Annotated in this window: 59 protein-coding genes, 6 tRNA genes and 3 pseudogenes; 15 read left to right on the top strand and 53 right to left on the bottom strand. The window is 36.8% G+C overall.

From position 1 onward, the window contains the following. Positions 1-141: 141 nt before the first annotated feature. The 12 genes from RST01_RS15005 to RST01_RS14950 form a co-directional block, all read right to left on the bottom strand. Entirely contained in the window at positions 142-288 is a 147-nt protein-coding gene (locus RST01_RS15005; protein WP_147198046.1) for a lmo0937 family membrane protein, read from the bottom strand. 160 nt (positions 289-448) lie between these two features. After that, positions 449-1,297 carry a DUF6612 family protein gene (locus RST01_RS15000; RefSeq protein ID WP_147198044.1) on the bottom strand — a complete coding sequence of 283 codons (849 nt, stop codon included), beginning with the start codon at positions 1,295-1,297 and terminating at the stop codon, positions 449-451. 289 nt (positions 1,298-1,586) lie between these two features. Further along, complete coding sequence (gene copZ, locus RST01_RS14995) at positions 1,587-1,796, bottom strand: copper chaperone CopZ (protein WP_147198042.1); 210 nt, start codon at positions 1,794-1,796, stop codon at positions 1,587-1,589. Positions 1,797-1,826: 30 nt separating this feature from the next. After that, a complete protein-coding gene (locus RST01_RS14990; protein ID WP_147198040.1) occupies positions 1,827-4,211 on the bottom strand; it encodes a heavy metal translocating P-type ATPase in 2,385 nt (794 codons plus the stop codon). A 12-nt stretch (positions 4,212-4,223) separates the two neighbouring features. Continuing rightward, the gene (locus RST01_RS14985; protein ID WP_066790524.1) at positions 4,224-4,526 is read right to left on the bottom strand and encodes a metal-sensing transcriptional repressor; all 303 of its coding nucleotides are present in this window, start codon (positions 4,524-4,526) and stop codon (positions 4,224-4,226) included. Positions 4,527-4,722: 196 nt separating this feature from the next. Next, the gene (locus tag RST01_RS14980) at positions 4,723-5,337 is read right to left on the bottom strand and encodes an FMN-binding negative transcriptional regulator (RefSeq protein ID WP_147198038.1); all 615 of its coding nucleotides are present in this window, start codon (positions 5,335-5,337) and stop codon (positions 4,723-4,725) included. Between the two features lie 7 nt (positions 5,338-5,344). Beyond that, positions 5,345-5,878, bottom strand: a complete 534-nt coding sequence (gene paiA / locus RST01_RS14975) for a spermidine/spermine N(1)-acetyltransferase (RefSeq protein WP_147198036.1) — start codon at positions 5,876-5,878, stop codon at positions 5,345-5,347. Between the two features lie 19 nt (positions 5,879-5,897). Further along, on the bottom strand, positions 5,898-6,350 hold the full coding sequence (locus RST01_RS14970) for a MarR family winged helix-turn-helix transcriptional regulator (RefSeq protein ID WP_147198034.1): 453 nt from the start codon (positions 6,348-6,350) through the stop codon (positions 5,898-5,900). A gap of 204 nt (positions 6,351-6,554) precedes the next feature. Next, complete coding sequence (locus RST01_RS14965) at positions 6,555-7,613, bottom strand: LLM class flavin-dependent oxidoreductase (RefSeq protein ID WP_147198052.1); 1,059 nt, start codon at positions 7,611-7,613, stop codon at positions 6,555-6,557. A gap of 76 nt (positions 7,614-7,689) precedes the next feature. Continuing rightward, entirely contained in the window at positions 7,690-8,247 is a 558-nt protein-coding gene (locus tag RST01_RS14960; RefSeq protein WP_147198032.1) for a ribonuclease FAU-1 family protein, read from the bottom strand. Positions 8,248-8,332: 85 nt separating this feature from the next. Then, positions 8,333-9,856 (bottom strand): ABC transporter permease/substrate-binding protein, encoded by a 1,524-nt coding sequence (locus RST01_RS14955; protein ID WP_147198030.1) that lies wholly within the window; start codon positions 9,854-9,856, stop codon positions 8,333-8,335. Next, positions 9,849-10,817 carry an ABC transporter ATP-binding protein gene (locus RST01_RS14950; RefSeq protein ID WP_147198028.1) on the bottom strand — a complete coding sequence of 323 codons (969 nt, stop codon included), beginning with the start codon at positions 10,815-10,817 and terminating at the stop codon, positions 9,849-9,851. Before RST01_RS14950 ends, RST01_RS14955 begins: the two co-directional genes overlap by 8 nt. 375 nt (positions 10,818-11,192) lie before the next feature. Between RST01_RS14950 and RST01_RS14945 the strand changes: the two genes are divergently transcribed. Together RST01_RS14945 and RST01_RS14940 are read left to right on the top strand one after the other, a co-directional pair. Further along, the gene (locus tag RST01_RS14945) at positions 11,193-11,564 is read left to right on the top strand and encodes a PadR family transcriptional regulator (RefSeq protein WP_147198026.1); all 372 of its coding nucleotides are present in this window, start codon (positions 11,193-11,195) and stop codon (positions 11,562-11,564) included. Continuing rightward, on the top strand, positions 11,516-12,280 hold the full coding sequence (locus RST01_RS14940; protein WP_147198025.1) for a VanZ family protein: 765 nt from the start codon (positions 11,516-11,518) through the stop codon (positions 12,278-12,280). The genes RST01_RS14945 and RST01_RS14940 overlap by 49 nt, the downstream gene beginning before the upstream one ends. A gap of 122 nt (positions 12,281-12,402) precedes the next feature. Here the strand turns inward: RST01_RS14940 and RST01_RS14935 are convergent, their stop codons facing one another. From RST01_RS14935 to RST01_RS14920, 4 genes are all read right to left on the bottom strand, one after another. Further along, positions 12,403-13,380 carry a ring-cleaving dioxygenase gene (locus RST01_RS14935; protein ID WP_147198022.1) on the bottom strand — a complete coding sequence of 326 codons (978 nt, stop codon included), beginning with the start codon at positions 13,378-13,380 and terminating at the stop codon, positions 12,403-12,405. A 55-nt stretch (positions 13,381-13,435) separates the two neighbouring features. Then, on the bottom strand, positions 13,436-14,383 hold the full coding sequence (locus RST01_RS14930; protein WP_147198020.1) for a ring-cleaving dioxygenase: 948 nt from the start codon (positions 14,381-14,383) through the stop codon (positions 13,436-13,438). Positions 14,384-14,451: 68 nt separating this feature from the next. Next, a complete protein-coding gene (locus RST01_RS14925) occupies positions 14,452-14,889 on the bottom strand; it encodes a MarR family winged helix-turn-helix transcriptional regulator (protein ID WP_147198018.1) in 438 nt (145 codons plus the stop codon). Positions 14,890-15,097: 208 nt separating this feature from the next. After that, on the bottom strand, positions 15,098-15,949 hold the full coding sequence (locus tag RST01_RS14920) for a VOC family protein (RefSeq protein WP_147198016.1): 852 nt from the start codon (positions 15,947-15,949) through the stop codon (positions 15,098-15,100). A gap of 165 nt (positions 15,950-16,114) precedes the next feature. On the opposite strand from RST01_RS14920, the gene RST01_RS14915 reads away from it, so the two are divergent. Continuing rightward, positions 16,115-16,447, top strand: coding sequence for a winged helix-turn-helix transcriptional regulator (locus RST01_RS14915; RefSeq protein WP_147198014.1), 333 nt, complete (start codon positions 16,115-16,117; stop codon positions 16,445-16,447). 183 nt (positions 16,448-16,630) lie between these two features. Here the strand turns inward: RST01_RS14915 and RST01_RS14910 are convergent, their stop codons facing one another. The 3 genes from RST01_RS14910 to RST01_RS14900 all read right to left on the bottom strand — a co-directional run bounded on the left by RST01_RS14910 (position 16,631) and on the right by RST01_RS14900 (position 19,380). Then, positions 16,631-17,587 (bottom strand): LLM class oxidoreductase, encoded by a 957-nt coding sequence (locus RST01_RS14910; RefSeq protein WP_147198012.1) that lies wholly within the window; start codon positions 17,585-17,587, stop codon positions 16,631-16,633. Between the two features lie 345 nt (positions 17,588-17,932). Then, positions 17,933-18,349: an SRPBCC family protein gene (locus tag RST01_RS14905; RefSeq protein ID WP_147198010.1), complete on the bottom strand. Its 417-nt coding sequence runs from the start codon at positions 18,347-18,349 to the stop codon at positions 17,933-17,935. 20 nt (positions 18,350-18,369) lie between these two features. Then, positions 18,370-19,380, bottom strand: coding sequence for an aldo/keto reductase (locus tag RST01_RS14900; protein ID WP_147198008.1), 1,011 nt, complete (start codon positions 19,378-19,380; stop codon positions 18,370-18,372). Between the two features lie 487 nt (positions 19,381-19,867). On the opposite strand from RST01_RS14900, the gene RST01_RS14895 reads away from it, so the two are divergent. Further along, a complete protein-coding gene (locus tag RST01_RS14895) occupies positions 19,868-20,212 on the top strand; it encodes a winged helix-turn-helix transcriptional regulator (protein ID WP_147198006.1) in 345 nt (114 codons plus the stop codon). A 71-nt stretch (positions 20,213-20,283) separates the two neighbouring features. Here the strand turns inward: RST01_RS14895 and RST01_RS14890 are convergent, their stop codons facing one another. Beyond that, the gene (locus RST01_RS14890; protein ID WP_147198004.1) at positions 20,284-21,162 is read right to left on the bottom strand and encodes a LysR family transcriptional regulator; all 879 of its coding nucleotides are present in this window, start codon (positions 21,160-21,162) and stop codon (positions 20,284-20,286) included. A 115-nt stretch (positions 21,163-21,277) separates the two neighbouring features. Between RST01_RS14890 and RST01_RS14885 the strand changes: the two genes are divergently transcribed. Then, a complete protein-coding gene (locus RST01_RS14885; protein ID WP_147198002.1) occupies positions 21,278-22,177 on the top strand; it encodes a PhzF family phenazine biosynthesis protein in 900 nt (299 codons plus the stop codon). 252 nt (positions 22,178-22,429) lie between these two features. Here the strand turns inward: RST01_RS14885 and RST01_RS14880 are convergent. Continuing rightward, positions 22,430-22,758, bottom strand: a pseudogene (locus RST01_RS14880) (antibiotic biosynthesis monooxygenase family protein). A gap of 165 nt (positions 22,759-22,923) precedes the next feature. Beyond that, positions 22,924-23,817 carry a DMT family transporter gene (locus RST01_RS14875; protein ID WP_147198001.1) on the bottom strand — a complete coding sequence of 298 codons (894 nt, stop codon included), beginning with the start codon at positions 23,815-23,817 and terminating at the stop codon, positions 22,924-22,926. A gap of 135 nt (positions 23,818-23,952) precedes the next feature. Between RST01_RS14875 and RST01_RS14870 the strand changes: the two genes are divergently transcribed. Further along, entirely contained in the window at positions 23,953-24,645 is a 693-nt protein-coding gene (locus RST01_RS14870) for an ArsR/SmtB family transcription factor (RefSeq protein ID WP_147198050.1), read from the top strand. A gap of 107 nt (positions 24,646-24,752) precedes the next feature. On the opposite strand, the gene RST01_RS14865 is transcribed toward RST01_RS14870, so the two are convergent. The 10 genes from RST01_RS14865 to RST01_RS14820 all read right to left on the bottom strand — a co-directional run bounded on the left by RST01_RS14865 (position 24,753) and on the right by RST01_RS14820 (position 30,582). Continuing rightward, positions 24,753-25,142, bottom strand: coding sequence for a DUF302 domain-containing protein (locus RST01_RS14865; RefSeq protein ID WP_066790545.1), 390 nt, complete (start codon positions 25,140-25,142; stop codon positions 24,753-24,755). 21 nt (positions 25,143-25,163) lie between these two features. After that, on the bottom strand, positions 25,164-25,940 hold the full coding sequence (locus tag RST01_RS14860) for a sulfite exporter TauE/SafE family protein (protein WP_147197999.1): 777 nt from the start codon (positions 25,938-25,940) through the stop codon (positions 25,164-25,166). 91 nt (positions 25,941-26,031) lie between these two features. Beyond that, a complete protein-coding gene (locus RST01_RS14855; protein ID WP_147197997.1) occupies positions 26,032-26,259 on the bottom strand; it encodes a sulfurtransferase TusA family protein in 228 nt (75 codons plus the stop codon). A gap of 85 nt (positions 26,260-26,344) precedes the next feature. Further along, a complete protein-coding gene (locus tag RST01_RS14850) occupies positions 26,345-27,472 on the bottom strand; it encodes an MBL fold metallo-hydrolase (protein ID WP_147197995.1) in 1,128 nt (375 codons plus the stop codon). Positions 27,473-27,562: 90 nt separating this feature from the next. Next, the gene (locus tag RST01_RS14845) at positions 27,563-27,958 is read right to left on the bottom strand and encodes a DsrE/DsrF/DrsH-like family protein (RefSeq protein WP_066790556.1); all 396 of its coding nucleotides are present in this window, start codon (positions 27,956-27,958) and stop codon (positions 27,563-27,565) included. Between the two features lie 64 nt (positions 27,959-28,022). After that, positions 28,023-28,589, bottom strand: coding sequence for a sulfurtransferase TusA family protein (locus tag RST01_RS14840; RefSeq protein WP_147197993.1), 567 nt, complete (start codon positions 28,587-28,589; stop codon positions 28,023-28,025). A gap of 47 nt (positions 28,590-28,636) precedes the next feature. Continuing rightward, positions 28,637-28,933 carry a rhodanese-like domain-containing protein gene (locus RST01_RS14835; protein ID WP_147197991.1) on the bottom strand — a complete coding sequence of 99 codons (297 nt, stop codon included), beginning with the start codon at positions 28,931-28,933 and terminating at the stop codon, positions 28,637-28,639. Between the two features lie 23 nt (positions 28,934-28,956). Next, positions 28,957-29,304: a rhodanese-like domain-containing protein gene (locus RST01_RS14830; RefSeq protein ID WP_147197989.1), complete on the bottom strand. Its 348-nt coding sequence runs from the start codon at positions 29,302-29,304 to the stop codon at positions 28,957-28,959. 58 nt (positions 29,305-29,362) lie between these two features. Further along, a complete protein-coding gene (locus RST01_RS14825) occupies positions 29,363-29,623 on the bottom strand; it encodes a metal-sensitive transcriptional regulator (protein ID WP_066790563.1) in 261 nt (86 codons plus the stop codon). Positions 29,624-29,823: 200 nt separating this feature from the next. Further along, positions 29,824-30,582, bottom strand: coding sequence for an SDR family NAD(P)-dependent oxidoreductase (locus tag RST01_RS14820; RefSeq protein ID WP_147197987.1), 759 nt, complete (start codon positions 30,580-30,582; stop codon positions 29,824-29,826). A 130-nt stretch (positions 30,583-30,712) separates the two neighbouring features. Here RST01_RS14820 and RST01_RS14815 point away from each other — a divergent pair, with 130 nt between their 5' ends. Beyond that, complete coding sequence (locus RST01_RS14815; RefSeq protein WP_147197985.1) at positions 30,713-31,969, top strand: helix-turn-helix domain-containing protein; 1,257 nt, start codon at positions 30,713-30,715, stop codon at positions 31,967-31,969. A gap of 45 nt (positions 31,970-32,014) precedes the next feature. Here the strand turns inward: RST01_RS14815 and RST01_RS14810 are convergent, their stop codons facing one another. Then, positions 32,015-32,596, bottom strand: coding sequence for a GDYXXLXY domain-containing protein (locus RST01_RS14810; protein ID WP_147197983.1), 582 nt, complete (start codon positions 32,594-32,596; stop codon positions 32,015-32,017). Beyond that, positions 32,583-33,674 (bottom strand): DUF2157 domain-containing protein, encoded by a 1,092-nt coding sequence (locus RST01_RS14805; protein ID WP_147197982.1) that lies wholly within the window; start codon positions 33,672-33,674, stop codon positions 32,583-32,585. The genes RST01_RS14810 and RST01_RS14805 overlap by 14 nt, the downstream gene beginning before the upstream one ends. 284 nt (positions 33,675-33,958) lie before the next feature. Here RST01_RS14805 and RST01_RS14800 point away from each other — a divergent pair, with 284 nt between their 5' ends. Beyond that, positions 33,959-34,354: a VOC family protein gene (locus tag RST01_RS14800; protein WP_147197980.1), complete on the top strand. Its 396-nt coding sequence runs from the start codon at positions 33,959-33,961 to the stop codon at positions 34,352-34,354. Positions 34,355-34,474: 120 nt separating this feature from the next. Here the strand turns inward: RST01_RS14800 and RST01_RS14795 are convergent, their stop codons facing one another. The 3 genes from RST01_RS14795 to RST01_RS14785 form a co-directional block, all read right to left on the bottom strand. Further along, the gene (locus RST01_RS14795) at positions 34,475-34,675 is read right to left on the bottom strand and encodes a hypothetical protein (protein WP_147197978.1); all 201 of its coding nucleotides are present in this window, start codon (positions 34,673-34,675) and stop codon (positions 34,475-34,477) included. 138 nt (positions 34,676-34,813) lie between these two features. Next, complete coding sequence (arsB, locus tag RST01_RS14790; protein WP_147197976.1) at positions 34,814-35,860, bottom strand: ACR3 family arsenite efflux transporter; 1,047 nt, start codon at positions 35,858-35,860, stop codon at positions 34,814-34,816. 2 nt (positions 35,861-35,862) lie between these two features. Continuing rightward, positions 35,863-36,177 carry an ArsR/SmtB family transcription factor gene (locus RST01_RS14785; RefSeq protein WP_147197974.1) on the bottom strand — a complete coding sequence of 105 codons (315 nt, stop codon included), beginning with the start codon at positions 36,175-36,177 and terminating at the stop codon, positions 35,863-35,865. A gap of 206 nt (positions 36,178-36,383) precedes the next feature. On the opposite strand from RST01_RS14785, the gene RST01_RS14780 reads away from it, so the two are divergent. The 3 genes and pseudogenes from RST01_RS14780 to RST01_RS16225 all read left to right on the top strand — a co-directional run. Next, positions 36,384-37,157: a Cof-type HAD-IIB family hydrolase gene (locus RST01_RS14780; RefSeq protein WP_147197972.1), complete on the top strand. Its 774-nt coding sequence runs from the start codon at positions 36,384-36,386 to the stop codon at positions 37,155-37,157. A 31-nt stretch (positions 37,158-37,188) separates the two neighbouring features. Then, entirely contained in the window at positions 37,189-37,644 is a 456-nt protein-coding gene (locus tag RST01_RS14775; protein ID WP_147197970.1) for a GNAT family N-acetyltransferase, read from the top strand. A gap of 70 nt (positions 37,645-37,714) precedes the next feature. Beyond that, positions 37,715-37,828, top strand: a pseudogene (locus tag RST01_RS16225) (GNAT family N-acetyltransferase); the annotation flags it as partial. A 94-nt stretch (positions 37,829-37,922) separates the two neighbouring features. On the opposite strand, the gene RST01_RS14765 reads toward RST01_RS16225, so the two are convergent. Next, entirely contained in the window at positions 37,923-38,378 is a 456-nt protein-coding gene (locus RST01_RS14765) for a GNAT family N-acetyltransferase (protein ID WP_147197968.1), read from the bottom strand. A 125-nt stretch (positions 38,379-38,503) separates the two neighbouring features. Beyond that, a pseudogene (locus tag RST01_RS14760) lies at positions 38,504-38,995 on the bottom strand (DUF2716 domain-containing protein). 366 nt (positions 38,996-39,361) lie between these two features. Here RST01_RS14760 and RST01_RS14755 point away from each other — a divergent pair. From RST01_RS14755 to RST01_RS14740, 4 genes are all read left to right on the top strand, one after another. Next, on the top strand, positions 39,362-39,976 hold the full coding sequence (locus RST01_RS14755; RefSeq protein WP_147197966.1) for a helix-turn-helix domain-containing protein: 615 nt from the start codon (positions 39,362-39,364) through the stop codon (positions 39,974-39,976). Positions 39,977-40,134: 158 nt separating this feature from the next. Beyond that, positions 40,135-41,052 (top strand): ABC transporter ATP-binding protein, encoded by a 918-nt coding sequence (locus RST01_RS14750; RefSeq protein WP_147197964.1) that lies wholly within the window; start codon positions 40,135-40,137, stop codon positions 41,050-41,052. Next, positions 41,045-41,794, top strand: a complete 750-nt coding sequence (locus RST01_RS14745) for an ABC transporter permease (protein ID WP_147197962.1) — start codon at positions 41,045-41,047, stop codon at positions 41,792-41,794. Before RST01_RS14750 ends, RST01_RS14745 begins: the two co-directional genes overlap by 8 nt. Continuing rightward, a complete protein-coding gene (locus RST01_RS14740; protein WP_147197960.1) occupies positions 41,794-42,627 on the top strand; it encodes an undecaprenyl-diphosphate phosphatase in 834 nt (277 codons plus the stop codon). The genes RST01_RS14745 and RST01_RS14740 overlap by 1 nt, the downstream gene beginning before the upstream one ends. Positions 42,628-42,794: 167 nt before the next feature. Here RST01_RS14740 and glmS read toward each other — a convergent pair whose 3' ends face one another. From glmS to RST01_RS14670, 14 genes are all read right to left on the bottom strand, one after another. After that, the gene (gene glmS, locus RST01_RS14735; RefSeq protein WP_147198048.1) at positions 42,795-44,597 is read right to left on the bottom strand and encodes a glutamine--fructose-6-phosphate transaminase (isomerizing); all 1,803 of its coding nucleotides are present in this window, start codon (positions 44,595-44,597) and stop codon (positions 42,795-42,797) included. 484 nt (positions 44,598-45,081) lie between these two features. After that, positions 45,082-45,600, bottom strand: a complete 519-nt coding sequence (locus tag RST01_RS14730) for a type 1 glutamine amidotransferase domain-containing protein (RefSeq protein WP_184117595.1) — start codon at positions 45,598-45,600, stop codon at positions 45,082-45,084. 107 nt (positions 45,601-45,707) lie between these two features. Further along, positions 45,708-47,060 (bottom strand): phosphoglucosamine mutase, encoded by a 1,353-nt coding sequence (gene glmM / locus RST01_RS14725; protein WP_147197957.1) that lies wholly within the window; start codon positions 47,058-47,060, stop codon positions 45,708-45,710. A gap of 76 nt (positions 47,061-47,136) precedes the next feature. Beyond that, positions 47,137-48,456, bottom strand: a complete 1,320-nt coding sequence (locus RST01_RS14720) for a CdaR family protein (protein ID WP_147197955.1) — start codon at positions 48,454-48,456, stop codon at positions 47,137-47,139. Beyond that, a complete protein-coding gene (gene cdaA / locus RST01_RS14715) occupies positions 48,456-49,298 on the bottom strand; it encodes a diadenylate cyclase CdaA (RefSeq protein ID WP_147197953.1) in 843 nt (280 codons plus the stop codon). Before cdaA ends, RST01_RS14720 begins: the two co-directional genes overlap by 1 nt. A gap of 231 nt (positions 49,299-49,529) precedes the next feature. Beyond that, on the bottom strand, positions 49,530-50,150 hold the full coding sequence (locus RST01_RS14710) for a zf-HC2 domain-containing protein (RefSeq protein ID WP_147197951.1): 621 nt from the start codon (positions 50,148-50,150) through the stop codon (positions 49,530-49,532). A gap of 13 nt (positions 50,151-50,163) precedes the next feature. Next, entirely contained in the window at positions 50,164-50,727 is a 564-nt protein-coding gene (sigW, locus tag RST01_RS14705; protein ID WP_147197949.1) for an RNA polymerase sigma factor SigW, read from the bottom strand. 347 nt (positions 50,728-51,074) lie between these two features. Further along, positions 51,075-51,977, bottom strand: coding sequence for an arginase (gene rocF, locus RST01_RS14700; protein WP_066790722.1), 903 nt, complete (start codon positions 51,975-51,977; stop codon positions 51,075-51,077). Between the two features lie 176 nt (positions 51,978-52,153). Continuing rightward, positions 52,154-52,226, bottom strand: a tRNA-Lys gene (locus RST01_RS14695). 4 nt (positions 52,227-52,230) lie between these two features. Continuing rightward, a tRNA-Gln gene (locus tag RST01_RS14690) sits at positions 52,231-52,305 on the bottom strand. A gap of 5 nt (positions 52,306-52,310) precedes the next feature. Next, a tRNA-Tyr gene (locus tag RST01_RS14685) sits at positions 52,311-52,394 on the bottom strand. A gap of 6 nt (positions 52,395-52,400) precedes the next feature. Then, positions 52,401-52,476: transfer RNA gene (locus RST01_RS14680), tRNA-Val, on the bottom strand. 20 nt (positions 52,477-52,496) lie between these two features. After that, a tRNA-Glu gene (locus RST01_RS14675) sits at positions 52,497-52,571 on the bottom strand. Between the two features lie 102 nt (positions 52,572-52,673). After that, positions 52,674-52,746: transfer RNA gene (locus tag RST01_RS14670), tRNA-Thr, on the bottom strand. Positions 52,747-53,030: the final 284 nt, after the last annotated feature.

The raw sequence follows: 53,030 nt of genomic DNA, 5'->3' as shown, positions 1-53,030 counted from the left end.
AATATTCTTTTATTCGAAATCATTATAAACTTAGTAAAACAAAAAAGAAAGCTATTAATCTTAATCACTTCAAAAAAGAGTACCTTAGAAGCATTCTCTTCTAAGGCACTCTTTATTATTTTCTATTATACGCTACGTCGTTCAACTTCGTGCTGTTCCAGTGAAAAGGCGAACAATAAAGACAATCAGCGCAATGACAAGAAGAATATGAATTAATCCTCCGCCAATATGGAATATAAGGCCTAGTACCCAGAAAAGAACTAGAAGTCCTATTAACGTCCAAAGCATCATAAACATCCTTTCTGCAGATAATTTAAATTTATTTACATTTATTTATTACCCCGCAGAACAATTTACTAAACAAATGCTTGCCAAATTATCTTCACTCGCAATAATTCTGCTGCTAATCTGCAAAATTGGTCTAGTCACTATATAGAAGTTCAATTCATTAAGAATTAATTTCAACTGCTTTTTTCTTTACTTTTTCCGGCACTACTATTTCTTTAATTTGATTATATTTCTCATACTTGCTCATGATCTCTTGTTTTATCTTTACTGGTTGACCTTGAGCATTTAATGACATGTCCATGTTGAGATTTAACATAGTCGGATAAAATGTCTTTTTATCGATATGAATCTCATAATCTACTTTGTTGATTTTCATATCTTTCAACAATTCAGCAGAATTAGCCATTCCAGCTGGCAATGTTTTTTGAACCTTTTCTTGAATGAAATGAGTGAACTTTTCACCTGAAGCATTTAATAATAGGATATAGTTTTTATCATTTTGTTTAAATTTAAAGTCCTTGACGAATTTCTTCAGTTGCTTAATCTCTGCCATAGGATCTGTTTGTTGATTGGAAGCTTGCGCTAATTGATCCGCCATTTCCGCTGGGAACTTCATCCATTTTTTTGAATTTGGATCATACGTAAACATACCGTCCTTTGTAAAATAGCTCTTTGTTTGAATCATTTTGTCAGACTCTGGAGCCTTCATCATTAACTTTTGATAGAAAGACATAGGGTTTTGAACTACATCCATGATGATACCTGTATCTGTCTCTACATTATTTTGACCAGAATTGATATTTTGTATAACTTCCATTTTTGTTCTGTAACTTTTTAAGTTTTTAGAGGCTTCAGTAGATTTTTTAAATACTTGCTCTAATGTCAAACCTGAATCAGCTTTGGCAGTAGACCCATTTTGTTTGTTTACTGGTTCTGCCTTTGAGTTACATGCTCCTAGCATAAATACCAAAAGTAATCCCATTGTAAGGGAAAGAATTTTTTTCAACACTTCCACTTCCTTCTTTTATATTTCGTCCTACAATTTAGTATAAAGGAAGCACTAAAAAATGCAGTCAACCATATTTACTATTTTTAATTTTTTTGTATTTCAATGGAATAAAAGGAAGGTGACATATGAATTAATACAAGTTTCTCACACTGAGTATTATGTCTTCTTATGTTTGTTTCCATAGAACTAGTATGATATTGCCTTTTCCCAATTTTTATTAGTAGTTAACACCTCTTCATAAAATAAAAAAGCTGGTTTCCATATAGGAAATCAGCTTCTTCTTTTTGCATTATGCTTCCACATCATAGCCTTGTTCTTCAATCGCTTCTTTCATAGCAGCAAGCGTTACTTTTGAATCATCATAAGCAACAGCTACATTACCAGCCTCTAAATTTACTTCAGCTGATGATACGCCATCCAATTGATTCAAAGCACCTTCTACTGAAGATTTGCAGTGACCGCAAGACATACCTTGTACGGCTAATGTTTTCGTTTCCATTCTGTATTCACCTCCTTCAAAGTGTACCGCTTATAATTTTATCCGTTTCAATCGAAGCGAGTTTGTCACAACACTAACTGAGCTTAATGCCATAGCAGCACCTGCTATCCATGGAGCTAGTAAACCGATGGCTGCTACAGGGATGCCAGCTGTATTATAGCCGAATGCCCAAAATAGGTTTTGGCGGATATTGCGAATGGTTGCATGACTGATTTTGATCGCCTTTGGTATAAGCAGCAGCTCGCCGCCTAAGATAGTCACATCGGCTGCTTCAATAGCCACTTCTGTACCTGTGCCAATCGCAATCCCGATATCTGCTGTCACAAGGGCAGGGGCATCGTTAACACCATCGCCAACCATTGCTACTTTTTTGCCCTGTGCTTGGATTTCTTTTACTTTATCTGCTTTTTCTTCAGGCAATACTTGCGCGATGACATGATCAATGCCCACTTGTTTCGCAATAGCCTCTGCTGTTCTTTCATTATCGCCTGTCAGCATAATTACTTCCAGACCTTGTTCTTTTAACTCTTTGATAGCTTGTGGAGCTGTTTCCTTAATTGTATCCGCTACTGCTACAATACCGCGATACGTACCGTCAATTGCCAACAGCATCGCCGTCTTGCCTTCAGTTTCAAATTCGGTTAATTTTTCATCCTTGCCTTCAATATCAACTTTATGATCAATCATTAATTTTCGATTACCGACTAGTACTTGTTTTCCAGCTATCTCTGCTTGTATCCCATGACCAGGAATTGCGTTAAATGACTCAACATCTACGAAGTCAATATCATTCTCTGTCGCATAGGCTACAATAGCACCTGCAAGCGGGTGTTCTGAACCCTTTTCTGCACTTGCTAACAGCTGCAATGCTTCTGTGTCACCATAGAAATCAGTTACTTCAGGTTTCCCTTTTGTAATGGTTCCTGTTTTATCTAGGACGATTGCTTGCAATTGATGGGTTCTTTCTAAATGCTCTCCACCTTTAAAAAGAATTCCACTTTCGGCAGCTCTTCCTGTACCTACCATAATAGAAGTTGGTGTTGCGAGCCCTAATGCACATGGACAGGCAATAACTAGTACAGCAATCGCTGCGACTAGTGCAGGCTCAAATTGGCCAGGCTCTACAAATAGAATCCAGATGGCAAAGGTTACCACAGCAATCCCAATAACAATGGGTACGAAGTAGCCTGATATGACATCCGCTAAACGTTGAATTGGCGCTTTCGAGCCTTGCGCTTCTTCGACTACTTTTACGATGGATGCAAGTGCTGTATCTTTTCCTACTTTGGTTGCTTCCATTTCAATTGATCCGTTTTTATTGATCGTTGAACCAATGAGTTTGGCACCCGGATATTTTTCAATCGGGATAGATTCACCTGTTAGCATCGATTCATCAACAGATGTTTTACCTTTCACGACTATACCGTCTACCGGTATTTTTTCTCCTGGTTTGACAATTAGATGATCTCCCACTTTTACTTCCTCTACTGGAATCATCACTTCTTTTCCATCTTTGACCACGCGAGCCTCTTTTGCTTGTAAATTGAGCAATTCTGAAATTGCGTTAGTAGTTTGAGTTTTAGCCTTTGCTTCTAAATATTTACCAAACAAAATTAAAGTGATAAGAACTGCGCTTGTTTCAAAATACAAATGCGGCATATAGGCTGAATGGCCAATAGTTTTGACTGCTTCATACAAACTATAGAAATAAGCTGCGCTTGTTCCTAAAGCGACGAGTACATCCATATTGGCTCCGCCATTGCGAAGGTTTTTATAGGCTCCTACATAGAATTGCCATCCGATTATGAATTGAACTGGCGTTGCTAGCGCAAACTGAAACCATGGATTCATAAATATACTTGGGATGCTTATATGGAATAAATGAACTAACATCGTAACTAAAAGCGGAGCGGAAAGAATGGCTGAAACAATTAATTTCAATTTCTTGCCTTGGAGTTCTTTTTCCTTATGGGTTTGCTTTTCCTCTGCTTCTGCTTTTGGTTTTGCATCATAGCCAGTATTTTTTATCTTTTCAATCAAAGAATCTACATCAACCATTCCTGGATTGTATTCAATCATTGCGCTCTCTGTCGTTAAATTGACAGTAGCATTGGACACGCCTGCTTGTTTATTCAAGACCTTTTCTATACGGTTAGAGCATGCTGCACACGTCATGCCAAATACATCAAGGTCCACTTTCTCTGTTAAAACACCATATCCGATGTTCTCAATTTTTTTGGAGATATCATCTAGAGATGTTTTGTCAGGATCAAAATCAATAGATGCCTTTTCTGTTGTTAGATTTACTTGAGCATCTACACCATCCATTTTATTCAATGTTTTTTCAATTCTATTTGAACATGCTGCACAGGTCATACCTGTTATGCCTAATGTGGCATGGTTTGTTTCGCTCATCATACATCCTCCTTACTTAGAAAATTGTTTTAATACATTCATCAACTCTGTAATCATATCCTTACCTTCACCTTGCTCAATTGCATGTGTGACACAATGGTTCATATGCCGTTCGGTTACTGTAAAACCTACATTTTTTAATGCCGCTTGGATGGCACTAATCTGTACGAGTATATCAACACAGTAGCGGTCCTCTTCTACCATCTTCTGAATGCCTCGCACCTGTCCCTCAATTCTCTTTAATCGGTTAATCACCGCTTGTTTCTCATCTTTTGATCTTGGATGGCTTGGTTTATCGTGCAAGAATTTATCCAAAAGAACCACTTCCTTATATCTTGTTTTTCTATACTATACCCCCCTATAGTATTTAATGTCAACGAAATTGTTTGGGCATTTTTTAAAAATCTGCGTTTTTCTTTATTACACCTCCGTAGAAATTTCGACATAAAAAAATTGCCAGTAACCGCCAACGGCTACTGGCAAGATATTTAAACTGACATAAAATCACTTACTACTTTCTTCTCTTCTCCATCAAATCTGCCATTTGCATGGAGTTTTCCTGTTGTTCATCCCGTAGATTTTCAACAATTCGATTATAATCTTCCTCATTGCGGTTTTGGCTTAATTTATAAGCAGCTTGCACTTCTTTTACTTCAATTTTAAATCCAACAATTCCTTTAATCTGCTTTTTCGCTTGAGGAGAAAGATTCTCCCATAACACAGGATTTTGGCGATGGTTTTCGTATTTTTGTAATAAGAGAATAAGATCTTCTTCTAATTCTTGTTGGGTCATCAGGCTAGCAGAGCCATAAACATGGACCGCTTGATAATTCCAAGTTGGAACATTTTCATGCTTATACCAAGAAGAAGAAATGTAAGCATCTGGGCCTTGATACATAACAAGTATTGAATCATCTTCATTCTCAAACGTTTTCCATTGAGGATTGCCATGTGCCATATGCCCGGTTATGTAATATTGATTACCCTTTTTATGTAGCTCCAATGGCAAATGGGTTGCAATGGGTTTTCCCTGTTCTGTTGATACGACCGTCCCAAAAGAATTCCCTTGAATAAATTCTTTTATTTCTTCCATATTCGTTTCCTTATAATGCTTTGGGATATACATATTCAGCTCACCCTTCGAATGAATTGGTTAAACTTTTCACCATGATCAAGTCAATTTGTTCTTCATCGCCCATATAGAAAGAGTGGGAACCTGATTGTTCAAAACCCATCTTTTTATAAAATGCGATAGCATTTTCATTCTTTTCCCATACGCCAAGCCATATTTTCTTTTTGCCCCATTCATTCGCACATGCAATGGCCTTTTGGTATAAGGATTTGCCAAGACCATGCTTTTGAAATGATGATCTAATATAAATCCGTTCAATTTCGAGTGAATCATCACCCATTTTTTCAGATTGCGCATCCAGAATGTTGATCTTTAAATAACCTGCAATTTCATCATTCAAATAAATAAAATAAAATTGTGATCCTGCTGTAGCTAATTCTTCTTTAAGTTGTTCTAGATTAAATGCTTTTTCTAAATAGGCTGCCATATTTTCAGGTGAGTTTTGGTCCTTGAATGTATCATAGAATGTTTCTATGCTTATTTCTTGAAGTGTTTTAAGATCACTAAGATTGCACTCTCTTATTTTATGATTCATCTTCCATACGCTCCTTGTATTAATAATTACGCTTATTTCCCTTCTTCACATAATCCCAGTTCTTCTCGATGTTCATTCTTACCTTTTGCAAAAGCTGTAATGCACGCTCTGCTTCCTCTTCAGAAAAGCCATCTAACGCCACTTTATTGGAATGATCGTTTTCCCGAATGATAAATGGATAAACACTTTGCCCTTTCTCTGTCGGGTAAAGTCTTTTGATTTTTTTATTATGCTGATCTCCCTTCTTCTCAATAAAGCCATTCATATCTAATTTCTTTACAGCTCTGGATGCAGTCGTTCGATCTACCTTTATCATTTCTGCTAACTTTTCGAGAATGATGCCCGGATTTTCACATATTCGGACGAGGTACAAATATTGCCCCTTCGTAAGATCATGTTCTTTAAACTCGATATTGCTAATCGAATCTAAAGCCCTGGCTATCATTCCAATTTCTCGAAGAATGTCCTTCATTATAAACACCTCATATACTTCTTACTGTTGCAAATACAACAAAAATTAAGTTAAATTAAATGTAGCGTAATTTTGTTGCATTTGCAATAAAAAACGAAATTATGGGAGTCTTACTTTCCGTAATGACAAATAAGCTGAATCTACTTTTATGTGTAGATTCAGCTTATTTGGAGTGTATTCAAGTGGGGATTATACCCTCCCACCCTATTTTTTAGCTGTATATTTTTTAATAGCAGGAAGAATTTCAGTACCTATCAATTCAATATTTTTCATGATTTTATTAAACGGTACTCCACCGAACTCTAACTGTCCCATATATCGTTGGTGGCTAAATTGTTCATGTTGATATAACATCTTTTCAATGATTTCTTGTGGGCTGCCGACAAGCATTACACTATCACGCTCTGCACCTTGTTCAAATAATTGACGTGAGAAACCAGATCCATTTGTTCGTTTCATTCCTTCATTGATGTGCGGATAATATTCTGCTAGTGCTTGCTGAGTCGTCTCTGCCGCATAGAAAAAGCCTGTCGTTGCAACTGGAAAATCAACTGGTTGGTGCCCTGCTTGCATTAATCCCTGGCGATACGCCTCGATAGACATTTTAAAATGGGAAACTGGACCGCCGAGCGTTGCTAAAGCCATTGGTACGCCTTGAAGACCAGCCTTAACCGCACTAGTTGGAGTACCGCCGACAGCTCGCCAAATCGGTAAAGAACCATTTTTAGGGCGTGGTAGCACGACAGCATTGCTTAAAGGAGCTCTGAAGTCTCCGCTCCAATTCACCACTTCATTTTCATTAATTTGAAGCAGCAATTCGAACTTTTCCTCAAAGAGTTCTACGTAATCCTGAACATTATAGCCCAACAATTCGAAGAGCCCAATCCTTGAAGCACGGCCGGCAATAATCTCTGCACGTCCATCAGATATCAAATCAATCGTGGCAAAATCCTCATACACACGAACAGGATCAGAAGTAGAAATAATCGTAGATGAGCTGCCGATTTTTATCTTTTCCGTTGCTTGTGCAATAGCTGATAGTATCACTGCATGTGCTTGCGAAGCGAAATATTCTTGATGGCTTTCTCCTACACTAAAGAAATCAATTCCTGCTTGCTCCGCTAACTTTGCTGCTTCAATGATTTCTTGAACACGTTGTTTGGCTGAAATGCGCTCACCTGTATGTGGGTTGGCTAAATGATCGCCCAACGTATATATCCCGAACTCCATTCCCTTACTTTCATCAATACGGTATTTTTCCATACCCATTTTTATTCAACACCTTTTCTTAATTTAACGTTTCACAATTCATTCTCTTTCCTTACACATCAATTTTTCCCTATGAATCTTTTTGTTTAACCAAGGGAATTATCTCTTTGTGTTGAAAATTCATGTTAGCATTATGAATTAGCTGAGGAAGAAATGAATCAATCTTTTCAATTAGTGTATTTAATGATTGTAAGACAAAGCCGTTTTCCATTATTGCTAATGGTTGCGGTAGTTCATCTTCATCCAGTATAAAGTACTCCCCATTCGGAAAAATGACAACATCAATAATCAAATCCTCAAAGAATAGGACATTATCTTTGAAACCTGTATTTTTAACGATATTAAAATAAGCGCCTAAATAGTTTTCGTTCTCATCTCTCCAAATATATAAATTAAACGGCTGATCCCTCCAGTAGTACGCTACTGTATAACTGCCTTCAGGGATGATTAATTCATTTTGTTCAGCTACCATCGTAAAGGTGGTAGCTACTTTATGAAAAAGGACTATAGATTGACTATCCGCTTCCAGCAAGAGGCAATTATGATTCACTATTGTTGAATCATAACGGATTTTTCTTTCGATTACTTTATCAAAACTTTGAATACTTGATATATCCCATTCTGCCATTACTATTCATTTCAACTCCTATCATAGGTTCTGCAATAGCCTAAAACCAATAAGCAGGAGATTCAAAAGTTCTCCTGCTGTTTACTTATTTAGAGTTACTTAACAGAGCATTCTTTTGCAAGTATTCTTTCGCTACTTCTGTCGGACTTTTCCCTTTTACATTCACTTCGTAATTCATAGTCCGCATTTCATTATCGGTTATTTTTCCGGCCAATTTATTTAATGCCTTGAGCATTTCAGGATATTTTTTGGCAGTTGCCTCTTTCATTAAAGGCGCTCCCTGATAAGGCGGGAATAAATGTTGGTCATCTTCCAGTACCTTTAGTTTATATTGTCTTAATTCACTATCGGTAGAATAAGCATCAACTAAATTAATTTCACCCGATTTGACAGCGTTATAGCGCAATTTCGGCTCCATTGTCACAAGGGAAGAAAAATGAATACCATACAACGATTGAATTCCCTTATATCCATCTTCCCTATCGGAAAATTCCAGTGTGAATCCTGCGTGAACTTTATCTTGTATTCCTTTTAAATCAGAAATGGACTTGACTCCATATTGATTTGCAAAACGGTTTGACACAGCCAGTGCATAAGTATTGTTATACTGCATGGGCTTCAGCAGTACCATTTCATACTTGTTCAATAATCCAGTTTTGGCTTGTTGGTATACTTCCTTCCGGTCGGTACTCTTTGCGGTTTCTTTTAGAAATTCAGAAATAGCTGTACCTGTAAACTCTGGATATACATCCACACTGCCAGATTTGAGGGCATTAAATACGAATGAAGTTTTGCCCAGTCCCGGCTTTAATTCCACCTTTAAATCTGTCTCACTTTCTATTAACAGCTTGTACATATTAATTAAGATCTCCGGTTCTGAACCAAGCTTCCCAGCAATTACAATTTTCTGGTCTTGCTGTCCAATGAAAGGCGCCAATATAATAGCCACCGCCAAAACACCGATAGAGCCAATGGCTAGGAAAGCCTTTTTGAAGGATAAGCTTTCAAGCTTTTTAAGCAGGTAATCAAATAGAATCGCTAGTAAAGCGGCAGGAATGGCACCTAGAAGGATTAAATTCGTATTGTTTCGGTCAATTCCCAGAAGAATAATGTCACCAAGCCCACCTGCACCAATCAATGCAGCAAGAGTGGCCGTTCCTATAATTAATACTGTGGCTGTTCGGATACCCGCCATAATGACCGGCATCGCAAGCGGAATTTCGACCTTCAGCAATCGTTTTCTGAAGTTCATTCCCATGGCTCTAGCCGCCTCTATTAATGCGGGATTCACCTCATTTATTCCTGTAAACGTATTTCGTACGATTGGAAGCAATGCATAGGCAACTAACGCAATAATGGCCGGTATTCGCCCAATCCCGAATAATGGAATTAATATACCCAATAACGCTAGAGAAGGTATCGTCTGAATCACAGAAGTGATACCAATTATTCCTTCTGCTATTCTTTGATGTTTTGTGAGATAAATACCTAGAGGGATGGCAATGATGACTGCAAGAATAAGGGCAATCAGTGATATCTGAATGTGTTCTAGCAGTGCAGCGAATAACTCGCCTCTTCTTTCTTGAAACACATGCAAAAATTCAGTCATTACTCAGACCCCCTTCATTCCATTCTTCAGATAACAATTGGATAATGGACTTTCGATTAATTCTGCCAATCCATTCTCCATCTCTTTCCACAATGAGTTGTTCATGTTGGGACAGATTATCCAATACTTGTTTCAAAGAGGAAGATACAGATATAACAGCGAGATTTTCTAAAATTTCACCCTGCCCAAGTGGTTGGATGATTCGCTCTAAATCAACATCAGCCATCCAAGGACTGTGGGCTTGATCACCGATGAATTTCTTTACAAAATCATTGGCGGGATTCAACACAAGTTCACGAGGTGTTCCTATTTGAACAATTTTCCCTTTTTCCATAATACAAATTCTGTCTGCCAGTTTTAATGCCTCTTGCATATCATGGGTGACAAAAACAGTTGTCTTTTTAAGGTTCTTCTTTAAATCCAACATATCATCTTGAAGCCTCTCGCGACTGATCGGATCTAATGCGCTGAAAGGTTCGTCCATTAAGATTATTTCTGGATCAGCTGCCAAAGCTCGTATCACACCGACTCGTTGCTGCTCACCGCCCGATAATTCTTTAGATTTCCGATTTGCATACATTTTAGGATCCAACCCCACCATGTCCATCAGTTCATACGCTCGTTCTTTCATCTTTTCTTTTGACCATTTTTTCATTTCAGGGACAACAGTAATATTTTCTTCGATTGTCATATGTGGAAACAGTGCGATTTGCTGAAGTACGTAGCCAATATTCCACCTTAATTCGTGGATGTCATACTCACTAATTTTCTGTTCATCAAAAAATATGGTTCCATCGGACAGCGGAATCAATCGATTAATCATTTTTAGGGTTGTTGTCTTGCCACAACCACTAGGCCCAATAAGAACAAAGAATTCTCCCTTCTTTATCTCCAAGTTCAATGAATCGACTGCAATGGTTCCATCTTGGTATCTCTTTGATACATTTTCAAATTTAATCATCATAGTGACCCCTTATATTTTCGTTTCCGTACGTTAACTAATCATTCTCTAGTTCTATACCTTAATCCTTTAATTGTTAAAACTATTTACCGTTCTTTGGGAATTTGGGTCTCGCAATGATTCTTAGTTGCTGGAATCTAATTTCTAATGAGGTTTGGTTGAGTAAAGGATATAACTCCACCTAGGAAGTTTAAAGTTAAGTGATGTACTATCGTTGCTTAGCATCCAATCTGCAGTTATTTATATCAGAAATGATATCCCAATTATTTCATCCATTGATTCAATCCCATTCCTACCAATATTTTCTTTTAAATACCTTGTATTACGATGTAAGTAGTGTTACGATGCTTTTAAGAATAATTGGAAGGTGAGCAAATGGATAAAGAAATAATGAAAGGTAGTATTGATATACTACTCCTCTCACTTATACATACCAAAGATATGTATGGCTATGAAATAGTAAAAACTTTAAAGGAAAACAGCAATGAACTTTACAGCATGAGCGAAGGAACGTTATACCCTGCTCTCAAAAGATTAGAGAAAAAGGAATGGATTGAATCATACTGGGTTCTATCTGAGTCTAGCGCCAGAAGAAAATATTATCGCATCACTGATGACGGCTCAAAAGTTGTAAAACGGAAATTACAGGAATGGGAAAAAGTAAACAATTTGATAAATGTATGTGCGGAGGGAATGACATGGATAAAAGATTCGACAATTATATCAACCAAATTGTCAGCGGACTAAAGTGCAGCAAAGAAGAAAAAAATGACATCAAGGAAGAAATCAAAGATCATCTGACTTTATTAAAAACGGAATATTTAGAAGAGGGTTATTCTGAGGATGTAGCAATACAAAAAGCGCTATATAGTTTTGGAGATGGGAACCATATTCAAGAGGGGCTACAGCATTCTTTGTTCCCTTACTACCGATTAATTAAAATCAGCAAATGGATTCTATTTGGTTTGTACTCATTTGTCTTACTTTGGAACTTATTATTGATGCGGATGCTAGATCGAATCTTCAATTATAAATATTTTAATACATACTTTTGGTATCCTGAAAACACACATAGTTTCTTTGATCTTAAAGTATGGAAACTGAACTCTAATATCATTCCATTTCATAATGTCTATGAATATATAACAGGCACAAATAGATTTAATGTAGATATCATTATTCACAATACATTAGGAAACATTTTAATTTTTATTCCCTTAGGCTTCTTTTTGCCTATCTTGTTCAACAAATATAATTCCTTATCCAAAGTTTTCATCGTCAGTCTTCTGCTTACATGTATCATTGAGCTATTACAATTCTTCCTGCAACTTGGCCAGTTTGATATTGATGATATTATTTTAAATACAATTGGAGGTATTGCTGGATACCTTATAATTAAACTTTTAATGAGAGCTTCCCTTTATACTAAAAGGAAGGCTAGTCAGAAACAACAAGTAATCTAATAAATCTGAGCAGCATGCATAAAAAATAGCCCTCTACACAATGGAAAACGATCTAACCGCATCCATTTGTAAAGGGCATTTATTTTTATAATAATAATGTTCTCATTCGGTTTGAAGTATGTTTATTCTTTGATGAATTCTTTGGTGCTTCTTACTGTATCAATTGGGCGAACCAGTTTTTCTATTTTTTCACGTTTAGGCTCTAAAAATGGTGGCAATGATAGTTTTTCTCCGAGTGTTTCGTATGGTTCATCACCCATGAATCCTGGACCATCTGTGGCAAACTCGAATAGAATTTGCGGTGCCACTCTTGCGTAAAGTGATTCAAAGAAGTGACGATTCACATAACCAGAAGTATGGAAGCCAAAGCTATCCATTCGTTTTGTCCATTCATCTAGTACAGCTCGATCTTCTACTCGGAAAGCCGCATGGTGTACTGTCCCGAATCCTTGTCGGGCATCTGGCAAAATAGAATTGTGCTCAACAACAACAGATGCACCATTGCCCCCTTCACCTACTTCAAATAAGTGGAATGACCCTTCTTTCGCAATCTCTTTAAATAAGAGAACTTTCTCCATCATTTCTTTAAAGTAATCGAAGTTTGCAATACGAACAAAGACAGGTCCTAAGCCAGTAATCGCATACTCAAGCGGGATAGGTCCTTTTTGCCAAGGTGTGCCTGATTCCACTCCTGTATTGATTTCATCTGAAATCAATTGATATTGTTGATCGTCAAAATCAACAAAAGAGAGCGTACTCTTACCAAATTGTTTTACGATACCAGTATGCTTAACTTCTAATCGATCAAAGCGTTTTTCCCAATAGGCTAATGCTGCATTACTTGGCACACGGAAAGATGTTTTTGATATCTCGTTTGTTCCATGAATACCCTTCGGAATACCAGGGAAGTCAAAGAAAGTCATGTCTGTTCCCGCACTACCTTTATCATCGGCAAAGAATAAATGATATGTTTGGATATCATCTTGATTGACTGTTTTTTTCACTAATCGCATACCTAATACATAAGTGAAAAATTCATAGTTCTTTTCTGCACTGCTCGTAATCGCTGTTACATGGTGTATTCCTTTAAGATGGTTCATTTTGTATTCCTCCTAGAATATAGTTTTAATTTATATATTGCATCTATACGTTCTTCTATTCATTTTCTTCAATCGGAGATAAATGTGCTTCAATCTCTGCTCTGCGTTCCTCTAAAAACGGTGGCAAATCAAGTTTTTCGCCTAAGTGTTCCACATCTCCATCTATTGCAAAGCCCGGTCCATCTGTTGCTATTTCAAATAAAATTCCATTTGATTCTCTGAAGTACAAGCTTTTAAAGTAAAAGCGGTCAATGATGCCAGAGGTGTGGAAGCCGCGTGCCCGTACTTTCTCCTCCCAAAAAGCAAGCTCTTCTTCATCTTTTGCTCGGATAGCTAAATGATGTATACTGCCACGTCCCGGTCTTTCAGTAGGACCATCTAGGTACTTCACGATTATTTCACCAAAAGGCTCTCCCTTGATGGATTGAAATATCGCTTCATCCTCTGAATAATGTACTGTAGTATAACCAAAAAGATCCGTAAGAGTATTTGCTAGCTTTTCGAGTCTTCTCACTGTAATTTCTACAGGACCCATCCCTTGTATTTGATGTTCAGCTGGCACCTCAGATTTCAACCATGTTTCCCAGTGCGCTACTTTTTCACCGTTTGCAGCAAGCAACACTAAGCGAAGGCCTTCCGGATCTTCAAATTTCAAGGCAGGACGGCCAGCATAAGTGACCACCCCACTATGAGCCACGTCATTTTCATCTAAGCGTGATTGCCAGTAATGCAGGCTGTCTTCTGATGGAACCAGCAATCCAATTCTTGTGATGGCATTTGTACCGCGATGCGTTTTTCCTGCGGGTGGAATTTCAAAGAATGATAATTCAGTGCCCGGGCTACCTGTTTTATCCCCGAAAAACAGGTGATACATTGATGCATCATCTTGATTCACCGTTAGCTTCACACGGCGCAACCCAAGAACATGCCGATAAAAATGATTATTCTTGTTTGCACTTTTGGTAATCATTGAAATATGGTGGTGACCTGCTATTTTATACATAAATAAATCCCCCTTTTACTTTACACGTTAAGTGATAATCAAAAATGATAGCGCAGATTCATGCGCATCTAATTCTCTAATTTGTTTTCAGTATGTTTTTGTAGCTTATTCATCAACATATATAGTGTTTTCTGTTCTTCCTCTGTCAAACACTCGTCAAGAATAGCTGTTTGAAAAGCAAGCTGATGATCAAAAACTTCCTCTATTTTGCGCTCCCCTTGTGGAGTAAGGACAATCCATTTTGTTTTCCAGTCTTGCTTTCGTTGGATATATCCCTCTTTTTCTAGCCGTGTGAGCATACGTGAAATACCGCCCTCTGACAAGGTTGCTTTTTCAGCGAGCTGACTTTGTGTGATAGGTTGATAAATCGAAACCTGATTTAATACATCAAACTGCGCAACCGTAATATCAAATTGTTTTAAAAAGTCATTTGATAATAAATTGCTTTGATGCGTGAAACGAGCAATGCGAAGCCAGATTAATGAACCTAAAGTATTCTTCTTCAATACGACTCACTTCCTTTTGTTACTATCACTTTACACCTCAAGTGAAGGAATTACAAGAAAAATATCTCTAATTAAAGATATTTTTTTATTTCCCTTTAAAATGTGTTCTCACCTTCTTATAAGATACCCAAAAAAGCCCTTTATAACGGATAGCCGAGGCTATAACCATTCATAAAGAGCTTTTCCATAATCTAGTTGAAATTTACTTTTATACTGCTAATACAATACGATTGCCAGAAGGGTCAACAGTCACATACTGGTTTTCTTCTTCAAGAATCTTTGCACCAATTTTCTCCAAGTTCATTACTGCTTGTTTACGTACCTCATCGTTATCGAATAGAAGCGTAAATGATTCGAGACCAACGCTGTTCTCGGCTGGTGCTGGAATTCCTACACCATTCCATGTGTTGACACCTAAATGATGATGGTATTTTCCGTAAGAAAGGAACAATGCTTGATCTCCAAAACGATTCACGACTTCCATTCCCAAGCCTTTCACATAAAACTCTTCCGTTTTAATAAGCTCTGACACATGTAAATGAACGTGCCCCATTACACTATCTTTCGGCATACGATTCCAAGGCTGATCCGGAGTGGCATGCTTTAACAAAGTGTCGAAGTCTAACGGATCAACCGCCATGTCTACTTCATTGTCGTTCCATTTCCATTCAGAGGGAACTCGGTCGCGATAGATTTCAATCTGGTTTCCATCTGGGTCATTCAAGTAAAGTGCTTCGCTAACGAGATGATCTGAAGAACCAAAACGAATACCGTTTTGCACTAAATGAACAACAATATTAGCCAAGTCCTTCTGTTCCGGCAATAAGATGGCAAAATGATATAAGCCGGTTGTTTTTTCTTGTTTAGGAATTACGTTTTCAGGTTGTTCAAGCGATAGAAAGCTCGTTTTTCCATCTGTAATTAGTTTTGCTGTAGAAGCTGTTTGCTCTAAAATATTAAAACCAAGTATATCCTTATAAAACTGTAAAGAACGATTCAAGTTTTGCACTTTTATTTTGACATGCCCCACAAATGTAGTGGGCTTAGTATGAAATATCATTATTGTAGTCCTCCTTATATTAAGCACAATTGATTTTTTTAAGTAAGTTACTTTATGTAAGTAAGTTTATTTATATTATTAAGTTTTGTCAAGTTATTAAGTTTAATATTATAACTGAATTTCATTTTGTGGTAAAATCAACTATAAGAGAGGTGCACTGAAAAAATGAAACTACCTACAATTTGCCCTAAATTTGAAAAAGCTATTTCATTGTTAAGCCAGAGGTGGACCGCGTTAATTATTTATCAATTACTGATGGGTCCCCAACGATTCAATGAAATTCAAACTTCGATTGGCATAAGCGGAAAGGTATTATCAGATCGATTGAAGGATTTAGAGTCACAAGATATTATCAAGCGCGAAGTTATTCCAGAAACTCCCGTTATCATCGAATACTCACTAACAGAAAAAGGACAATCTATGGAATCTATTTTAAAAGAAATCGAAAATTGGTCCCAAGCTTGGATTAAACCAGATTCTAAGTTACTTGAGGATTAGCGTAAGATTGTCTTCAAATACAAAGGGTTATCTGCCATTCATTGATTTGGCGAGATAACCCTTTTAGTTTATTTACATTCAATTAGCTTTACAGGATGGTTTTCTTCTTAAAAAAGGCGCATATCCTACTGGAAATGCGCTGATGGAAGAAAGCAATAAAGAAGATTGCTTTTATATTTTCTTTTACGTTAATGCGGGGAAATGAGGAAGTACTTCTTCCCCTAGTTCATCCAATACATCATTGGCTGGTCGCTTACCATCAAATAGAGCAAGAAATAAGTGATTCACACCAATATTGTGATATAGATCCAACAATTCAATCAATGCATTCCTCCCTGTACGGTAGCCTAGCCGTGTTGGTGTAGGCGGCTCATTTGGATCTTCAGATAAATCTAAATGCATCGGTTGGATAAATGGCTTAAATACTCCTGGCTGATATGTCTCTACTAGCTCACGCCATTGACTAATTGCTGCCGCCTGTTGCACAGGGCTCCGCGGATAATACATCCATCCATCACCGTGTTGAGCAAACCATTCCATCGTTTGCTGACTAAAACCTGTAATAAAGGTCGGAATCCGTTTCGTTGGCTTTGGCACTAAATTTGCTCCATGTACTTCTCCTAGTTTGGATTGAATAGAGGGAAAGTTTGTATACAGCATATCCTCTAAGTACGCGAAAGCTTCTCTAAATCGCTCACCTCTTGTTTCATGATTAACCCCTAACGCCTTGAAGTCAGCACGTCGGTCACCAGATGAAACTCCTAACATAATTCTCTCTGAAAAAAGTTGATCTAATGTAGCAATTTCTTTTGCTACACGAGCTGGATGCCGAAGAGATAAAACTGTTGCTGACGTACCAAATGCAATTTGCTTTGTTTGGCTTGCCAAATACGTCAAATAAATCATCATATCGTAAATTTGCCCCGTAGCAGGGTCGCCAAATTGTGGATCCTCTAATAAAACGTCGCGAAGCCATGCGCCAGTAAATCCATACTGTTCCGCTTTTTGTACTAGTTCAACTTGTTTTTCCATTGTTGGCGCATGAAACTGATAATTCTCAATTGGGATATGAATTCCTAATGTTAGTTGATCTTTCGCAAACATACGGTTATATCCAGAATGGTTTGCAAATGGTTCCATCTATCTCACTCACTTTCATTTAATATATTGCTACATGTGAAAGAGCTGCAATAATCGGTACTCAATTATTACAGCTTTTCAACTGTGTATGATTAAGGTTATCGATGTATTTTTTGCTTGATCCTATTTTCCATTGGCCATTAATATATTGCTTTGTAATTGGACCATTATCTGTTTCCTCCTACTGTTTTACTTATATCTCGTTTATTTATATATAATATAATGAACAGCCAAGGCTTTTAAAAAAGCACTTGGCTGCTAAGGCATTTCTAAATTTTATTTAATACAATTTTTCCCTCTCTTTTAGAAATGCCTTTAAGTCAGTTATCTTTCAATTCCTGCATATTAATCTTTATATGAAGCTAACAATGCTTCCAAGCCATCTTGATAGATGCCGTGGAATAGATCTATAGCTTCTTGATCACTAACGCCTACTGGTGTAAAACTACCAGACCACTCTACATGTGATGAGGTGCTGTCAGTATCTTCTATTACTTGGATAGTAGATAAATAATCAGTAACCGGGAAAGGTGCTTTCATAATGGAATAAGTGTAGTAGCGTTCCGTTTCATTGAATACTTCCAAGCGTTCAATAATCGTTTCCCCATCTGGGTTAGCCAATGTACGAACTCGACCACCTTCGCTTACTTTACTGTTTGGAATATAGGGTAACCAATCTGGAAGCGAATCAAAGCCCCCGATTAATCCCCACACTTTTTCAGGCGACGCAGAAATTTTAATTGATGTAGTTGTATGTGCCATGTTTATTACTCTCCTTATACTTATTTAATATCAATTGGTAGCGGTGCATGAGATGCTACTAATTTTTGTTCGCGCATTTCTTCCCAGAACGCTGCAGGGATTACGGTGTTCAAAGCTGCTTTGTCTTCTGCAATACGCTCAGGTCGGCTTGCACCAGGAATAACAGCTGCAACGGCCGGATTAGCCAATGAGAATTGTAAAGCTGCTGCCTTGATGCTGATATGATGACGATCTGCAATACTCTTGATTTTTTCTACTTTTGCCATAATTTCTGGTGATGCTTTTTGATATTCAAAGTGAGTACCTCCAGCAAGAACACCTGAGCTATATGGTCCGCCGACAACAATATCCATATTATGTTTTAATGCTGCAGGCATTACCCGTTGCAGTGCACGCTCATGGTCTAATAATGTATAACGGCCAGCTAATAAGGATACATCTGGTTTTACTTCTTCCAATTCGAGCATAAGTTCAATTGGTTCTACACGGTTTACGCCGAGACCCCATCCCTTGATAACTCCTTCTTCACGTAAACGAGTAAGTGCACGGAATGCACCTGTACGAGCAATTTCGAATTGAGAAATCCAAGTATCACCGTAAAAATCTTGTGCTACATCATGGATATATACAAAATCAATACGATCTGTTTTTAAGCGTTTCAAGCTATCTTCGATTGAGCGTAGTGTTGCATCCGCGCTATAATCGTTGATAATTTTATTTTTACGACCAAATTCGAATATACTACCCTTTTCTCCTAAATCACGTGTAGATGGATCTTCCAATTCGTCTGTAATGATTCGGCCTACTTTAGTGCTTAAAATGTAATCATCACGGTTTCTTTTCGATAATGCTTCACCAAGACGGCTTTCCGCTAAGCTAGATCCATAAAGCGGTGCTGTATCAAAGTAACGAATGCCATTCTCCCAAGCCGCATCAACTGTTGCGATTGCTTCTTCCTCTGGAATATCGCGGTACATGTTACCTAATGGCGCTGTACCAAATCCTAGTTTTCCTTGCAATATATTTCTCATTTAAGATGCCCTCCTAAAAGTAATTTTTTAAAATGATTGAATTGATCTGAGAGCAGGATGTACATAAAATCAATCACTACTCATCATCAACGTATGACATTTTATCGTTCGACAAAATGCATAAAGAGTCAAAAGTAACGCACGTTAGTGTTGGGCTATTATGATATATATTCAACATGAGAAGTACGCACTCTAAAGTTTTATAGGTACTTTAAATTACTATAGATACTTTCTGGTAACATACTACCCACCACCTCTTACACATGTTATTATGAACTATATTCAACAAATTAAAAGTACGCACTTTTAAGTATCTTAGGTACTTCTCAGTAACATACTACTCATTTTCCTCTTTACACATGTTATTATGTTACTTAATCAACAAATTAAAAAGTACGCACTTTTAAGTGCTGTAAATACTAAAAGGTAACATTTCAGTTATGTAGCTAGCTTTGCACCTAAATAAAATATCAAAGGAGACTTTTATATGAAGAGATACAATATTCCTGTAGAAGCAACTTTAGAAGTTATCGGGGGTAAATGGAAAGTTGTAATTCTTTGTCATTTGAAAAAAGGCCAAAAAAGGACATGTGAATTAAAACGTTTAATGCCTGGTATTACACAAAAGATGTTAACGCAACAATTACGAGAACTAGAAGATGATGGTGTCATTCTGAGAAAAGTTTATAACCAAGTACCACCGAAAGTAGAATACTCTTTAACTGATTATGGTAGTTCTTTAGATTCCATATTAGATTCTCTTTGCACATGGGGAGAATATCATCTTGAAAAGAACGGAAATACGTCTATGCTTGTAACAGCTGACGAATAATAAAAAGGCAAAAACGAAACGTAATGCGTTCGTTTTTGCCTTTTCTTTTTCAAATTTATTAACCCACTAATCTACATAAAGCTTTTCACACTCTTTTTTACAGTGTTTATAAACGCTCTCACAACAGGAGGCATCGTTTTTTGAGGCTTTATAATTAACATAATTTCACGCGAAAGCTCAGGAAACAATGGTTTGATCGTTAAATCATTAGAGTCATTGGCCAAAGCCAATTCCGGTATGATTGTAACACCTAAACCCTCTCGAACCATTGCCATAATTGTTTGATTATCTACTGCGCTCAACTGTACATGGGGAGAGACTCCTTGTTCTTTTAAATAAGCCTGTATGCTAATTTCGCACCCTGACCTAGGCATAATAAAATCTTCCCCTTCAATATTCTCTACTTTAATCTGTTCATACTCTTTTAAACGATGATCATTAGGTATGATGAGTACAAACCTATCTTTTATTAAAGGAATATAGTCTAAGCTGACCGTACTATTGTTTAATGAGGTAAAACCTATATCGACCTTACCTTCCTCAACCCAACGTGTAATTTGTTCATAGCTGCCCTCATAAAATTCTATTTCTATACCCTTGAATTCTTTTCTAAAGCTCGACATTATTGTAGGTATCATTTTAGAGGAGAAGCTTGAAAAGCTGCCTATTCTAATCTTCCCTTTTTTAATACCTAAAATAGAAGCAGTTTCTTGTTTAATACTTTCTGCTTCAGTTAATATATTTCTCATATTTCTAATGATACGTTCTCCGCTATCCGTTAAGGAAATTCCATTTCTACCTCTATTTAAAAGAACAATACCTAGCTCTGATTCTAAAGAAGAAATATTATGGCTGATGCCAGACTGTGTCATTCCTAACAATTCGCCTGCTTTAGTAAAATTCCCAATGTCTACTACTTTAATAAAGATTTCTATTTGAAAAAGATTCATATAGTACCACCCTGCATCAATGCATTAATTTTATTCATGTTTTATATTCAAAACATTAATTTTACTAATTCATTCTATCATAATACAATAATGAAGAAATCAAGGAGGAATCTCAATGACGAAAAATATAAAGGCTTTTTATGTAGATGCTTTTACTTCGAAAACTTTCGGAGGAAACCCTGCTGGGGTGATACCTCATGCGGAGAACTTAACAGATATGGAAATGCAACAAATCGCTAATGAGTTAAACCTCTCCGAAACAGCTTTTCTTATTCCTTCTCCTAAAAAGGATGTAGATTATCGGATTAGATATTTCACACCAACAGAAGAAGTTGATTTCTGCGGTCACGCTACTTTAGGCACTGCATGGTTAATGGCTACAACATACGATTGGATGCACAAAAAAGAAAATATTGTGTTGGAATCTAATATAGGTAAGATACCGGTAAAATGGATGATGGAAAACAATCAATTAAAAGCCGTATCCATGACACAAATTACGCCTCAAGTAAACGACATAGTTATTGACCCTAAACTAGTTGCGGAGCTTGTAGGCCTTCACGAATCAGACATTGATCCGAAGTATCCAATAAAAATAGGAAGTACGGGAGTACCACATCTTCTCGTACCCATTAAAACACGTGAAGCCATTGATCGAGCAGCACCGAATTTCAAAGAACTAAAGAAAATGAATAACGACTATCATATATCCACTACACATCTCTTCACATTTGATACCAATGGCGAATTCGATATCTATACAAGAGATTTTTGCCCGAACATAGGTATCGAGGAAGATCCAGTTACAGGTGCTGCAAACGGTGCATTAGCTGGCTATTTATATTTAGAAAATATCCTATCTCATAATGAGCCACATCAATTAACCATTGGCCAAGGTCATGCTATCAATAGACCTGGAATTCTCTATATAACAATCACATCTAATAAGGGAACACCCATTATTGAAGTAGCTGGACCAGCAGTCGTATCCATGTCCGGAAACATTATGATGTAAGTAAAACTTTTATCACTATGATTGTGAAGGTCTTAACAAAGGGGACAAATCGTAAATGCCAAAAACAAAAAGCTGGAAAACATACTATTATGATATTGTGAAAGCTCTAATAGTATATAAGTAAGATTAATAACTAATTTATCTTTTATCCGTTTTATTTAACTGAATTTTTCGTTATTAACAACAATAATAGCCCTTTTATTAGAAATAAAATGACTCATCAAATAAAAGGGCTTCATTCAGCAATTAATTTTAATCCCCAAAAGAATAGTCACTTTCAACCTTGCAAATACGTACATTATAACTCTTATACCATTCTGATTTTCCTTTTATTTGAGCATCTATATTTGAGCAGAATTTGCTTTCCACCTTTTTATATCCGTTAAAGATTCCCAATATGAAATAGTAATTCCAAACCCATTCTCCCTTACACTTTCAACTCCTAAGAATCCTTGTTGTCTTGAAGCTAATTCTTCCATCACATGAGCCATTTTTCCATAACCATTTTCACTTTCTGCTCTTAGCGAAGAAAAAATTACCGCATAATAAGGGTGATTAAATTCTTTTGTATTAACAAACATCCCATGTACCCTCCTTTTATTCTTTCTTAGATTAAGCTATAACCTAAAAGTAGTAATTATTTATACAACAATAATGCTTTTATTATTTCATTAAAATAATCTTTCCAGTTTTTATCTTCCACCTTTTTATCGCTCCTTAATTTACTCTCTTTTTTCCTTATATTCTCAATCTATCTTTGGATAACTAGTATCAAATGTTGTTTTCTTCTTGAAATTATTGTTTACAAGATAAATGCCTATTAAAATGAAAGTACCTCCCGCTATAAGCGAATAGGAAATATGTTCGTTTAGCAATACGTTCCCAGTTAGAACACCAAAAAAAGGGGCTAAAAATAGATAGGAACTCGTTTTACCTGGGTCACCCTTTTGTAAAAGGAAGTACCAAACTGCAAACTGAACAATTGAAGACATTATGCTTAACCATAAGAGAATAAATAATGAATGTTTATTAATATAAAAGAATGGCTCTTCAAGTAGTAAACTTAAAATGATAAGAATGCATCCCCCAAACAACATTTGATAAGCGGAAAGTACCCAAGTATTAAAATCAGCACCCCATCTACTAACTAATAATGTAGAAAGAGCCCAAAATATAGCAGCGAATGCTCCAAAGACTAACCCAATTCTAAAATCATTAATGCCTCCCAAGGTTATTCCAACTCCTAAAAATCCTAGAATGACTCCACTCCATTGATACCATTTGTAACGGTTGCCCATAAAAATAGTCCCGAAAATAATAACTAGAAGAGGATTCATAAAAGTTAAAATAGACGACTCACTGGCAGATATAGTTCTTAAGCTTATAAATATGCATCCCATTACTCCGGCAGTTTGTAGAGAACCGATAATTATCACTCTTCCCCAATCCTTTATAGCACTAGGGTGTGGTCTTTTTTGTACCAGTACGATAACACTCATAATACATCCTGCTAGAAAGAAACGCAGCCCGGCCAATAACAAGGGAGATGAGTAGTCCAATCCAATTTTCCCTATGGCAAAAGATGAGCCCATAAGGACAGTAGTCAAGATGATCAATGTAAAAAAGCTATATTTTTTCATTATACTGAACCTCCAATTCAATTTCATTTGAGAGTTAAAAAACCCCACCTTCCTTGTAGATCAGGTTCCTTAGTATTATTATAAAAGTTAGATAATACGATGTTCATCGAAATATGGAATGCAGAGGTGATCAATTTGAGTATACATCCTAATATCACGGCCCTAACTGCTTTACTTACAGAGAAATCACGGGCAACTATACTGGCAGCTTTAATGGATGGAAAATTTCATACAGCAAGCGAGCTAGCTTACATGGCCTCCATCAAACCTCAGACAGCCAGCTTTCACCTTTCAAAATTAGAAGAAAATAGTCTTGTAATATGTGAAAAACATGGGCGTTTCCGTTACTTTCGATTAGCCAATGAAGAGGTAGCTAATACTCTTGAGGTATTTATGTCTATATCCTCCCCACCCGAGATTCGTTCTTTAAAACAATCTAGCCAATTAAAAAGATTAGAAAATGCAAGAACCTGTTACGACCATTTAGCAGGACGCATAAGTGTTAAATTAACAACTATAATGCTAGATAATGGATACATAGAAAAAAGTAATAAACAGTTTATTGTAACAGTAAAAGGAGAAGAGTTTTTTAATAACCTAGGAGTAGATATAGTGGGTTTATCTAAAAAACGGCGTTCCTTTTCTCATGCATGCCTCGACTGGAGTGAACGCACTCATCATTTGGGAGGTGCTTTAGGAAATGGATTATTTGTAAGGTATATAGAACTGGGATGGATAGAGGCTAGAGCGAATTCGCGTGAAATTATAATTACAGACAAAGGGAAAATAGGTTTTAAGGAATATTTTGGACTGGAAATTTCAATATAGCTTTAAATGTATGTTTTATGTATTATATTCTTTTCTGTTCAAACTATTAAAAGGGTTATCCGCCATTCAATGTTTTGGCAAGATAACCCTTTATTTTTCCGTTACTGCTATTTACTTTTCTCTAAGACATCAATAAGGATTTCTTCAATTTCTTTCGCAATGCCAACTAGCTCGTCATCGTTTAATAAACCAATCATTGCTGTAGGCTTAGGCAAACCTATTTTTGTTTGCCCTTCTTCTTCATACACCGCAATTTTACATGGTAAAAAGTAACCGACTAATGGATTATGCGCTAGTACACGGGCCGCTTCTACTGGATTGCAAACCTCAAGTATTCTGTAAGGTTTTTGATAACTGTTGACACCTTTTTTCTGTAAAGTTTCCGTTAAGTTCAGTTGCCAAAGTACCCCGAATTTATTTTCTTTTAGGTTTTTTTCAATAGATTCAATTACTTCATCTATTGTTTTAGTTGTTAGCACTGTATAGTGAAAATCCATACGATCAAGCCTCCAATTTTTTTATAAGATATCTACCCAAATTTTTATGGCTGTTCCCAATATTAAAACGGCTAAGATTCCTTGCAAGACTTTTGTGTTTATTTTTTTGCTTATTTTTGCGCCTATAGGAGTTGCAATCAAACCCGCAATAATTACAATCATCGCTGTTTTGTATTCAATTTGCCCAGTTGAGATTTTACCGATTGATCCCGCAATAGACGAGATAAATGTGATGGCTAAGCTGGATGCAATGGTCATTCGGGTCGGAATGCGAAGTATCAACAACATAATAGGTATTAGTAGGAAGCCTCCACCTGCACCTACAATGCCAGAGCCAATTCCGACAATGAACGCTAAGGCAGCTGCTAGCGGTTTATTGAACGTCACTTCAGCTAAGGAAAGATCATCTTTCGCCTTTTTTGGAATGATCATCATAATAGCTGCTAACAATGCTAAAATACCATATACAATGTTAACTTGTTCCTCAGTTAAACTCTGCGAACCAAAGCTGCCGATAAATGTTCCTACTAGAACTGATAACCCCATCACGGTAATTAACGATTTATTTAAATAGCCCCCTTTACGAAATCCTATAACACCTGCGATCGATACAACTAATACATCTAGTGCGCTAATCCCAGAGACTTCGTGGGCCGTTAAAGCCTGAAAGCTAAATAGAGGCGGAATCATCAGGAGCATCGGATATTTAACAATAGCACCGCCTATTCCAAGCATGCCCGAAAGAAATGAACCGATAAAACCGATAGCAAAAAGAAGTAGCATATAATTTATATCCATATTATTTCCTTCTTTCTAACAACTAAACCTGAAGTGTGCAAGCCTTCCGGTTAAAAAGAAAAGTGAGTCGTACCACAACTCACTTTTATCATTAAGATTTTTTAATATAGAACGTTAATACATCTGCTTCTTCTTTATGATCTAAAAGTGTATGGCCTGCTGCAACTGTCCAAGCTGTTAAGTCGGCTAATGCCCCTTTATCAGTTACTTGCACTTCTAAGATTTGCCCTGATTCTAGTGTATCCATTGCTTTTTTAGTTCGTACAATCGGCATTGGACATGCTAATCCTTTTGCATCTAAAACTTTGTTTATTTCCATTTCATTAATCTCCTTTAACTAATAAAATTTGTTGGCAGAAGGAGTTATCTCTACTCCTCCTCTGCTTTTTACCTTTCAGATTTTCCTAACGCACGGCACAGCGATTTGGGCCAATCTCCATTTCTATTTGTTCATCTTGATCAGGAGTGACTTTTCCCATATTTACTTGACGAATTTGCTGATATGCATTTGGTTGTGGCGGTAAATTATCCGTAACTGTATGACGGAACTCTTCTTCACTTTCAATATTTAGACCATGGTTTTGTGCAAACAAATCACCTAGACGTTTTGCTACAGTTCCGTCTTCATTTAATTCTTGGATGATCATAAAGTGTGCTGGTAAAACAATTAGATCCTCTGCCAACTCGCGGTAACGATGATATAAAGTCTCACGTAAATCACCTACCCAATCCTCTGCAAGGCCCGCTAAGTCAGGACGTCCGATAGAATCAATAAACAAAATATCGCCTGTTAATAAATACTTGCTATCAACGATGAAAGATGTAGATCCTATTGTATGGCCAGGTGAGTAAAGAGCACCCACTTCAATTTGAGAGGCACCAACTTTTACTGTCACATCGTCCTCTAGAGGCATGTATTCAAATACTACTTCATCTGCATCTTTTGGCGGTAAGTAGTATGTTGCACCAGTTGCCTCTGCAATGTGCCGTCCTCCCGAAATATGGTCAGCGTGTAGATGTGTATCAAAAACATATTTAATCTCAGCATTTTTCTCTTTTGCAAAGTTTGTAAATATGTCTGTGAAACGAACTGCATCTATTACAGCTGCTTCTCCTTCAGAAATAACCATGTACGAAAGACAGCCTTTTCCTAGACGGACAAATTGATAAAGTTCTCCGCCCCCAGTTAAATCCCCCACTTTAATAGGTTCAAGATAAGAACTCCAAGACTTCATGCCACCTTCAAGATAGAATACATCTCTTCCGGCATCTGAAAGCATTTCAGCGATCATTTTCGAAGAACCTTCTTTTGCACAGACCACTAATACATCCTGATTTGATGGTAGTTTTGGCAGGATTTCATCTACTCCATCTAGTAATTCGAAATAAGGAATATTTAAATACTCAAAGTTTTGGCCCTCAATTTTCCAATCTTCATAAGCATCTGTGTTACGCACATCTAAAATAAATAACGGCTGTTTTTCAATTACCTTACGAGCAACCTGTGCTGCTGTCATTTTATTGATTGTCATATCACACTACCCCCATAGGTATTTATTTTTATTTTTTATAGTGGAAGGGATGACCCTTCCACTCGTTTTCTCATATTTATTTCTATTCTACTAGAATGTTAAAGATGGTGATGCATCTTTCGCGAATTCAAGGAACGTAACAGCTCCACCTACTTCAATACCATCAATGAAGTCTTCTTTTGTTAATCCCATTACATCCATCGTCATTTGGCAACCGATAAACTTCACGCCCAACTCCTGCGCCATTTCTACAAGTTCTGGGATGCTTGGTACATTTGCCTTTTTAAATCCTTCTGCAAAGTGTTCGCGTCCTTCTGGCATTGGCAATTGTTGCATTGCTTGTTTATGAATTAAGTTTAGGCCTTCAAATGTGAAGAAGATAGCTACCTCTTTTTCTGTTGCTGCTGCTGCAGTTGCGATATTAAATACCTTATAAGCGTCAAATAAACCACCATTACTTGCGATAATTGCTACTTTGTTAGACATAATAAAATTCCTCCAATAATATATTATTTGATACTGCTCCACCGCTATTAAGGTGGGGCTCTTACTACCCGTTAATGCGGGATATTTTCCCTTGCCAAGAAGCCATTCCAGGTAGGACATTATAGACTTTTGTAAAACCTTTGTCAGAGAGTTTACGTGCTGCTAAATCACTGCGTGTACCTGTACGACAAATGACATAAATCTCTTGATCTTTATTTAGTTCATCTAAACGGTTTTCTAATTCTCCCATCGGTATAGATTTAGAACCTTCAATGTGGCCAAATGCATATTCTGCTTCTTCGCGCACATCCAAAATTATGCCGCCTTTACTAACACGATCAATTACTTCATCATTCGTAATGGTTTTTTCAAATGTCTTTTCTTCTCCAGTGTCATGAGAACTTTTACGGATGTAATGTAGTAACACTCCATCTTCTTGTATTGTCCCAAGATACTGATGGCCAACACTTTCACTCCATGCTTTTAAATCTGCAATAGAACCTTTGTCTGTAGCCTGAACTTCTAAAATTTGACCATCCTCTACTTCATTCATTGCCTTTTTTGTTTTGACAATTGGCATAGGACAAGCAAGTCCCTTACAATCTAGCTGTTGATCTGCTTTTATTTGCATTTTACAAACCTCCTATTACCACGTGGGGTATATTTTAAATTAAAAATTTACTCAACATTACCTTCCCAGGAAAGCATACCACCAGCCATATTTGTTACATCAAACCCATAGCCTTGTAAATATTGTGTTGCTTGGCCGCTACGTCCACCAGAACGACAAACCATAATATAGGGTTTTCCTTTATCTAACTCATGCATACGAAATTCAAGCAAACCTAGTGGAATATGCATGATATCAGGAATATGGCCAGCTTGTACTTCATCTACCTCACGAACATCAATTAGGTTTAACTTTTCACCATTTTCTATACGTTGTTGAACTTCTTTTGCAGTAATTTCTTTCAATGCTTACCCTCCTACAATACTTATTAACCTCTCCAAGCACTCATGCCCCCACGAACATTTGTAATGTATTCATAGCCTAGTTTTTTTAATTGTTTGCAGGCTTGAGCGCTACGCATTCCGCTTTGACAAATCACAACAATCTCTTTCTCTTTCGGAAGTTTCGAAAAGTCCGATCCTAATGGAATATTTTTAAACTGACGAATATGCCGAGTTTTATATTCACCAGGTGTTCTTACATCCACAAATACTTTATCTTTATCATCTATTATCCTGTTTAATGTAACTGTAGTTATTGTTTTAATTCCTTTAACAGGCCTTAACCGCCAAAGGAAAAACAGAATCACAATAGCAATAATAATCCAGATGCTCATAGAAAATCACCTCACATACCATGTAGGGTATAATTTTATTAAAAATAAAAATCGTATTTTAACGACTTTTAACTAACAAATCCACTGCTTCTTGCACCGAATCATTGGCAGCATCTTGACTTGCTGCTTCCAAGAGGCATTCTTGTAAGTTTTGGCTCACAATAACTCCTATTGTACGGTCAACACCAGAACGCACAGCTGATAATTGAGTGACGACAGCCTTACAGTCTTTACCTTCGTCCATCATTTTTAATATTCCCCTGAGTTGGCCCTCGATTCGTTTCATTCGATTTTTGACTTTATCGTCATAGGAATTCATTCATACCCCCTCCTCATCTCTTTGTTCTCTTGTTCATAAAGCAATAATATACCCCTCGTGGTATATTGTCAACAAAAGAAAAGCAACATTCTTTAAATTAGTTTAAATAAGTGCGTATTAAACAGGCAGATTTTGCGATCTGACTGTAGTAAAAAATCCGTTTGTTAATGTTAAGCAAACGGATTAAATAAACTCTTATATTATAAAGTTAAACCGCCATCGACAAGAACAACTGAACCTGTCATATAGCTTGCTTTATCTGAAGCTAAGTAAGCAACCATTTCAGCAAGCTCTGCTGGGTCAGCATAACGTCCCATTCTCATGTTGGAAACCTCTTCAGGAACATAGCCACCTTCTGCAAATTGAGCTTCAACATTAGTTGTTAAGGTTGTTTTGACCCCACCTGGACAAAGTGCATTGATGCGAATTCCTTTTTTCGCATATTCAAGTGCTGCACCTTTTGTTAAACCTATAACCGCATGTTTACTTGCAGAATATACAGCTACACTATGTTCAGGACGTACTCCTGCAGTAGAAGCTGTATTAATGACAGAACCACTTCCTTGCTCTTCCATCACTTTCAACACATATTTCATTCCAAGGAAGACACCTTTTACATTGATAGACATAATACGATCGAATTCAGATTCTTCTACTGCAGTAAAAGGTGCGAATCGTTGAATAACACCTGCGTTATTGAAAAATATATCAATGCGTCCGTATGTGTCGATTGCACTTTTTACGTAATTTTGTACATCTTCAGTTTTTGAAACATCAGCCTTTACGAAGATACCTTCTCCGCCTTGTTCTTTTACAAGATTTAATGTTTCTTCCCCTGTTTCTTGATTAAAGTCGACCAACACCACTGTTGCACCGTTACCTGCTAGTTTTAGACTGCTTGCTCTCCCAATTCCGCTTCCTGCTCCAGTTATGACAGCTACTTTACCTGCTAATTCCATGTTCATTTCCTCCCTTTTATTAGCTTACATCCATGATTTTATTACTTGTTTATAAATTAATATTGTATTATCTTACGATTAATAGTTCTTATCTACGCTCCATAAAAAATTTTAAGGGAGTATATTCTATATGGAAATAGCTATACAGGATTTACATTATATATGTGAGATGATTTATAAAGTTCATGATATACCTGTTTTTTACCTCAATCAGTTTGGTGAAATAGAACATGAATTTTCAGGGAAAAACCTAAGAGATAACCCATATTATAATCAAATCAAAAAGCAAATCAGCGTCTACACTTATGAAGAAAGCCCACATGACTTTCCTATCTTTTTTTCAAATTCTAAATTGAATTTTTTCTTTATTAACCTGAAGAATAAAAATTCATTTTGGGGCACCATTATTTTAGGTCCGACCCTTGTATCCGAAGTAACGGATGAGGATGTGAGTAAAATTTTTGATTCTTTTAAAGGAAAGCTTCATAAAAGAAAACTCATTGAATATTATCAATCCATTCCCATTATCGACAGTGAGCACTTTCTAACGATTAGTCTCTTGGTTTATTATTTGGTGTACCAAAAAAAGCTAGATCAATCGATGGTAATTCAAAATAATAAGGCATTAGCCTTAGATATCATTGAAACTGAAAATCCAGAACTTGAACTGTCAAAAGGAAGGAGAAATTTCATCTTTCATTCCAATCTTTCCTATGAGCAAATATTGCTTGATTATGTCAAAAACGGACGAATTGATAAATTACAGGATATTTTTGATTACTCTATTATCGGTGAGGCAGAATTAGGATTATTATCGAAACGAAATCGCCTTAGAAGTGAAAAAAACTTAATGATAACGGGAATAGCTCTTGTTTGTAGAGCGGCTATCGAAGGGGGATTAAACGATGAAACTGCCTTCACTTTAAGTGATTTCTATATCCAACGTATTGAGGAATTAGGAACCTTAAAAACCATTTTAAAATTAACGGAAGAAGCTATAAAGGATTTTACCAATCGGGTGAACCAAATAAAAACTGAAAAATATTCTCCCACAATAACTACTTGTCATCACTATATTTATGATCATCTTTACGAGGAAATCACTCTCGATCAGCTTGCAGAAGTATGTCATTTAAGTCCAAATTACTTATCATCACTATTCAAAAAAGAAGTTGGAATACCAATAAGTGAATACATGCAACGACAACGCGTTGGAGAAGCAAAGAAACTATTACTTTTAACAAATTACTCTATTTCAGATATTGGTACCTGGCTAAACTTCCATGATCAAAGTTATTTTATAAAAACCTTTAAAAAATACACGAGCTTAACTCCCCGGCAGTTTAGAAATGCTCATTTTTCTGATCATCAGTCTAGTGAAACCTAAAAACACGCAGGCCCCTCACTGAGAGGACCTGCGTTTTAAATTAATCTATTTCGTCGATTGAATTTCCACTTTGTCTAAAATCGCATGCCCTTTTCGTACTTTAATAGTTGCTATGGCAGAAGTGTTCTTATTTACCGGCCGATTAATGGCATTTTCTAAGTCCTTCCCTGTATTTTCGGGGACAAAGAATTTATCTAATTGATAATTAATTTCTACAATTTGATTATCAGGTTCATTGCTTGAGTTCAAAGGAAAATAATTGATTTCCCCTTTTAAATAAATACCTTCTTCAGGTTGATCCTTTACTACACGCTTCACAATATCCATACCATTTTTATTTTTCTCTAAGACTGAATAGACAACTACTGGCTTATCATAAAAAGAAGAGTTATTCACTTTAAAATAATCTTTTAATTCCTTGTCTAATATCGAAATATTTACCTCTTCTGCTTTGTAGTTTAATCTAACATAATCCCCTCTGAACAAATCAGTGGGATCCACAGGTCTTGTTTCTAGCTTTATCGTGTTTCCTGTAGTTATCGTTAGAAATGGGGGAATAGACATTCCTATCAATATAAGAATAGGTAGTGAAAAGGCAATCAACTTCTTCCAGTTATTCTTCAGCAAATGACTTTCCCCCTTTCTTTCTTTGCTTATCTATATAAATACCGAAGCCGATGAATATAGCTCCTCCTATAACAAATACCAATGATTTTGGTAAGAAGTCATAAGAAATATCTATATAAAAACGTAGAATTAGTGCGCACAGAATCATAATATTCAGCAGGCTACCTCTCTTAATAAAGAAGAGCACTAGTACTAAATACGCCAAACTAAACACAATATAAAATGATTCTCCAAACAATGAATTTCTCCAGAAGTAGCCAAATGTTAGGATAATCCCACTGACACCGTGAATGAAGTGACCTTGTATTTCAAATATAGCCTTCAGCTTTTCCTTCACAGGAATAAATAGCATAACTATACCAATTAAAAATATAAATAAAATAGAAAGAACGGCTATTGGACTATCATAATCTATAAAAGTAAAAGCTAGTAAAACAGCAAATTGAACCGTTAATATATTCATACAGAACACATATGGAACTGAATAGTGGATATGCTTACTGATAAGATACATAATTGGCAGGACGATCAGCATAATATATGGAAGCGAAGTCTCTCCATCGAACATGTAACTCATTTGATAGATAAATAGCAAAGCTGTTATGAATATGAGTAGCAACTTATCTTTCAAGACATATGCAATAGGTAGCCCTCCTAAAGCCCATATCAAAAATGCATTTCGGAAAGAACCTCCTAAGTTAAACATTTGCCCTGTCAGGAAGATACCCGCACCATAAAACAAAAAGCCTATATAAAACAATGTTCTGGCCAATTTTGGATTATGGTTTTCTACTTTAAGGCCGATACCATTGACTCCTATCACTGAAATAATTATGAGCAGAAACTTTACTGTTTTACTCATATACATCCAATTACTTGCTATAAAACTTAACATCCCAATCCCAATCAAAAATGCACCCACCGTAAGAAGTATACGGATAAAATTTGCACCACCCGTTACCTCGTAGTGCCCCAAAAGTTCTTCTTTTTGTGCAGCCTGAATGGATCCTTCTTTCTCAAAAAAGTCCAATTCCCGCTTCAACCATTGATATTCCGACTTCTTAATAGACCTTTTCATATTGCTGACCCCCTTTCGATCTTTCACCAATTTCTCTTTATTTCCCACTATGTTATAGTACGTAAATTCAAAAATAATTATGATACATACCTATAATACCGTATATCCGTTACTCTTTTGTAAAAGTATTACAAACCTGGACGCTTTATTTTTGAAAACAGTTCCCCATGTTATAATTAAAAAATTTTAAACATCTTAGAAGGATATTAAAGCAAAATGGGCGTATATAGATTAAAAGAATCTTTATCCTTCACACAAAATTTATATTGGAGAGGTTGTTAAAAATGGGAATACAATTAAACCCTTACCTAATGTCTACAGATGCTAAAGGACAAGCGAACTTTTATGTAGAGGCCCTAGGTGGGGAAATCATTACACTTAAAACATATGGCGAAACCCCAGGAACCCCAGAAGCAATAAAGGATAAGGTGATGCATCTAGCTGTGAAGGTGGCTGGAGGCAATACGCTTATGATGTCCGATACTTTAGAACAGGCACCTCTTAATACCAGCATCAGTCTTGCATTAACATATGATAGTGAGGATGAAGCTAAAGAGGTATATGCAAAGCTTGGCGAAGGCGGCGAATTTAAGCATCCATTTGAAAAACAAGTTTGGGGCGAATACTATGGAGACCTTGTAGATAAATACGGGGTTACCTGGATGGTAACTGCACCATAAAGCAGTCTAAATATCCATTAAAAAAGAAAGAACTGATACGCTCTACTTCAGTTCTTTTCTTTTTCTCTAGGTTAGTGATTTGGTACAGATCTTCACCAGTAACAAATTGAATTCAACACTTCATTTCATTTCAATTCGATTGATTGCTTCTCTAAAATGCGATGCTGTGCTTTCTCCATACAACTGTGGATTTTCTTTAAAAAATTGCTCGCTCATATATTGTTCTGCTTCTTTTAAAGGAATTTGTCTCGACTTCATCACTAACTCTAGATATTGAATAAAATATTCTACTGATAACGTACTTGCATGATTAACAATCATTTGTAATCTCCTAACATTCATTTAAAATAATTCTCTAAATTACATAAGCAATTACTTATATTTAAATTAAAAACAAAACCTAGAAGCTCTAGGTATTTGTTTTTAAAATTATATATTTTTATGCTTAAGACCCTTCTATCAGCACTTAAAATATCTGTCTTTCCACTTCAACGAAACACCTACTAACGCTATGAGAACAGGCACTTCTACTAACGGTCCAATAACTGCTGCGAATGCTTCGCCACTATTTATACCAAATACAGCTACAGCCACTGCAATAGCTAACTCAAAGTTGTTGCTTGCAGCTGTAAAGGACAGGGCAGATGTCACTGGATAACTTGCTCCAGCTTTCCTTGAAGCAAAGAATGACACTACAAACATAATTAAGAAGTAAATCAATAATGGTACTGCAATGCGTAACACATCAAGTGGTAAGGCAACAATTTTGTCCCCTTTTAATGAAAACATCATGATGATTGTAAACAACAAAGCGATTAATGTAAGAGGTGAAATTTTAGGGATGAATTTCTCTTGGTACCACTCTTTCCCCTTCAATCTAATACCGATAAGTCGCGTTAAAATGCCTGCAGCAAATGGAATACCTAGATAAGTTAGGACACTTTTAGTGATGTCCCACATGGAGATTGTTAGCGATAAATTCTCCATACCAAACCAACCAGGCATGACATTTAAGAAGAAATAAGCAAAAGTTGAGTAGAACAGTATTTGGAATATGGAATTAAATGCTACTAAACCAGCTACGTATTCACTATCCCCTCTCGCTAAATCGTTCCATACTATAACCATAGCAATACAACGTGCAATACCAATCATAATCAGTCCGGCCATATACTCTGGATAATCATGTAAAAATATGATTGCTAAGAAGAACATTAAAAATGGACCTAAAAGCCAATTTTGCAACAAAGACAGGACTAATACTTTCCAATCCTTAAATACTCTCCACATTTCCTCATATTTTACTTTTGCCAGTGGAGGATACAGCATCACTATAAGGCCTATGGCAATCGGAATAGATGTTGTACCGACAGATAATTTATCTAATGTATCCTTAAACGAAGGAGCAATCATGCTCAGCACAATCCCTAAACCCATCGCAACGAAAATCCATACCGTTAAATAACGATCGAGAAATGATAATTGTTTTGTTAATGGCTTACTCACATTTATGCCTCCCCTTCGTTAATCGAGCAAAGGCAATTTTTCAATGGGATAGGCGCTAATTCATCAATGATGGCTTGGATATAAGGCGTTTGACTATCATTTAATCTATAGTGCTTCCATGTCCCTTTTTTTCTTTCTAGAATAATATTAGCTTCTTTTAATTTACGTAGCTGCTGGCTTACAGCTGGTTGTGAAACTTGCAATATATCAACCAAATCACATACACAAACCTCACCATTCTTCAAACTGGCTAACAACTTTAATCGATTAGAATCACTAACCGCTTTGAGCTGCTTCTCCATCAATTGTAAATCCATACTCATCACCTCATTTATATATAAGCATTACCTTATATAACCGTACGCTTATTTATTAAAATATGCAAGAGTATAAAATTCGTGACACTCAGCTTACTATTTAATTACTCATAATTAAAAGATGACGAAATTTATTGATTTGTTAATATATAGATTTTTTATATAATTAAGTATACTGACTTTTATCTTTCAAAAGGAGACTTCCAATGGGTTATAAGATTGTATTTTTTGATGTGGATGGGACTTTGACAGACCATAGAGACGGCAGTATCTCAGAGAGCACTAAAGGGGCCATCTTAGCTTTAAAAGGAAAGGGTTTAAAGGTTGTCGTCGCAACAGGTAGACCCTTATCCATGTGTAACGAGTTAAGGGCATTAGGCATTGATACCTTTATAACTGCTAATGGTGGATATGTGAAACATAAAGAACATGTCGTTCATAAAGTACCTATGGATCGAGACATTTTGCGCTCTTTTATTAAATTTGCCGCTACTGAAAATCATGCCCTATCATTCTATACGGAAGATTTCTCTATGAATGGCGTAAAGAATGAAAACATATTAAAGGCCTTAAAGGAAACTTTATCATTGAGTGATTATCCTGCTTCAAACCCACATATACATAATCTTGAAGTGTACTTAATGTGCTTTTTCGCAGACGATGACATGATGAAAAGCTATAAATTAAAATTCCCAAATCTACTATTTAAAAGGTGGCATCCTTTTATATTGAATGTTTTGCAGGAGGATATTTCCAAATCATTAGCGATTAATAAAGTTTTAAACTATTTTGGATTCGATAAGTCAGAAGCCATTGCATTTGGTGACGGAGAGAATGATATTGATATGTTGGAATCTGTAGCACTAGGTATTGCCATGGAGAATGGCCATGAGGAATTGAAAAAGGTTGCAGACTTTGTCACTAAAAAATCTAACGAAGATGGTATATCTTTTGCTTTAAAAAAAATCGGGATTATATAGCTCCCGATAGTTTAATTAAAAGGAGATATAAATGGAACTACAAACTGAAAGACTTATAATCACACCGTGCACTAAAGAGTCATTACAGGAGTTTTCAAAAACCGAAGATTATGTAATCGGTCTACATGTAGATATGTATTTGTTAGCATTAAAAGATGACCCTTCTCTTTCAGGATGGGGTGTATGGCTTGTGATCAATAAAGAAGATCATACGATTATTGGCGATATGGGATTTAAAGGAAAACCTGATTCACAAAAAACAGTGGAAGTAGGCTATGCAATTATCCCCTCCGCTCAAAAGAAAGGGTATGCAACAGAAGCCGTGAAAGAAATAATTAACTGGGCTTTCTCCACTGGAAAAGTAGAAAAAGTAGTCGCTGAATGCTTGCATGATAACCACTCTTCCATAAGGGTCTTAGAAAAACTGCAAATGAAAAGAACAGAACCTAAAAACAATATGCTGAATTGGGAATTGGAGAAACCGTAATTATCTCTTCAAAATGAATCTATAAAATATAGCTCGCTACTTAAAAGGAGACATATCAAATTGGACATTAAAATGGCGCGGTATGCTATTACTCAATATTAAAAATGGATTTGATGTGATAAAAACTTATACTGATGAAAAAGGATTACATAAGATCATCCTTGAGAAAAAGTTACTTAACTGACTATAACGCTAAACTCTTGTCAATAGAGTTATCCTTTATGATATGCATATATTGCAAATCATAAAGGATAACTTTTTCTTACTGCAATTTTTTCTTACTGCAATTTCTTCTCAAGCATGGTCAACGTTAGACCTCCATCAACCATCATTTCTTTTAATTCTACAAATCCATTCTTTTTATAAAAGTTTATTGCAGGTGCATTTTTAGAGCTTGTTGAAACAATAATTGTTTGAAATTCTTTTCGAATGCTTTGAATGAAATCTAATAGTTCCCTAGCAATGCCCTTTCTAAAATGTTTAGGATGGACAAATAATCGGTGTATATCCATTACACCCTCTTCTATCTTTATAGAAATGATTCCGCTTAGCTCTTCTTTTATATAAAAACCATAAAAAGTTTCTCCGCTTTGTTGCAAGCTCTCAACTGTATCTTTAAGTGGCGGCAGTTCATAAAAATCTATTAACTCTGCTTCTACTTTATACGATAACAATTGAACATTTAATACTTCATTAGCAAATTTCGATTTCGTCATATCAATTTCTTTAATCAAATCCCTTACCCCCGATTAGATAATTTTTTTTCTATCTATGCCTTCTTGGCATTTTTCGTATCTCTTTATATATATGACTTAAAGTTGGGAACTCATTTATTACAATGCTATATAAAGTTAAAGAATTAGCCCTGTCTTAAAATCTTACGAAACATTCTAGGCTTGTTTTTATTAAAAGCATCTATTAGTTCTTTTCCAAATATAGTTATACTATTTTCCCAAGGGTGTCCTAAAAAGCCCCATTTAAAATCCTTCTGAATAACAAAATAGTAATCACCATTCGGAAATATTGGTATAGCCCATTCTCCGAATTCATCCCTTTCAAATTCCAAGCGTGGATTTATCCAATAACATTCGTGTTGCCAATCGAGTGCTAATATATGTTCTCCATGCATTGTGCACTCTTTAAATGCATCTTACACTCTTCCTTCAAGTTCATCATAAGCATCTAAATCTGTTGACTCTCCGAAATAATCGGAAATATTATAAGTTATATAAGGATGTGGAACCTTAAAAGAGGGAAATATAGACGTACTTGGTTTGAATTTGAAGTCTCTATATATCCTGTTCCAATTTTGACCATATTCCTTTTTTGAAAGTGGAACCCAATTCCTCATTGAATATTCTCTTCTCCTATACTCGCCTAAACAGTTAAACAACGCTTATAATCTGAAATCTTAACTTTGTTATGACATTATTGTAGCATTTGATAAATGTGCATACTCGTTTAAATAAATGACCTCCATATCAATATGTTAATATATAGATTTTCTTATATAATTAAGTATATTAATTTCTGTTCAAAAGTGAGGCTTCAGGTGAGTTATAAGATTGTATATCTCATTTCAGAGTGACGAGTACAAAAACTTTGTGAGGCAACCGTATTCCTCGTAATGAACGTTCAGCGGAATCTGGCTTATTTCTACATACGCAAAGATACCTTTTGACAGGGCGGAAAACAAAAAATCAACAGGAGGATAACAATGGAGTTTAACGAAAAACTGCAACAGCTTAGAAAACAGAATAACCTCACACAAGAGCAACTTGCAGAGCAACTATATGTATCAAGGTCAGCTATTTCAAAATGGGAAAGTGGTAAAGGCTATCCTAATATTGAATCTCTCAAATGTATAGCTAAACTTTTTTCGGTTTCTATAGACGAATTATTATCAGGAGAGGAACTAATAAGTCTTGCTGAAACAGAGAATCGCTCTAACCTTAAAAAAATCTATAGCTTTATCAGTGGAATATTAGACATAATAGCGATTGCATTTATTGTTCTACCATTGTACGGAAAATCGGATGGTAGTTATATTCACTCCGTCAATCTTCTATCTTTTACCGAGACAACATGGGTAATGCTTATTATTTATTGGGCTATTTTTATTACCATGATTGGACTTGGTTTCGCCACTGTTCTATTTGTTCACTTTGAAAAAGAATCTAGTTACAACCTTACTAAAAAAAGCTCTGTTGTAATAGGAGTTTTGGCAATCTGTTTCTTTGCAGCAGCAAGGGAACCATATGTAACGACGCTCTTATTTTTACTTTTTGTAATGAAGATATATGTACTGATGAAGCAAGGTCAAACAAAATAAAAATACCGAAAACCCTTTGAAATAGGCTCTGACACGCAAAGTGTCGGAGCTTTTTTCTATTGTGACAATAGGTTTCTCGTTTCTTTTTACATTTGAGCTGATAATAAAATTGCAGTTTAGAGCAAACAGCAATTCACTCAAAGAAAGGACAGATGTATATGGAATATGTCATTGAAACAGAAAATCTTACCAAACAATACGGAAATGCTACCGTTGTTAATAACATCAATCTTCATGTGCCAAAAGGTAAGATCTATGGTCTGCTCGGGAGAAACGGAGCAGGGAAAACTACTGCAATGAAAATGATGTTACAACTTGTCTATCCAACAGAAGGAGCAATCCAATTGTTTGGCACAAGTCACACAGAAAACACCCGCACCATTTATAGCAAAATAGGCTCTATTATTGAAACGCCAGGTTTTTATAATAATTTAACAGGCCGGGAAAACTTACAAATTCTCGCCAAACTGCGAGGGCTGCTTGGTAAAAACTCTGTACAGAAAGCACTGGAAGTTGTCGGTTTGGATAAAGAAAAAAGTAAGGTGTTTGCTGACTATTCTTTAGGAATGAAGCAGCGTCTTGGTATTGCCGCAGCAATTATGCATGAGCCCGAGTTGCTGATACTCGATGAACCAATTAACGGGCTCGACCCCATTGGAATATCCGAAATTCGCTCGTTCCTATCTGAACTTAGCCGTACCAAAGGAACCACGATTTTCATTTCTAGTCATGTTTTAAATGAAATTGAACAAATTGCAGATATTATTGGCGTTATGCATGAAGGTCGCTTGGTTGAGGAAGTAAACATGGTGGAACTCCACAAGCGCAAACGCCGGTATATTGAATTTGATTTATCTGATGCGAAAATAGCTGTAAAAATATTAGAAGATTATTATCAGATTACAGACTATTCTATACAGGGTAATTCAATAAAAGTTTATGATTTCAACCATAACCCAGGAGAAATCAACAGAGCTTTCGTAGAAAATGGACTATTGGTAACAAAGATAAATACAGATGAGGAGAATCTGGAGGATTACTTTTCTGAATTGATCGGAGGTGGTGGGATTGCTTAATCTTATTTCCTGCGAACTATCAAAATTAAAGCGTTCAAAAATGGTACTTATCAGTATTTTAGGTGTCATGTCTATACCATGTATGATGTTGGTAGAATCTATACAAACCCATTTTAAACATCCAGACCTTGTATTTACATTGGCTGATATATATCATGACAGTCTGCTGTACATTATGCTATTAACAAATATGATGATTTATGTGGCAATTACCGCTTACTTATTTAGCAGAGAGTATACGGAAAATACTTTAAAAACCATGTTGCCCATACCGATTTCTAGGATAAAACTTATGCTAGGTAAGTTTTGTACCCTATTTCTTTGGATCACTATGCTTACATTGGTAACATGGATAGGTATTTTAATTTTATCCGGGCTATATTATGCTGTTTTTGGCATGGAAAGCTATAACTTGCGTGTTGCCATCGGGTGGCTTCTAAAGTTTTTACTTGGCAGTATACTTATGTTTTTAACAGTCTCCCCCTTTGCTTATATCGCTCAAAAAACAAGAGGATTTGTTACGCCAGTGATTGCTTCTGCAGTTATAGTCATGGGGAGCGCAGCTCTTAGCAATCAGGACCTGGGAGCATTATACCCATGGACAGCTACCTTTTTCTTGATAGAGGGTAAATTGAAAAGTACAGGTTATTCAATTCCTCTGGTCATAGGAATTATTGCTTTTGTGTCTCTTATTGGATTTTGGTTGACATTTAACCACTTTCAAAAGGAGGATTTGAAATAATGGCACTTCATTTTATAGAAATAATGAAAGCTATATTTCTTGGTGTAGTAGAGGGAATAACAGAATGGCTACCTATCAGCAGCACAGGGCATATGCTTCTCGTGGACAAGTTTATTACTCTTAATATGAGCGAAGCATTTAAGGAAATGTTTTTTGTGGTCATTCAACTTGGAGCAATACTCGCAGTGGTCGTTATGTTTTGGAAGAAAATGTTTCCTTTTCAATTTAGGGATAAAACACTGCCTATCATTAAAAAAGATACCCTTTCGCTTTGGTATAAAGTAGTGGTTGCCTGTATCCCAGGGGCTATCATAACTATCCTTTTTGACGATTATATTGACGCCCATTTTCATACTCCAATGGTGATTGCTGCTGCTCTCATTTTCTATGGTATAGCATTTATTGTCATTGAAATATGGAATAATAGGCGGGTGCCAACTACTAAAAAGTTAGACGACATTACCTACAGAATGGCTTTTTTGATTGGGTTATTTCAAGTGCTTTCTATTATCCCCGGTACTTCTCGCTCGGGTGCTACAATTATAGGTGCACTACTGATTGGTGTATCAAGAGTTGCAGCAGCTGAATTTACATTTTTCCTTGCGGTTCCTGTTATGTTTGGTTTAAGTACCATTAAAATACTGAAATTTGGTTTTTCCTTCACAATTGAAGAATTGCTTATCTTGGGAATTGGTATGGCGGTTGCATTTGCGGTGTCTGTTCTGGTGATAAAATTCCTTATGGGATATATCAAAAAACATGATTTCAAGGCGTTTGGTTGGTATCGAATTGCCCTTGGAATTCTTGTTATACTGATAACGATTATTTTATAGATAAAACATTTTCTTAAATGCTTACCTGCTGTATAGCAGACACATCCCTTTACCTTTAAGGAAATGAAGACCAACACTTTTTACGTCTAAATAAAGTTATAAAGTTACCCCCTTAGATAACAAAATCTAAGGGGGTTTTCATCTTGTCTTATTTATTTTGCATTAACTTATTCTACTGTAACAGACTTAGCCAAATTCCTTGGTTTATCCACATCACAGCCCCGTGCAAGGGATGCATAATAGCTGATCAATTGTAATGGAACAACTGATACAAGCGGCGTTAGAAGTGGATGCACAGGAGGAAGGACGATTGTGTCTCCTGGTTCTTCCATGCCTTCCATCGAAATAATGCAAGCGTTGGCACCACGAGTGGTTACCTCTTTCACATTACCTCTTAGGTTAAGGCTTACTTCTTTTTGTGTAATAAGCGCAAATACAGGCGTACCATCTTCAATTAATGCGATTGTACCGTGTTTTAGCTCTCCACCAGCAAACCCTTCCGCTTGGATATAAGAGATTTCTTTTAGCTTAAGTGCTCCTTCTAAGCTTAGATAGAAGTCGATTGAGCGGCCGATAAAGAAAGCATTACGTGTTGTTTCCAAGAAATCTGCTGCTACGTGTTCCATGTCTTCTTTATGATCAACGATTGTTTGAATGTTGTTTGCTGCAATGCCAAGCTCTGCTTTTAAATCAAAGTCCAGTGCTTTGCCTTTCGCTTGTGCTTCTACATAGGCAACGATTGCAAGTACGGCTACTTGTGCAACATATGCTTTAGTAGAGGCTACGGCAATTTCAGGGCCTGCATGCAATAACAATGTGTAATCCGCTTCACGTGATAAAGTCGAGCCAGGTACATTCGTAATAGTTAAAATCGGATGGCCTAATTCCTTAATTTTCACAAGCACTTGACGGCTATCTGCTGTTTCGCCTGATTGTGAGATGAAAATAAAGAATGGCTTTTCTGATAATAACGGCATATTATAGCCGAATTCACTTGAGATATGCACTTCGACAGGGATGCCTGCCATTTTCTCAAAGTATTGTTTGCCAACAAGGCCTGCATGATAGCTAGTACCTGCTGCAATGATATAAAGTCGATCTGCATCATGTAAAGCATTGGCGATGTCAGAAGGAATCACTAGGTTGCCTTCTTCATCTTCATAGTTTTGAACAATTTTGCGAACTACGCCAGGTTGTTCATCGATTTCTTTTAGCATGTAGTGTGGATATGTGCCTTTTTCGATATCGCTCATATCTAGCTCTGCAGTGTAAGGTGCACGTTCTACTACTGTGCCATCAAGTTTTTGAATTACAATAGAGTCTTTGCGAACAATGACAACTTCTTCATCATGCAATTCGATAAATTGATCTGTTACTTGTAGCATTGCCATCGCATCAGATGCTACTACATTAAACCCTTCGCCTACCCCTACTAAAAGCGGGCTTTTGTTTTTAGCTACATAAATCGTGTCACATTCTTCTGCATCCAATAAAGCAAGGGCATAAGAACCGTGTACAAGTGTTAACGTATGGCGGAATGCTTCTTCTGTTGCCATGCCGTCCTCTACAAATTTCTCAACCAATTGGACAAGCACTTCTGTATCTGTATCAGATTTTAGCTGAACTCCGTTTAGATATTCATCTTGCAAGTGATGATAGTTTTCTAATACACCATTATGCACTAATGTAAAACGGCCTGACGCACTTTGGTGAGGATGAGCGTTCAGCTGATTTGGCACACCATGTGTTGCCCAGCGTGTATGACCAATGCCCACAGTAGCGGCTGCTCTTTCATCGACAATACTGCGTAAATCAGCGATACGGCCTTTTTCTTTAAATACTGCAACTCCATCTTCTGTGCATAGGCCAATCCCTGCAGAATCATAACCTCTATATTCTAGTTTTTCTAATCCTTTTAATAGAATTTCTTTCGCATCAAGTAAACCATTATATCCAACAATACCACACATAACTATATTTCCTCCGAACTTTGCCAAATTAGCCGCGTGTAAATAAGCTTCCCCTATTACAGGCGAAGTCATTCATATGCAGCTGCTAATTTGCCTTCTTGCTTTCCTGTCTACTCAATCACTTGAGTCCTTTAAAAGCAAGATAACGATCGGGCATTGCGATCGGGAGGCATCCGCCGAAAACTTCGATACTCCTCCACCTCGTCTACTGAAGATTCACGATTTCTTCAGTACTGGCGCTATAACTGTTTTTCCGATTTTTGCTTACATACAATCCTCCTTAGCATGTGCTGATCTTAACTTAAAAAGAATCAGCATGTTCATCATACTTGAAAAGTCTTTTTTTAGTCAATTATAAAATTGCAAGTTTGATGATATAACTATCATATGTCACTATTACCCTTTAGTTGCTTACTATAAACGTAATGTAAAAAGCTAATCGAAAGAAGGCTCTTTCGATTAGCTCCTATTGTATCGGTCTAGGCTATTTTAATAAATTGACAATCTCACGGTTGAATGCAGGAATATCATCAGGTGTACGACTTGTTACCAGTTGATTTTCGCATACCACCACTTCTTTATCTTGGAAATTGACACCGGCATTTTCCATATCGACTTGAATAGATTTATAGCCAGTTGCGTGACGACCATCTAGTGTTTTGGCAGTGATTAATAATTGCGGTCCGTGGCAAATCGCAAATACTGGTTTTTTCGCATCCATGAAAGCTTTTGCGAAATTCACGAAACGTTCATCTGCACGCAATTGGTCAGGTGAAAAACCACCTGGAATCAATAATGCGTCAAAGTCGTCTACTTTTACATCATCGATTGATTTGTCGACTTGAATTTTAGTGCCATGTTTCCCTTCAACTTCGCCGCCTGCTGTTTTTTCAACTGTTACGACTTCATGACCTGCATCACGAAGGGCTTTAACAGGTTCTGTGTATTCTACATCTTCTACTAGGTTTGTTACTACTGTTGCTACTTTAGCCAATGATAACATCTCCTTTTCATAGATAGGGCCGTTATTGGCCTCTACTTGTACTTTTCCACAATCGCCAAATTTTAAACAAAAAAAGGAACTCTTATATGAGTTCCTTTTTTGCTTTATTATTCTTTTAATCCCATTTCCTCGCTGACAACAGCAGCGATTTGGGTGCAGTATGCTTCACATTTTTCACTTGTCGGTGCTTCCACCATGACACGCACTAATGGCTCTGTACCAGATGGGCGTACTAAGACACGACCTTCGCCGTTCATTTCTTGTTCAACTTCAGTAATAGTTGCTGCTACTTTAGCGTTATCTGTCACAGCATGCTTATCTGTTACACGTACATTGATCAACTTTTGAGGATAAATCGTCATTTCTGCAGCTAATTCTGACAGCTTTTTGCCTGTGACTTTCATGGTATTGACAAGCTGTAAACCAGTAAGCATGCCATCACCTGTTGTATTGTAGTCTAAGAATACAATATGGCCAGATTGCTCCCCACCAACATTGTAATTTCCTTCGCGCATTGCTTCTACAACATAGCGGTCTCCCACTTTAGTTTGAACACTATGCATACCGTGTTCTTCTAATCCTTTATAAAAGCCCATATTACTCATCACTGTAGATACAACTGTTTCATGCTTCAGTTTTCCCTCTTCATGCATATGTTTGGCACAGATATACATGATTTGGTCGCCGTCAACGATATTTCCATTTTCGTCTACAGCAATCAATCGGTCTCCGTCACCATCGAAGGCAAGACCGATATCTGCCCCTTTATCTACAACCAACTGTGCTAGTTTCTCAGGATGTGTAGAACCTACTCCATCATTAATATTTAAGCCGTTTGGTGATGACCCCATTGTAGAAAGGTCAGCTTCCAAGTCAGCAAACAGATGAGTTGCAAGTGAAGATGTCGCACCATGCGCGCAGTCTAACACAATATGAATATTTGTAAATTCTTCATATACAGTTTGTTTTAAATACTGGATGTACTTTTGACCGCCCTCGAAGTAGTCGCTGACAGTGCCAAGTGCTCCACCAGTTGGACGTGGCAAATCATCATGTTCTTGGTCAAGTAACGCTTCGATCTCTGCTTCTTCCGCATCAGATAGCTTAAAGCCGTCGGGACCAAAGAATTTAATGCCGTTATCCTCTACCGGATTGTGAGATGCAGAAATCATAACGCCTGCTTGCGCACTCATCGCACGAGTTAAATAAGCGACTCCTGGTGTGCTAATGACGCCTAAACGCATTACTTCTGCTCCTACTGATAAGAGACCAGCTACAAGTGCACCTTCTAACATTTCCCCGGAAATACGCGTATCTCGTCCAATTAGAACTTTAGGGCGTTCTCTTGTTTCCTTTGTCAAAACATAGCCGCCGAAGCGCCCTAATTTAAATGCTAATTCTGGTGTTAGTTCACTATTGGCGACTCCGCGTACGCCATCTGTACCGAAATATTTACCCATTGTGTATTCTCTCCTTCAAAACTCTAAATGCAATTTTATGAACTAGAAGAAACCCCTGCTTTTATGGAGTTTCACTTTATGAAATTTGGCTAATTTTTAGTTTCATTGTATTTGGATTTGCCTTCCATGTAGTTCCTTTTGGGCTTTCACCCATAATCTCCAGATTGTTTATACCCTCTTTTACATCTTTTGCATCCACATATAACCGAATATCTGATTTGGCTATATTGGCAAGTCGTTGCTTTTCGCCAGTCACAAGAACAGATACAAAATGGTTGGCATTGCCTTCTATTTCATACTGGTCAGTGTCTAAATTTTCTATGCTAACGGCTATATCGTTTAACGTAACAGTAGAGGTAGAAACGGGTGCTTCTGTTACTTTTGTTTCTTCATTGTCTGCATTTTTGTCTTCTTTTTCTTTCTCTTGATTTTGATCTGAACCAGAAGATGAAGATGTGTCATCTACTATTACATGTACACGTAATTGATTGAATGATAACTTTGTCACACCATTGGGCTTATCCAAGTTTACGGATATATCGCCGGATTTTTTAAGTTTAGTAACATCAACATCGACAGGAAGAGATTGAATCTTCTCCAAGTCATTTTTAGAACCGAATAATGTAATCATCGTTTCTTCTGCTTTAATCGATTTTACTTTCTTACCCTTTGGCGATCCTTTTATATTAAGTGATAGAGGAACTTCTTTGCTGTATTCACCAATATCAACTTTAACTGATACTGTAGCTGGAGTAACCGAGACGTCTAACTTATTCATATCGCGATCCAGTACTTTAACAGGTGCATCTTTTGTGAAAGACTCATTAATGTTACCGTCACTAGATAACATGGCTTTAATATAGGCGATGTTGTCAATAACACTTTTGGCACCAGTGACAGTCACTTCACTTGGATTCGCCGTCATCGTTTTAATGAAATAATTCGGCGATAGTCTGCTTTCATTAAAGTCAGGGTCAATTTTGAATGTCTTTGTTACCTTTTCCTCTATTGATACATTGATGGTAGACGGCTCAATTTGTACATTCAGCTTATCTGAGAAGCCTTTGGATTTAAATTTAACCTTGTGCTCTCCAATTGTCTCTTTGCTGAGATCTAAATAAACATGATAGTCTTTAAATGCTTTTGTCTGCAGAACAACTGCAAGCGGTCCTTTAATAGATACATCCACTGTCTTAGGAACATCAGAAACAATTAAATTTTCGCTATCGTAAAGGACTTCTACTGGCACATCCTTTATCACTTCCGCTTGGCGGTCAGATGTCGTTGTTGTGTAATTGTCTGTGCTCGTCTCTGACTTAACGGTAAAGAATATTAAAAGTGATAACAGGAGCGCCATAATACGAAGAAACCATGGACTCTCAAAAAGTTTATCCATTATTTTTTATCCCCCCATAAGCTCCATTTAGAAGTGCCTACTGAATTAGTAGCTCCTCCGAACCAAGCATTTCGCAGGCGGACCTCAAACTCTTCAATTGATAAGTCACGGTGCAAGTCCCCGTTGATCGTCAAACTGATAGCTCCTGTTTCCTCAGAGACGACCACAGTAATTGCATCTGTCACTTCACTAATGCCTATCGCAGCACGATGACGCGTTCCCAATTCCTTCGAAATAAAAGGACTTTCAGAAAGCGGTAGATAACAAGCAGCGGCTGCAACTTTATTTTTTTGTACAATAACTGCTCCATCATGAAGCGGTGTATTCGGGATAAAGATATTTATAATTAATTCTGAAGAAATCTCAGAATACATCGGTATCCCTGTCTCGATATACTCATTCAGACCTGTTTCTCTCTCAATGGAGATAAGGGCGCCAATTCTTCGTTTAGCCATATAGCTTACTGATTTGGACATAGCAGTAACTAGCCGAGTTTGTTCTTCTTCCTCCTGCATATTACTTCTAGCAAACAACTTGCCTCGCCCCAATTGCTCGAGTGCTCGACGCAATTCAGGTTGGAAGATAATAATAATGGCTAAAAATCCAAATTCAATTACCTGTTTTGTCATCCAGCCAAGTGTAGTCAATCCAAAATAAACTGTAATAATCCGAATGATAATAATGACGAATATGCCTTTTAAAAGCTGAACGGCCTTTGTACCACGGATTAATATAAGAATATTATAGATAACCAACCAGACCAACAGAATGTCGATGACGTTTAAAATCATTCTTACCCATTGATTGTTTGTAAACTGTGTAAATTCATTAATAAAAGACATGTGGATCCCCCACTTTTCTAGCGAGTACGTTTATATCAAGTATAGCATAACTGCTCTATTTTCTGCCCGGATGAAGTGGCCTTACAAGCAATGACATTCTTTTAGCCCCATTGCCATTTGGGCCTTTACGAACAGTATTCAGTTTATTAAAGTTTAAAGTAAGTCTCTTGTAGCTTCATAATACGGGATAAAACAGAAAAGCCTACTGTGATAGCAGACTTAATCATTAGTTTATTCATTATTATCTATAATAGACCATGCTTTTTTAGCACTGTTTTTTATCTTATACCATAGCCACTCAAACATTTCATCGATTTCCTCGATTTGCCCTGTCACGTTGGCAGAGGACGCCATATACTTTCCGTTGATCACGGTTATATCGCCATCAACTGCACCCTTCACAAGAATATCTCCATTTTTGACAAGAAGATCGCCTTTTATCGTTTCACCTTCAGGCACAATGACCGTTTGCCCCTCAACCTGCAAGTTTGGCTGTTTTGTATATGAAAACTGTTGATCATTTTTATAGCCCGACAGAAAGGATGCGCTCATAAAAATGCAAAATAAAGCGGCAGCAATAGCAATTGGATGTCTGCGGATAAAACGTTGAAATCCGTATTTCATTTTTCTCCTAGGAAGCCGCTGCATAACCTGATCTACAAAACGGGGAGGAGTGGCGATAGCGATGGCGCCTTTCACAAATGCAATTGTATTTTCCAACTCTTGCATATGCTTTCGGCAATCTGAGCAATTGTACAAATGTTTTTGAAGCTCTTGCTCATGCTCACTGGCAATATCCCCATCTAGATATTCATGCATATATTGCACAATCTCTTTAGGGCATGTATTCATTGTGAAACCCCTCCTACAAATTGCTTAGTTGCTTTCTTAAAGCTTCACGCCCGCGATGTATACGTGTTTTAACCGTTCCAAGCGGTATATTCAAAATTTCACTAATCTCTTGCAACGACAGTTCTTCGATATATTTTAAGATAATCACTGTCCGATATTTTTCGGATAAACAGCTGATTTCGTATTGAATGCGCTCCTGCAATTCCATTCCTTCTACTTCTTCTTCCGGCAATCGATCCGGTGAAGAAATCTGAGAATACATATCAAGCCCGTCAGTACCTGCTACCTCTGCATCTAAATAATAGTCAGGTTTCTTTTTTCTTATACGGTCTATACATAAGTTTGTAGCAATCCGGAAAAGCCAGGTTGAGAATTTCCGATTGAGATCAAACGTATGTAAATTAGTATAGGCCCGTATAAAAGCTTCTTGCGCAATATCTTCTGCTTCATGCTGATTATTAAGCATACGATAACATATTTGGTAGACCTTCTGTTGATAGAGGCTTACAATTTCGGAATACGCATGCTGGTCACCTTTCAGCACTTGCTTTATTCTTTTGTTCGTGATCGAGTCCATGTGAATTCCCCTCCGCCATGCGGCTACATACTATACGTATCGCAGTCTTGTTTGGTTTCATTTTTTCATCATTAAATTTTATCACCTAACGTGTTTCCATCATAAAACTTATAGGACATGTGATGATTAGATAAGAAACCTACAGTCCAAAAACTCTTGAAACTAGCAAATAGTTTCATAGGGTCTCTTATCATTCCACCTAGATAAAAAAAATGATGTTTAGTAATCTTCTTTGATTGTTACATCACTTTATTATAACAAGAATCAGGAAGGAAATATCCAACATTTTTAATTTATGTTTTCCATTTTGTAAATTAAAATAAAAAAAAATGGGCAGTCGCCCATTTTTATACTAGCTTTTCCCCAAATAAAGAACCCATTAATGCTACCGCTACTTCAGCTGTTTGATTCTTTTCATCTAAAATAGGGTTTACTTCAACAAATTCTGCAGAAGTAATAAGATTTGATTCATGCAACATTTCCATTGCTAAATGGCTTTCTCGATATGTAATACCGCCTGGAACTGGAGTCCCTACACCTGGTGTATAGATTGGATCAATACCGTCTAAATCAAGTGATAAATGAACACCATCTACATTTCTGTCCTTTAAGTAGTTGATTGCATCTTGCATAATATATGTCATGCCTAAACGATCAATTTCATGCATTGAATACACTTTAATGCCTTTTTCCCGGATAAGTTCTTTTTCGCCTTCATCCACTGAGCGTGCCCCAATGATAATGATGTTTTCTGGTTTCACTTTAGGTGCATAGTTTCTAATGTTTACTAAACTATCATGTCCCAAACCCATGCTTATAGCAAGTGGCATACCATGAATGTTACCTGATGGTGATGTATCGCTTGTATTCATATCTGCATGCGCATCATACCAAATAACACCTAAATTGCTATAGTGATCTGAGAGACCTGCTAAAGTACCAATGGCAATGCTGTGATCTCCGCCCAATACTAATGGGAAGTGTTCTTCTTTAACCATTTCATTCACTTTATTAGCTAGCTCTGTATTTGCTTTCAATACAGCTGATAAATTGCGTAGTTTTGTGTTTGGCTCTTCTTTTGCAGGTTCAATGACGATATTCCCCAAATCCTCTACCGTATGTCCAATCGTTTCTAAACGTTCATGCACGCCTGCGTAACGGATGGCGCTCGGCCCCATGTCTACACCCCTGCGTTGTTGACCTAAGTCCATTGGTACCCCAATCATTGTGATGTTTAATGATGTATTCATTATTAAATACCCCCTTTGTATTCTGCTAATATTGTAACCGCTTTTATAGGGATGGCTCAACGTCACATTTTTTTGTATGTTTATTCAAAAAGAAAACTGGAATACTAGAATCTATACTTATTTAGAAACAACAAAAAACCTTCTTCTAATAATAGAAGAAGGTTTTATATAAGAAATGAGTCATGTAGGATTCGAACCTACGACCCTCTGATTAAAAGTCAGATGCTCTACCAACTGAGCTAATGACTCAAAATGGCTGGGGTACCTGGATTCGAACCAGGGCATGACGGAATCAAAATCCGTTGCCTTACCGCTTGGCTATACCCCAATAGATGGTGGAGGGGGGCAGATTCGAACTGCCGAACCCGAAGGAGCGGATTTACAGTCCGCCGCGTTTAGCCACTTCGCTACCCCTCCGACAAATGGTGGAGGATGACGGGATCGAACCGCCGACCCTCTGCTTGTAAGGCAGATGCTCTCCCAGCTGAGCTAATCCTCCACAATATTAGTTATATAAGATGGTGACCCCTACGGGATTCGAACCCGTGTTACCGCCGTGAAAGGGCGGTGTCTTAACCGCTTGACCAAGGGGCCATCCGCTTTATGTATATCTCTTTAACAAGACAAGAATTATTTTACCATACTAATTTTTAAAAAGCAACAGTTTTAACCTAAAAAGTTTAACCTTTATAAATAAGCTTCCAACCGGGCTTGAACCGGTGACCTCTTCCTTACCATGGAAGCACTCTACCTACTGAGCTATGGAAGCATATATTAGATTATAGTACGACATTAATCCTAATGGTAAAGACATTTTTAATTGTAAATTGGATACAATCTTTTGTCAACAATATAATGAAAAACTATTTGATTACTTTAACTAAATAAATTATTTTTATATAGGATGAAGTCTCTTACCTTCATTTAAACAATAAGTGATGATTAGAAAACTATCTCAAGGCTATTTATACGGCAACAAGCCTTCACATTTTATGTAATAAAAAAGACACTACTGATTGAATCAGCAGTGTCTTAATATGCCTAGCAACGTCC

This window comes from Rummeliibacillus stabekisii (assembly GCF_007988965.1).
Taxonomy (GTDB): Bacteria; Bacillota; Bacilli; order Bacillales_A; family Planococcaceae; genus Rummeliibacillus; species Rummeliibacillus stabekisii.
This window is presented reverse-complemented; position numbering and strand designations above follow the sequence as displayed.

Coding starts and splice junctions, on each gene's coding strand:
- RST01_RS15005 (WP_147198046.1), bottom strand. CDS start 288: ATGCTTTGGACGTTAATAGGACTTCTAGTTCTTTTCTGGGTACTAGGC.
- copZ (WP_147198042.1), bottom strand. CDS start 1,796: ATGGAAACGAAAACATTAGCCGTACAAGGTATGTCTTGCGGTCACTGC.
- RST01_RS14990 (WP_147198040.1), bottom strand. CDS start 4,211: ATGAGCGAAACAAACCATGCCACATTAGGCATAACAGGTATGACCTGT.
- RST01_RS14980 (WP_147198038.1), bottom strand. CDS start 5,337: ATGTATATCCCAAAGCATTATAAGGAAACGAATATGGAAGAAATAAAA.
- paiA (WP_147198036.1), bottom strand. CDS start 5,878: ATGAATCATAAAATAAGAGAGTGCAATCTTAGTGATCTTAAAACACTT.
- RST01_RS14970 (WP_147198034.1), bottom strand. CDS start 6,350: ATGAAGGACATTCTTCGAGAAATTGGAATGATAGCCAGGGCTTTAGAT.
- RST01_RS14965 (WP_147198052.1), bottom strand. CDS start 7,613: ATGGAAAAATACCGTATTGATGAAAGTAAGGGAATGGAGTTCGGGATA.
- RST01_RS14960 (WP_147198032.1), bottom strand. CDS start 8,247: ATGGCAGAATGGGATATATCAAGTATTCAAAGTTTTGATAAAGTAATC.
- RST01_RS14955 (WP_147198030.1), bottom strand. CDS start 9,856: ATGACTGAATTTTTGCATGTGTTTCAAGAAAGAAGAGGCGAGTTATTC.
- RST01_RS14950 (WP_147198028.1), bottom strand. CDS start 10,817: ATGATTAAATTTGAAAATGTATCAAAGAGATACCAAGATGGAACCATT.
- RST01_RS14945 (WP_147198026.1), top strand. CDS start 11,193: ATGGATAAAGAAATAATGAAAGGTAGTATTGATATACTACTCCTCTCA.
- RST01_RS14940 (WP_147198025.1), top strand. CDS start 11,516: ATGGATAAAAGATTCGACAATTATATCAACCAAATTGTCAGCGGACTA.
- RST01_RS14935 (WP_147198022.1), bottom strand. CDS start 13,380: ATGAACCATCTTAAAGGAATACACCATGTAACAGCGATTACGAGCAGT.
- RST01_RS14930 (WP_147198020.1), bottom strand. CDS start 14,383: ATGTATAAAATAGCAGGTCACCACCATATTTCAATGATTACCAAAAGT.
- RST01_RS14920 (WP_147198016.1), bottom strand. CDS start 15,949: ATGATATTTCATACTAAGCCCACTACATTTGTGGGGCATGTCAAAATA.
- RST01_RS14915 (WP_147198014.1), top strand. CDS start 16,115: ATGAAACTACCTACAATTTGCCCTAAATTTGAAAAAGCTATTTCATTG.
- RST01_RS14910 (WP_147198012.1), bottom strand. CDS start 17,587: ATGGAACCATTTGCAAACCATTCTGGATATAACCGTATGTTTGCGAAA.
- RST01_RS14905 (WP_147198010.1), bottom strand. CDS start 18,349: ATGGCACATACAACTACATCAATTAAAATTTCTGCGTCGCCTGAAAAA.
- RST01_RS14900 (WP_147198008.1), bottom strand. CDS start 19,380: ATGAGAAATATATTGCAAGGAAAACTAGGATTTGGTACAGCGCCATTA.
- RST01_RS14895 (WP_147198006.1), top strand. CDS start 19,868: ATGAAGAGATACAATATTCCTGTAGAAGCAACTTTAGAAGTTATCGGG.
- RST01_RS14890 (WP_147198004.1), bottom strand. CDS start 21,162: ATGAATCTTTTTCAAATAGAAATCTTTATTAAAGTAGTAGACATTGGG.
- RST01_RS14885 (WP_147198002.1), top strand. CDS start 21,278: ATGACGAAAAATATAAAGGCTTTTTATGTAGATGCTTTTACTTCGAAA.
- RST01_RS14875 (WP_147198001.1), bottom strand. CDS start 23,817: ATGAAAAAATATAGCTTTTTTACATTGATCATCTTGACTACTGTCCTT.
- RST01_RS14865 (WP_066790545.1), bottom strand. CDS start 25,142: ATGGATTTTCACTATACAGTGCTAACAACTAAAACAATAGATGAAGTA.
- RST01_RS14860 (WP_147197999.1), bottom strand. CDS start 25,940: ATGGATATAAATTATATGCTACTTCTTTTTGCTATCGGTTTTATCGGT.
- RST01_RS14855 (WP_147197997.1), bottom strand. CDS start 26,259: ATGGAAATAAACAAAGTTTTAGATGCAAAAGGATTAGCATGTCCAATG.
- RST01_RS14850 (WP_147197995.1), bottom strand. CDS start 27,472: ATGACAATCAATAAAATGACAGCAGCACAGGTTGCTCGTAAGGTAATT.
- RST01_RS14845 (WP_066790556.1), bottom strand. CDS start 27,958: ATGTCTAACAAAGTAGCAATTATCGCAAGTAATGGTGGTTTATTTGAC.
- RST01_RS14840 (WP_147197993.1), bottom strand. CDS start 28,589: ATGCAAATAAAAGCAGATCAACAGCTAGATTGTAAGGGACTTGCTTGT.
- RST01_RS14830 (WP_147197989.1), bottom strand. CDS start 29,304: ATGAGCATCTGGATTATTATTGCTATTGTGATTCTGTTTTTCCTTTGG.
- RST01_RS14825 (WP_066790563.1), bottom strand. CDS start 29,623: ATGAATTCCTATGACGATAAAGTCAAAAATCGAATGAAACGAATCGAG.
- RST01_RS14820 (WP_147197987.1), bottom strand. CDS start 30,582: ATGGAATTAGCAGGTAAAGTAGCTGTCATAACTGGAGCAGGAAGCGGA.
- RST01_RS14815 (WP_147197985.1), top strand. CDS start 30,713: ATGGAAATAGCTATACAGGATTTACATTATATATGTGAGATGATTTAT.
- RST01_RS14805 (WP_147197982.1), bottom strand. CDS start 33,674: ATGAAAAGGTCTATTAAGAAGTCGGAATATCAATGGTTGAAGCGGGAA.
- RST01_RS14800 (WP_147197980.1), top strand. CDS start 33,959: ATGGGAATACAATTAAACCCTTACCTAATGTCTACAGATGCTAAAGGA.
- RST01_RS14795 (WP_147197978.1), bottom strand. CDS start 34,675: ATGATTGTTAATCATGCAAGTACGTTATCAGTAGAATATTTTATTCAA.
- RST01_RS14785 (WP_147197974.1), bottom strand. CDS start 36,177: ATGGATTTACAATTGATGGAGAAGCAGCTCAAAGCGGTTAGTGATTCT.
- RST01_RS14780 (WP_147197972.1), top strand. CDS start 36,384: ATGGGTTATAAGATTGTATTTTTTGATGTGGATGGGACTTTGACAGAC.
- RST01_RS14775 (WP_147197970.1), top strand. CDS start 37,189: ATGGAACTACAAACTGAAAGACTTATAATCACACCGTGCACTAAAGAG.
- RST01_RS14755 (WP_147197966.1), top strand. CDS start 39,362: ATGGAGTTTAACGAAAAACTGCAACAGCTTAGAAAACAGAATAACCTC.
- RST01_RS14750 (WP_147197964.1), top strand. CDS start 40,135: ATGGAATATGTCATTGAAACAGAAAATCTTACCAAACAATACGGAAAT.
- RST01_RS14740 (WP_147197960.1), top strand. CDS start 41,794: ATGGCACTTCATTTTATAGAAATAATGAAAGCTATATTTCTTGGTGTA.
- glmS (WP_147198048.1), bottom strand. CDS start 44,597: ATGTGTGGTATTGTTGGATATAATGGTTTACTTGATGCGAAAGAAATT.
- RST01_RS14730 (WP_184117595.1), bottom strand. CDS start 45,600: ATGTTATCATTGGCTAAAGTAGCAACAGTAGTAACAAACCTAGTAGAA.
- glmM (WP_147197957.1), bottom strand. CDS start 47,060: ATGGGTAAATATTTCGGTACAGATGGCGTACGCGGAGTCGCCAATAGT.
- RST01_RS14720 (WP_147197955.1), bottom strand. CDS start 48,456: ATGGATAAACTTTTTGAGAGTCCATGGTTTCTTCGTATTATGGCGCTC.
- cdaA (WP_147197953.1), bottom strand. CDS start 49,298: ATGTCTTTTATTAATGAATTTACACAGTTTACAAACAATCAATGGGTA.
- RST01_RS14710 (WP_147197951.1), bottom strand. CDS start 50,150: ATGAATACATGCCCTAAAGAGATTGTGCAATATATGCATGAATATCTA.
- sigW (WP_147197949.1), bottom strand. CDS start 50,727: ATGGACTCGATCACGAACAAAAGAATAAAGCAAGTGCTGAAAGGTGAC.
- rocF (WP_066790722.1), bottom strand. CDS start 51,977: ATGAATACATCATTAAACATCACAATGATTGGGGTACCAATGGACTTA.